The organism is Thermodesulfobacteriota bacterium, from assembly GCA_040754335.1.
Taxonomy (GTDB): Bacteria; Desulfobacterota_D; UBA1144; order Nemesobacterales; family UBA2774; genus 2-12-FULL-53-21.
The window spans coordinates 57,672-114,229 of sequence record JBFMCV010000005.1 but is presented as its reverse complement, the minus strand read 5'-3'; the positions used below and the strand labels follow the sequence as shown (position 1 = coordinate 114,229).

Here is a 56,558-nt window from a genome sequence, read left to right as displayed (position 1 = left end):
TCCTGAGAAGTCGAGGACGGTCCAGGCTCTTGTGCTCACGCCCACGCGCGAGCTCGCCATACAGGTCGCGGAGGAGATAAATTCCTTAAAGGGCTGGAAGGAGCTAAGCATCATCCCCGTTTACGGCGGGCAGTCGATGAGCTTCCAGCTGAGGAGCCTCAGAAAAGGCGTCGACGTCGTCGTCGGGACGCCGGGCAGGATACTCGACCATCTCCGGCAAGGGACGCTCAGGCTCGACAGTATCTCATACCTTATCCTCGACGAGGCGGACGAGATGCTCGATATGGGGTTTATAGACGACGTGCGCGAGATAATCGGCTACACCGGGCCCAACAAGCGCACGATGCTCTTTTCCGCTACCATGCCTCACGAGGTCATTCAGATCGCCAAAAGCTACATGCGCACCTACGAGACCCTCAAGGTCGAACAGGAGCAGCTCACCGTCAGCCAGACCGACCAGATATATTTCGAGGTCGCGAACGCGGACAAGTTCGAGGCCTTATGCAGGATTATCGACATAGAAGAAGAATTTTACGGCCTCGTCTTTTGCAGGACCAAGGTGGACGCGGACAAGGTTGCGGGAAAGCTGATGAAGCGGGGCTACGACGCTGACGCGCTCCACGGCGATATGTCGCAGAACCAGAGGGAGAGGACGCTCAACAAGTTCAAGAACCGGCAGCTCAATATCCTAGTTGCCACGGACGTTGCGGCGAGGGGCATAGACGTCCAGAACCTCACGCATGTGATAAATTACGCCCTCCCTCAGGACTCCAAATCATACGTGCACAGGGTTGGACGTACCGGGCGCGCCGGCAAGGAAGGTAACGCCATAACGTTCATCACCCCCGAAGAGTACAGGAAGCTCAAGTTCATAAGCAGGGAAACGAAGACGGATATCCGCAAGGCGAAGCTCCCCCGCGTTAAGGACGTGATAGAGACGAGGAAGAAGAGGGTGAAGTCGGAGCTCGAAAATATTTTCAGCACCCCTCCGGGCGTTGAGTATTACGAGCTCTCGAAGGAGCTCCTCGATGGCAAGAACCCTGTGGATATTATAGCGTCCCTCCTCCATCACACATTCAAGGACGAGCTCGACGAGAAGAACTACACCGAGATCGGGGACGCGGTCGTGGACATGAAGGGCAAAACCCGCCTATTCGTTACGAGGGGCAGGCAGCACAGGCTCACTCCCAAGAAGCTCGTGGATTTCATACGGAACAAGTGCAGCATCAACAGCGACAAGATAAACGACATAAGGATCCACGATAAATTCTCGTTCGTGACTCTGCCGTTCCATGAAGCCGAGGTATTACTTTCGTATTTCAAGGAAAGGAAGAAGGGCCCGGAGCCTTTCATAATGAAGGCCAAAGAGACGCGCGAGCATGTTTAAGCTCTTCTCGTCCGGGTGCTGACGGCCGTATCGTTTACCCGATGTCCTTGACCATAAGAAGCGCGTATCCCGTGTAGTGAATGAGCTCGTGAGGGACTACCTCTTCCCGCATTACTTCATAAAACCCGTGACGCTCGTAGAGCCTTTTCGCCCCTTCGTTCTGCTCGAACACTATGAGACTTATCTGAGGGAGGCCGTGCCCGAGTGCCTTTTCAGCGGCAAGCTCCAGAAACCTCGCCCCTATCCCCCTCCCTCTGTATTCATGGAGAACAGCGACCCCCATGATGTAGTAGCAGTTGTCTCTCTCGAGCTTTGCATAGGGTACTAAGACCGGGTCGGGCTCGTTCGACGCGTTAGGGCCGTCGGGCAGATACATCGGGAACGCGACGAGCATGCCAATGACCTCGCCTTCCAGCTCCGCCACGACGCAGTTCTTGTAGCTGAACGGTAATTCTTCGTTCGAATACCGCCTTTCGCCCACATCGAGAATGTCCTCTCCCGGCCGGGCGAGCGTCGTCCATATATAGTCCGATAGCCCGTCTGAGGAGATGCTGTAGAGACGCGCGATAGTCATGCACTCGCTCTTTGCCGCCGGGCGGAACGTAACTTTGTCCAAAAAATTTTCAGTCACTATTTATTCCGGGAGTTACGCTTGAGCTCCTTATGCCTGAAACATTCGGTCGTGTGGTCGTTTACCAAACCTGCCGCCTGCATATATGCGTAGCATATGGTGGAGCCTACGAAATTGAACCCTCTCTTTTTCATATCCTTGCTCATGGCGTCAGACTCGGACGTCCTCGCGGGGATCTCTTTCAGGGACTTCCAGGTGTTATGTATTGTTTTTCCATCCACGAACTGCCATATGAATTCATCGAAAGTCCCGAACTCTTCCCTCACGTCGAGGAGCGCCCTCGCATTCTGTACCGCGGAGTTTACTTTCAGCTTGTTCCTGATTATGCCGGGGTTCTGGAGAAGCTCAGCAATTTTTTTATCCTTGTAGCGCGCTACCTTCACGAAATCGAAGTTGTCGAACGCTTCGCGGTAGGCTTCTCTTTTTCTGAGCACCGTCTGCCAGCTGAGGCCCGCCTGGGCGCCGTCGAGCACTATAAATTCGAAGTGCTTGCGGTCATCATGCACCGGCACGCCCCACTCGTTATCGTGATATTCGATCATAAGCGGGTCTGTTATGCACCATCCGCACCTGTTCATCATTTTCTGTCTCCTCTTTCTTACTCCCTGTCGCGGTTGACCGTTCCGGGCGAGAAGGCGGGTATGCATACTGCTATGTACCTGGCACCGCCTGGCCGGGGTGTGCTGTACCTCACCCATTCGCCGGGGTCGGCGATGACCGCCTGTCCCGCATTTACTTCGAGAACGCCCCCTTCGTGCTCTACTATGAGTGTCCCTTCCAGAACGACGGTCACTTCCTGAAACTCGGGTCGCTGCCCTGGCTCCTTCCAGCCTTCGGGCGACGTCATTCGCGCGATGCTGACTTCCGTATGGCCGGAATTAACCCTTCCCGCGAATTCCTCGATCTTTTTCGGCTTATTCCCCGCGGCTTCGATGATAGTCGGCTTTTCGATCAGTATAGGCATCGGGTTTGCACTCCCGGCGTCGGCTCTTCTGACTGTTCATGAAAAATATATCCGTTCATTACACTGAATATAAATAAGATAACAATTGTTAGCAAGAACGGATGCCCGTGCTGAGGCTCGATAAATGCGGTTGTATAAACAGGGTATCAAAATTACACTTTATTTACGAGGACCGGATGATAAATCCGGGAAATTGAATCGGTTGTTCACGGAGGTTTCTCAATGACGAAAAGAATTTCTGGCTCATTGATCGTATTGCTGTTGCTCGCTTCGATGAATGTAGCGCCCGCGCATTCGAACGGCTCACCTCAGTGGGTGACGGGGGAAGTGGTGTCGGTTGTCGTAAACCAGGATACGGGGCTCCTCAGCCTGAGACTACCAGGGGGCGAGCTGATGAGTATTACATCGAAGCCAACTCTGCTGGCCGGGATTCGGATCGGGGATGTCGTAACCGTGCAGATCGTCGATGGATGGGCGCAAATAATAAACATCGCCGAGGACAAAGTCCCGGCGACACCAAGGCCCGAGAAAAAGGAAAGCGGCGTGCAGTGGGTCCCCGGCGAAATCGTATATATTCAGGAAGGCGCTTACGACAGCCTGATCAGCGTAAGGATGTCGGACAATACAATCTTCAACATCTCGACGCCGAACGACCTGTTAAAGGGAATAAAGGTAGGCGACAATGTGATAGTGAAGGTCTTCCGCGGCTGGGCGCAGTCGGTCACGAAGAAGTAGAAATTAGTTATCAGAAGGCACCGGCGGCAGGTTTGGCGATGGGAAACGGGAATATTGCCCGAATCCATTTCACTCCGTCCGGCATCAAAATAAACAGTTAACCCCGCACATCCTATACCATCCTCCTTCATGGAGAAGAGGCCCTTTGATTTCAGAAGGGCTTCTTTTTATTGGATTTCTTTAATCGTTTCTCTAGCGATCACGTTCCTCTGTATCTCCGAAGTCCCTTCGTATATCTCCGTTATCTTCGCGTCCCTGAAAAACCTCTCGACCGGATAATCCACTGTGTACCCGTACCCGCCGTGTATCTGTATTGCCTTAGTTGTCACCCACATTGCAGTCTCGGAGGAAAAAAGCTTCGCCATCGCCGATTTTTTTGAATAATTCTCCTTTCTGTCCTTCATGACCGCCGACTGCCAGGTAAGGAGCCTCGAAGCCTCGATCCTCGTAGCCATATCGGCTATCATGAACTGGAGCCCCTGGAAGTTCGATATCGCCTTGCCGAATGCCTTCCTCTCCTTCGCATACCTGACCGACTCTTCCAATGCCGCCCTGGCTATACCCACGGCCTGCGCCGCCACACCTATCCGCCCGCCGTCGAGTGTCGCCATCGCGATCCTGAAACCCTCGCCTTCTTCGCCGAGGAGGGCCGTATCGGGCACCTTGCAGTCTTCGAAAAATATCTGCGCGGTGCTTGACGCCTTTATACCGAGCTTGTGCTCGAGCTTCCCGATCTTCACCCCGGGCGTATCCATGTCGACGATGAAAGCGGATATGCCGTGGTGTTTCTCCGAAGGGTCCGTAGCGGCTAACAGAATCATTACGTCCGCTTCCGCCCCGTTCGTTATCCAGGATTTCGTTCCGTTTATGACATAGTACTTCCCCTTCTTCGCCGCGGACGTCCTCATGCTTGCGGGGTCCGAGCCCGCTTCGGGTTCGCTCAGCGCGAAGCAGCCGAGCTTCTTACCGCACGCGAGGTCGGGCAGGTAGGAGCGCTTCTGGTCCTCCGAGCCGAAAGCAAGTATAGGGTCGCAGACGAGGGAGTTGTTGACGGACATGATGATCGCGGTCGAGGCGCAGGATACGGCTATTTCCTCGAGCGCTATGACGTACGTGAGGCAGTCGAACCCGCTCCCGCCATATTCCTCGGGCACCATGATCCCCAGGAAGCCCAGCTCGCCGAGCTTGTCTATCAGCTCCTTAGGGAACCTGCCCTCCCTGTCTAGCATTGCCGCAACGGGCCTGATCTTGTTGGCCGAAAATTCCTTTGCCGTCTTTTGTATCAGGTCCTGTTCTTCCGTAAGCTTGACGATCGACATCCTATCGTACCTCCCCTTGTTTCATTCCCTACCGAGCGCTCGCTCGCTTTAAATTATAGAAACATTCAGTGTCCGTGTCAAGGGCTTTATGAGATCGACTTTAGAATGAGATCCGTCTGGATTCTGATGTAGTTTTTGAGTGTGTAGTCCTTCTGGATAGACCAGCGCCTGAACGCCCACATCTGCCCCTGCACCATTATATTTTCGGCGACTATCCTTGCGGTGTTCCTGTCTATTTTGAATACCTTTTCACTTATGCCGCTTGAGATAATGTCCTCGAAGATAGCGACCAGCTCTTTTTCAGCCGAGAGTATGTAGTTCCTGTCCGTGCGGTTGAGCGATTTCGTTTCCTGATACAGGAGGAGCGAATAGTCCTGTATCTCGTCTATGATCGTAAAGTAGTCCCTGATCGCGTTTTTCAGGTTCTCCCTTGCGTCCTTCTTGCCGACGAGCGAGCTCTGGAGCTTGTCGCTCACGCTCTTGTGTATGTGGTCGCAGACGAGGAACAGGATGTCCTCCTTCGTCCTGATATAATCGTAGAGCGCCCCCATGCTCATGCCGAACTCTTTCGCTATCTCCCGTACAGTGGTCTTGTGGAACCCTTTTTTAACGAACAGCTCGACGGCGGCGTTCACGAGCTCCTGCCTCCTGACGTTGATCAGGTCCTTGTCCTTTATGTTGGACGCTATCCGTGTCTTTGATTCGTTCATGGTGTCTCTGCCTTCTGAAAGAGCATGAATATTCCGGAGACGGCTGAACCCCGGGAAAAATGTAACGACGGGTAATTTTACTTTATTATGAACGATATATTTAGTTTTTCTGCTCGTTTCTCCGTCTTATAATGAATCCGTTGGAGCTCTGACACCGTATATTACCACAAGGCTCATTCTATATCAGGGGGTTACTCATTATGATTACCACGAAAATCGGGTTGTTCCTAATCATGGCACTCACGGTCTTCACGCTTGCCGGACCAGCCGGAGTCTCACTCGCGGCGACCGATTTGAAGTTGAACCCTTCGCTAGACTACACGAGCGACTCCAACGACGGCCCGTTGATTACGGGAGACGGCCTCTCCGACGGCTCTCTCAGGAAAGGGACCCCCGCCTATGTCATCTTTTATCACCGCGAGTGCTATAACTCCAAGCGCCAGGCCAAGCGCACGGTCGAGCTCTACGAGAAATACATGGGGAAAGTCGATTTCATAATAGTCGACCTCGATACGAAGTTATCGAAGGAGCAGGAAGCGCTGAGAGGGAGATTCTACAGAAATTACATCCCCCACGTAACCGTCATAGATTCCGACGGCGAGGCCGTATACGACAAGAGCGGGGAAGTCGACACGGACAGGATATCGCTCATTCTGGACGGGCTCCTCTAGTGGTTTTTGCCGCTTTCACCAGCGTAGAATGTGTGCGTGATCCGAAGCCGCTTCCTTCTTGGGTTAGGGGATTACGCAGCAGCTTTCGGCAGTGATTTGGTTTACACAGCGCTCCCCTTTTTCGAAATCGGAAATATTGGAAAGCGTCGTCTCGGCGATTGCCCGGAGAGCCTCCCGCGTAAAGAACGCCTGATGCCCGGTTATCAGCACGTTGGGGAAGGTGAGGAGGCGGGCGAACACGTCGTCCTGTATGACCTCGTTGGATAAGTCCTCAAAGAACAGGTCTCCTTCCTCCTCGTAGACATCGAGTCCCAGGTACCCGATCTTGCCGGATTTTAATGCATCTATTACCGCTTTAGTGTCGATTACCGCCCCCCGGCTCGTATTTATGAGCATGACCCCTTTCTTCATCTTCGCCAGCGCTTTTGAGTCAATCAGGTGATGCGTTTCAGGGTTTAGCGGGCAATGCAGGCTTATGATGTCCGACTCTTCATAGAGTCCCGAGGGATCTGTGTAACCGACCCCGATCGCTTCACATTCGGGGTTGGGATATGGATCGTATGCCAGAACTGTGCATCCGAACCCCTTCAGTATTTTCGCCAATGCAAACCCTATCTTGCCCGTGCCGATGATGCCGAATGTTTTATCATGCAGGTTGAAGCCGAGGAGCCCTTCGAGTGAAAAGTTCCCTTCCCTGACCCTGGCGTAGGCACGGTGCACCTTCCGGTTGAGCGACAGGATCAGCGCTACCGTGTGCTCTGCTACGGCCTCGGGCGAGTACGACGGGACCCTGACCACAGTTATACCTGATTCGGCAGCCGCGAACAGATCGACGTTATTGAAACCCGCACAGCGGAGAGCGACCAGTCTCGTTCCGTGTTCTCTCAGGGACTTAAGGACATCGGCATTCAAAGTATCGTTTACGAAAACGCAGACCCCGCCGAATCCGGAGGCCAATGAGCAGGTCTCATACATCAGGTGCGGCTCGAAGAAAACCAGTTCGTGACCGAACCGGGCGTTGGCGGCTTTCAGAAATTCGCGGTCGTATGATTTCGTGCTGAATACCGCTATCTTCATTCACACCATTTTATCAAATCATAGTAACGGATTCTATCAAGCGTTTGCCCGCTTACTTAAACGGGTTAAGCGTATTGAGGTCGGTGAGCGTATCGATCAGCTTCGGTTTCTCGACGAGGAGCCTGTACTGCATCAATCTCAAAATCGAGGATAGGTCTTTCCACTCGGACATGAGGGACTCGTGCCCGGTCACGACCTCTTTTGCTTCCCGTATGCTTTCATGCAGGTAGTCGGAAAAAGTCTTTTCGGATATCTCGTTCTCGAGCGACTCTATTATCTTGGGCAGCTCGTCCTTCTCAAGCCATATCCCCCTGCATTCGGGGCAATAGTTTATCTCGACTCCCGTGTGCCCGTACTCGATTCCTACGGTGTTGGCGGCGCATGAGGGGCACTTGAGGTCAGTCTCCCTCGATTTGAATTTCTCCGGATGCTTCCATATCTCGAAATCGAGCCAGTTGATGTTGGGGTCGGCCGCTTCCTCGGCCTTGCCCAGCTCCTCCGCGTCGAGCCAGACGCCCTTACAAGACTCGCATTCATCGACGTCTATAGGCCCCAAGGCCTTCGTTTGAAGCTCTTTACCGCATTTAGGACACTTTCTCATGTTATCTCCGGGATTTTAGAAATTTTCGACGTCGACCACGCGGTCGGCCATAAAGTACAGGAATACGCAGTCGTATGTGAGCCCCTTATCCGTCTCGCAGCTGTATATCCATTTTTCATCATACCTGCCCTTCTCGCCCGTCGTATCCTTCTGCCACGGGTCTCCGTAAGAAGCGATAATCTGCTCTTTCGTCATGCCCTTCAAGTCGCTCCCGCCGAGGACGGCTTTAAGGAGCACGTTCCCGCTGGATTTACTGCCGCCCTGGGCGATCACGGTCGGGATCTCGGCGGAGAATGAGGGCGCGCTTAATAATGAGAAACAGAACAGGAATAGAATGACTGTAAGTGATTTGCTTTTCCTGAGAAGTGAGCGCGGGAAGGACATGTATTTATTCTCCTAGTTTTATTTGGGATGATCTACTGCTTCAGATTCTTTTATAATTATAAGCCTGAAATTGAATAAAGTTAGTTACTTTCCTATCCGAACTCGAACCCCAGCTTGCCGTCCTTTACCACTATCCTCACGCTGCCTCCGCCGGAGGCCAGATTACCGAACAGTATCTCCTGCGTGAGCTTCTGCGTGATCTCGCTGTCTATGAACCGCTGTATGGGCCTCGCCCCGAGCTGCTTGTCGTAACCCTTTTCCGCGATAAAAGTCCTCGCCTCGGGCGTGAGCTCTACCGAGACCTTCTTGACCTTGAGCCTATCTGCTAACTGCCCGACCATCTTGTCGACGATCTTCTCGACCACTTCTTTAGAGAGCGAGTTGAAGTGGAGCACTGCGTTAAGCCTGTTCCTGAACTCAGGGCTAAAGTACCTCTCTATCGCCTGGACGCTCTTGTCCTCGAATTCGTCCTTCTCGAACCCGACGGTCCTCTGGCTGCTCTCCCTCGATCCCGTGTTCGTGGTTAATATGAGAACTATCTGCCTGAAGTCCACCTTCCTGCCGTTAGAGTCGGTGAGCGTCGCATGGTCCATCACCTGTAAGAGAACGTTGAATATGTCCTCGTGAGCTTTCTCTATCTCGTCCAGGAGCAGCACCGCGTGGGGCTTCTGATGGACTGCTTCGGTGAGCTGTCCGCCCTCTTCGTACCCGACGTATCCGGGCGGCGACCCTATGAGGCGGGAGACCGTGTGCTTCTCCATGTACTCGCTCATGTCGAAGCGGATGAACTCGATTCCGAGCGCCTCGGCTAGCTGCTTCGCGAGCTCCGTCTTGCCGACCCCTGTAGGCCCTGCGAACATGAAGCTCCCGACCGGCTTCATCGGCTCGCTCAAGCCGGAGCGGGACATCTGTATCGCCGTGACAAGCTTGTCGACGGCTTCGTCCTGGCCGTATATGACCTTCTTCAAGTCGTCCGCAAGGGTCATGAGCCTGTTCCTGTCGTCGACCTTCACGGTGCGGGTCGGTATCTTGGCTATCTTCGAGACGAGCGTCTCTATGTCCTTGACCGTGACCTGTCTTACCGCGGCTCCTGCGGACCTGAGCTTCACTTCGGCCCCCGCTTCGTCTATAAGGTCTATGGCTTTATCAGGGAGTCTCCTGTCGTTCATGTATTTAGCCGAGAGCTCGACTGCGGCTTTGAGCGCCGGCGTTGAATATTTGACCTTGTGAAAATCCTCGTAGTATTTCTTGAGACCGAGGAGGATCTTCACGCATTCCTCCTGGCTCGGCTCGTAAACGTCTATCCTCTGGAACCTGCGCGCTAGCGCGTGGTCTTTCTCGAACACGCTCCTGTATTCCTTGAGCGTGGTCGTGCCTATGCATCTTATCTCGCCGTTGGATAACGCGGGCTTGAGCATGTTTGACGCGTCGAGAGTGCCCCCCGAAACGGCTCCCGCGCCTATCACCGTGTGTATCTCGTCTATGAACAGTATCTTTTTCTCGTCCCCTCTCACGGAGTCTATAATGGCCTTGAGCCTCTCCTCGAAGTCCCCTCTATATCGCGTACCCGCCGTGAGCGACCCCATATCGAGCGCGTAGATAGAGGTCTTTTCGAGCGCACTCGGGACCTCGCCTCGTGCTATCCTGAGAGAGAGACCTTCGGCGATCGCCGTCTTCCCGACTCCCGCGTCCCCGACGAAAATAGGGTTGTTCTTCCTCCTCCTCGCCAGTATGTGTACGGTGCGGTCTATTTCCGACTCGCGTCCGATGAGCGGATCGAGCCTGCCTTCGCGGGCCTTTTGAACGAGGTCGGTGCAGAACTCTCCCAGGGGGTCTTTGGGTTTCTGCTGTGTCTCGGTATCTGTCTTCGCGATGCTGGTCGATTTTCCACGCTTCGAGTATTTAGAGCCTCCGTGCGATATATACTGGACTATGTCGTAGCGGCTTACGCCCTGCTCGGTCAGGAGATAAACGGCGTGGGACTCGTCCACCCTGAACATCGCCACGAGTATGTTCCCCCCGTCTATCTGCGATTTGTCAGCCGATTCCGCGTGCATCGCCGCGAGTCTCAGAACGAACTGGCTACCAGCCGAATACTGCGGCTCCGGCAGGTATTCGGAATCTATGGGGGGCATGTTCTCTTCGAAGAAGTCCTCGATCCTCGACCTCAGGCTGTCGAGGTCGACGCCGCAGCCGGCCAGCACGTCGCCCGCGTCGGGGTCGTATGTCAGCTCCAGCAGTATGTGCTCGAGCGTGATAAACTCGTGCCTTCTTTCTTTAGCCTGCTTGTATGCCCTTTTGAGCGTCTCTTCGAGATCTCTTGAAAGCGTCATTCTTCTTCACCGCCCGTTTCCACCTCAAGTATGCACTTCAAAGGGTGTTCGTACTGCTTGGCCAGCTTGTCCACCTGTATGATCTTCGTGGTCGCCACGTCGTAAGTGTATACGCCGACCATGCTCTGTCCCGAGGTATGCGCCTCTAGCATTATTCTCGTCGATTCGTCCTGGCTCTTGTAGAAGACTCTCATCAAAACCCAGACTACGAATTCCCTCGGAGTGTAGTCGTCGTTGAGGAGTACTATCCTGTACATGTCGGGCCTCTTGAGCTTGGCCCTCTCTTCCGTGAGGAGCTCTCCTTCCCAATCCCAGGATTTTATTTTTCCGTCTTCCATGACTTCCCGCCTCGGACGATGTATTGCTTATTGTAACTAATTTTTACGACCGGGGCCTTCTCAATTTTTACGACCGAAGCTCCCCGCATGTTTCTCGCCTAGGCCTCCGATTTTTAGCTCATGCGGTACTACCGAATAAATTATAGCCTTAATAATTTTCTGTCTACTCGCCGTGCAGGTACTTGAGGGGCGACTGCATGTTGTAGTGCGCGATGAGGTTCTCCGTGTACGCCCTTTCCCTCTTCAGATACTTGTCTATAGCGCCGCTCGCCCCCTCATGCATGATGAGATGCGAGCTGTAAGTCGGCACCGCGGCGAATCCCCTTAAAAATTTATGCTCTCCCTGCGCTCCGGCTTCAAAAATATCGATTCCGTTTCTTATAGAATAATCTATTAATCTGTAGAAACAACACTCGAAATGGAGATTCCTGTAGTTGTGAATAGTCCCCCAGTAACGCCCGAAGAGCCTGTTGTTTTTTACGATGTTAAAGGTCCCGCCTACCCACCTTTTACCGTCGTTCGCCATGACGAGCACGAGGCGTTCCCTGAAATTTTCGAACATGAGGTCGAAGAATTCCCTGTTCAGATATGCGCTCCCCCATTTCCTCGAATGCGTGTCCGTATAGAATTCCCAGATCGCATCCATATGCTCCCTGTTTATAGCGTCCTTCTCGATGACCTGGATATCGAGCCCTTCGTCCTCGAGCGATTTCCTCTCTTTCCTTATTTGTTTTTTCCTGCCGGAGCGTATGTCCGAAAGAAAATCCTCGAAGGAATTATAGCCTCTGTTCTTCCAGTGGTACTGGTGCGTGATCCTCGTGAGGAACCCCATATTTTCGAGGAAAGCGCACTCCTCGCCTGTGAGAAAGAGAAAATGTATTGAAGAACACCTCTCCTCGGCGGAGAGCTCCTTAAGGCGGTCGACCATGATCCCGGCGCATTCTTCGAACGGGTATTCGGGATGAACGGAGATGCGCGTTCCGGTCGCCGGAGTGAACGGGATCGCGACTACCATCTTCGGGTAGTATCGGAGTCTCGCATTCTCGAACGCCCTCGCCCATTCCCAGTCGAAAATGTACTCGCCGTACGAGTCGACTTTGATGTAGCCGGTGACCGCTCCTATTATCCTTTCGGCGTCGTATAGAACGATGTGTCTCGGGTTCCATGCGGTGCGCGGGCCGACGCATCCCGATTTCTCCATCGCTTCAAGGAACTCGTATTCGAGGAACGGGTTTTCACCGTCTATGACCTCGTTATAGAGGTCCCTGTCGATACACTCTATGGACTCGTGTACGGCCAATCGGTAGCCTTTGGTCATCTCGGTCATACCGCTTCGTTATATCGCGTATCCCGTTTCCGGGCCGTGCTTGAAATTAGTATAACACCTCGGCCAAATGAAGCCGCCCGGTTTCTCGAAGACCGTTATCCAGCGGGCTAATATGGGTCTCCATTTTGTCCGGAGCGGCTAGTGAAGAGGGGCGCGCAGGAACGGGGAAAGCGTTTAATACCGGCCGGGTCCGCCTTCTCGGCCGTAAATCGGGGCGCGCCCGCCTGACTTATTGACAACGGATCGGATAAAGTGAGATAATGGTAAATATCAACGCAGCTGTTCCTATTCCATAGCTGTTCCAGCCGAGGCGGAGGATGGGTATTATATTTTATTTGCATGCCGGGAGGGGATGCCGCGCTCTCATTTCCATTCTCGTGGTCTCGTCCCTCGCTGTCCTGATGATAGAGCCGAGTCGGCTTATCCCGGAGGCCTCCGCGCAGGATTCGGGGAGCACGGTGGATGTCTTCTTTAACCTGAACGAGCACGGGGTAGGGCCCGGGGACGAGGCGGGTCTCGACGACTATGTTAAAGCGCTCAAGAACGACCCCGGCCTGGTGATCGTCATCGACGGGTATTCGGACATCACGGGCGAGGAGCAATATAACCTCAACCTGTCGAGGCTGAGGGCGGAGGCTGTCAGGGAGTTTTACATCGGCCGCGGTATAGAGCCCTCAAGGATAAAGACGCGCGGCAACGGGAAGACCGACAAGTTCGACAGCGGCATAGACGAGGAGTCCCTCAAGAGGAACAGGAGGGTGCGGGTTACGGTCGAATCCGGTCCCGCACGAAAGACGCTGTCTTCCGAGACCCCGGCTGCGAGCGTAGCCGAGAAGCCGGCTGCACCCGCACCGGCGATCCCGCCCCCCGAAGAAGAGATTGAGGAGGAGGTTGCAATCGAAGATACACCTCAGCCCGAGCCTGCCGCGGAGCCTCCGGTACCTGCGATAACCGAGCTGTCTTCGCCCCCGCCTGATCTGGAAAAGGCTATAGGTGATTTCATGAGGAAGCTTGCGCCGGGGCGGGTGGTGTTCGATGCCCCCGCTGAAATGAATATAGGGGAGTCATACGACGTCGAGGTCGATCTTTCGTATTCGTTTTTGAAGGGGATCTCCGACAGTCTTAACGGCATGAGCGGAGAGGGGTTCGATAAGGTCAGGCTAGGGCAGAACGTCGGGCTCAGTCTTAACGGGCCCGGGTTCGACATACGCCCTGTGACCGAAACGGGAGGCGTCGAGGAGGTGTTTCCTGTGGAGGATACAGGAATAACGAAGCTCGTAACCGAGAATTCGACACCCAAATGGAGGTGGAAAGTAACTCCTATGACGAGCGGCTACAAGTCTCTCCTTCTGTCCGTCGAGGTTATGGCGGAGGACGCCGAATACAACGAAATGGTGAATGAATATCTCCTCTTCCAGAGGGTCATAGATGTGAAGCCTGATTTTATTTTTACACTTTCGAGAAGCTACTGGATTATGGTCTTCTTTATTGTAATAGTCGTTGCGGTCGTGGGCTGGGTATTAATAAAGAAGGTAAGGATCGGCTGAGATTATAAGCCGGAGGGTATGCGTGAGATGAACTGGCTGCGTAATATAACCCGCGGCAGGACGCTCGTAAGAGGACTCGACCATATCGCCATAGTCGTGAGCGATATGGACCGGTCGGTGGAATTTTATACCGCCGTCCTGGGCATGAAGCTCATCAAGGACGGACGTGCTCAAGGCGGACAAAAAAAATCATTCATCGGTACGGACAAGAAAGCCGTCCTCGCTTTAACGGAGAATAAGGACAGGGCCGGGGATTCAGGCAGCCGCATCGAGGCTGTCAATCACATCGCGTTTTACGTAGATGACGCGGAAAAAGCTGGCTCGCTCCTCAGGGAAAGAGGGGTGCGTATCATTGAAGAAAAGGTCGGTCAGGACGGCAAGACCAGAGCTTACCACTTCCTCGATCCGGACGGGCTTGAGCTCGAGATCTGCGTTGAGACGGGGAAGGAAGCTCCTCAGTATTGACGCCGGTCAAAGCAAATATCCGCCTCGATAAATAACCCGTTATTTTAATGGCTCGACTTTACTTCCATCTGGTATACTAAGATTCCGTAAAGGGTTTTGCTATTTCTTGATTGTTGATATATTTTTTCATGTTGTCGCGGATAATATCTGGTGCTGAAAATGAAGAAAGCTGGCACGGGAAAATATAATCTGCCTGTACGTTACGGGCCCGAGATGCGCATACTCATCATAGGGGGCGGTATATCCGGATTGACCCTTGCGGGACTCCTCCAGCAAAGGGGGTTCAGGCCAGTCATCGTGGAGCGGGCCCCGGAATACGGAAGCGTCGGATATATCATCGTGCTGTGGCCGTCGGGCAGCCGCGTACTGAAAGGGCTCGGTCTTTACCGGAAGCTCCTTGACGCGGGGCTGCCGTTTTCCACATATAACGTTTGGAACGAAAAAGGAGAGATGCTCCGTTCCTATTCCGTCGAGACCGTAACCGAAAAGTACGGTCCCATGATAAGCATATACAGACCCGAGCTCATCAACGTCCTGAGAGAGGCAGTCGATCCCGGCTCGATTCGCATGAATACGACTGTCGAGAAGATCCGCCAGACCCCTGATGAGGTTTTCGTCACGTTCAGCGACGGACGGGAGGAACTGTTCGATCTCGTAGTCGGGTGTGACGGCGTACGCTCGAAGACCCGCAGCATGGTGTTCGGACACGTGCCTCTCACTTACAGCGGCATGAAGGGCTGGAGCTTCTGGGTCAAGTCGAGCCTTCTTAAAAAGGCTCACATCGCCGAGTACTGGGGGACCGGCAAATTTCTGGGCGTCTGGCCTACGAAAGGCCGTCTCTCCGTTTTTACCAGCATTAGAAGTCCCGAAGGCGTCCCCGAACCCGCCGAGGGCAGGGTTAGCAGGATTGAAGAGCACTTCAGGGATTTCGGCGGGATAGTACCCGAGATACTTGCCGAGCTCGACGATGAGTCCCAGATATACTGCGACGATTACAACGACCTCAGGATGAACAAATGGTATAAGGGAAGGGTCGTCCTCTCCGGGGATTCCGCGCATGCCGTGCTTCCGACAGCCGGGGGCGGCGTATCCATGGCGATCGAATCCGCAGCAGTTCTGGCTGACGAGCTTTCGAGAGCGGACTCCAGATATATCGAACACGCGCTCGAGAGTTACGAGGCGAGAAGGCGCCCGCGCGTCGTCAAGATACAGGACCAGTCGAGAATGATGGGTAAGGTTGCGTTTGCAGACAGCCGGATTCTCTCGTATCTCAGAAACTTCGTCATGCGCTTTTACTCGAACAAGCTCCATGTGAAGTATTGGGACACTATGCTGAAAGAACCAATATAAATTCTCTTAACTGTCCTCCCCCGTTCGATTTATCTGGTATTGACCCCCGTAATTTTCACTGCATTAAACGGAATCTTCGGTTATAATTTAGTTTGATTTAATACAACGCGCACAATAACAACTTATAATTTATATATCCGGGGGGTACGGGCTTGAAAGTCTCTTTGACACAAATCAGGAATCAATCGCTAGATTCGGAGGTAGCAGGGTACATGGCAAGGTTGGCAAGATTATCGATATTTTCCATTATCTTATCGGTCGTCTTTACGGCGTTTTTTCAGGCTGCGCAGGCCCAGCAAAATGGTTATAACTCACTCGCCCCTCTCGTTAAGCAGCTTAGCCCGTCGGTCGTAAACATAAGCACGACGAGCGTATCCAAGGGAAGGAACTTCTCTTACGAATCCCCGTTCGAGGGCAGGGAAGGAGATCCTTTCAACGACTTCTTCGATAAATACTTCGGCGAAATGCCCGAAAGGGAATTCAAGGGAAGGGGGCTCGGCTCGGGCTTCATATTCAGCGAAGACGGTTACATTATCACGAACAACCACGTAGTCGAAAGGGCTACCGATATAAAAGTCATTCTCGAGAACGGGGAGATCTATCACGCCGACGTCATCGGCACCGATCCGAAAACCGATCTCGCGCTGCTTAAGATAGAGCCCAAGAGGAGACTGCCCGCAGTCAGGTTCGGGAACTCGGACGGGCTTGAGATTGGCGACTGGGTCCTTGCCATAGGCAACCCCTTCGGGCTCGGGCACACGGTAACGGCCGGGATAATAAGCGCCAAGGGCAGGTCCCTCGGTCTCGGCTCGTACGACGACTTCATTCAAACGGACGCGGCGATCAACCCGGGCAACAGCGGCGGCCCGCTTTTCAACTTCAAGGGTGAAATAATAGGCGTAAATACCGCCATTATAGCCGGGGGGCAGGGCATCGGCTTCGCGATACCCATCAACATGGCCAAGAACGTAGTAGCTCAGCTCCGCGACAGCGGGAAGGTCGTCCGCGGATGGATAGGCGTATACGTCCAGCAGATAACGCCCGAAATAGCGGAGAGCATTAACCTCGAGGACCAGCACGGCGCGCTCGTAGCCGACGTCACTCCCGGGGGTCCGGCCGAGGAAGCAGGGGTTCAGAGGGGCGATATAATCGTTGAATTCAACGGAAAGCCTATAGATGACATGCCCTCGCTGCCCAAGTCAGTCGCGTCTTACGCCCCCGGGACCAGGACTCAGCTCAAGGTGCTCAGGAACGGCGAGCCCAAGACCCTTAACATAAAACTCGGGGAGCTTCCGGATGAGGTCGCTCAGAGCTCGAGAAAGTTGACGGGTAAAGCGGTCGAAGAGGGCCTCGGACTAATAGTGCAGGAGATTAACCCGCAGGTACAGAATATGTTCGAGACCAGTATATCCGAGGGCGTGATTATTACGAACGTCGCGCCCGGAAGCACCGCCGCCAACTCCGGACTCGAACCTGGCGACGTCATACTCGAAATAAACAAGAATAAAATCTCGAACCTCGACAACTATAAAAAATCCATGGACTCGATAACCGAAGGACAGAACGTGCTCTTCCTGGTTCAGCGGGGCGCGAACACGATCTACGTCGCTCTTAAGTTCGAAGGGGAAGATGGGAAAGGTTGAAGAGAGGCTGGGCGAGCTCGGCATTAAATTACCCGATACCGCTCCGCCCCTCGGGTCTTACAAGCCCGCTTCGATAACCGGAAACCTGATTTTCGTTTCGGGTCAGCTTCCATTATCGGAAGGAAGGCTTTTGTTTCAGGGGAAAGTCGGCTCGGACGTCTCTCTCGAAGAAGGTATGCAGGCGGCTAGGGCCTCCGCGGTCAATGCGCTCGCCGTAATGAGCAAAGAGCTGGGCGCTCTAGGCAGGGTTAAAAAGATTGTGAAGGTGACGGGCTACGTCGCGAGCGCTCCCGGCTTTCACAGCCAGGCGAACGTGGTAAACGGAGCATCCGACCTCTTCTTTCAGGTATTCGGAGAGGACGGGCGTCACGCGCGCGCCGCTGTTGGGGTGGCCGAGCTCCCCATGAACGCCCCTGTGGAGGTCGAGCTCATAGCCGAGATCGCACTCCGGGACACTTGATGAAAATGACCGTTCCCTTTTAAGTTATATTCCTTATGGGCCGACGTCTGACCGTATTTATATATACCGACCATCCTTCCCAATCGCTTGATACTGATGTTATAACCGGGCGCCTCGAGGGGTTCGGAATTTCGTCCGAGAACAGGGGCGATCTGTTCGAATATCTCGGGAATAAAGGTCCTGCATACAAGACCGCCTGCCTCCTGGCCCGTTCCAGGATCACGGACGTCGAAGAGCCTCTGGATGTGCTTCACGCGGATGACGCCGTCGCAGCTGACTCAGAGCTAAGAAAGATGTCCGGGATCGAGAGCGTGAGGGGAATGTTCTATGACGGGCTCTGGATGCAGAGGATACTGCGCGGAGCCTTTGGGCATAAAACCCCGGGGGAGACCTGGTATGGCCATATGCACATGATCTTCACCGGACGCCTCTTCGGGACGTACGACGGCAGGCGGTACCATGCGAGGGTGCTGCTTGCCGGAAGCCCCGCTCTCATATCGACTTCGGGTTTGGTCGAGGCGCCGGCAAGGCCGAGGGAGTACTATTTTATAAAGGGCGGCCTGATCCGGAGCGGCAGGGATACGTCGGAGCTCGATAGAATGTATAGGGGAAGATACGTCGAGTACGACGACCCCAAGACCTCGCGCATAATCGGCTCTTACGCGCTTCAGGCCGTGTATTACGAGCTGACCGGGAATGAATTCTGCGGGGACGCCGGGTGCTGTCTATACAACTCGCACTGGCAGGAAGAGGTTCTCAAGGCTCAGTATGAAGGGGATGTCTGCGAAAAATGCTTACGCGCGTTTACGGAAAAAATCCGGGAGGAATAACGAAAGGGGAAGACGCCGTCTTCCCCCGTAATTATTATTTAGGTTAAGCTCTTGCCTGTTCCTGCCTCTCGAGTATGTCGATCGCGACCTGAGCCGCTTTCTTTCCCGAAAGGAGCATACCGCCGAACGTGGGCCCCATTCTCGGAAGGCCGAATACCGAGTTCACCGACATGCCGCACGCGATGAGCCCCGGATGCACTTCCCCTGTATACTCGACAAGGGCGTCCTCCGACTTTTCCACCCACATTGAACCGTGGCCCGGCAGCTTCTTGAAGAGCCCCTGCTGGGCGAGCCTCGATACGCAGTAAGCGTCGTGTCCGGTCGCGTCAATCACGAGCTTCGATTCGATCGCTATAGGGTCGAGGCATGTGATTTCCTTGGGCATGTTGGCGATCGGTGTCCAGTTGATGACGATTCCGGCCACCCTGCCGTTCTCCCTGTAAACCAGGTCGTCGAACATGGTCATGTTCCGTATTTTTGCTCCCGCTTCGCACGTCATTGCGATGAGCTTCGAGCACGCATAAGGGCCGTCCGCGACATAGAGCCCCTTCTCGACCTCTTCGTAGGGTACTTCTATCTCGTCGAGCACCTTGTTCCCCGGCTCCCTGACTGTCACTTTGTTCATCAGGTAGCCGCCTATCCAGAACCCGCCGCCCAGGTAGTTCATCCTCTCGACGAGAAGTACTTTATATTTCTGTTTCGCTATGTCCTTGGCCGCAACCAGACCGCTCGGACCCGCACCCACGACTATCACGTCGCTCGATATGTATTCGTTGAACTCGTTCGCGAACCCTTCGACGATTGCCCTCGTGACCTCTTTTTCGCCGACGGGCGCGAATTTGGTTTTAAATTCAGCCATAAAATTGATACCTCCCTAATATTTCAGCGGCTCTTCAGACCCGTTTACTCTATCACAGAATCGGTGAGCGTCAATAAGATTTATTATACACAATCCGCCCGGGGAAACGCACCCGGCGGAGGGGTTCTGTGGCTATTGACAGAATCTTCGGTTATCTTATCATTTTGCAGGTAGGGGCTCGATATATTTAGAATTTCACCGGAGGTAATCTGAATGCAAGCGCGTTTTAATGTGTTTTTTGTGCTGGCGGTCCTATTCGCTTTTGCGGGTTTCGAGAAGGCCGCTTACCCGGGTCTCATAATGGAGCAGGTCGGCTATCAGCAGGGTACGAGCAACAAACAGAAGGTTACGATTTACATACAAGACGATAAATTCAAGCAGGTCGAGAACGGAGGTCCCTTTTCACCCGCGGTGATATTCGACCTGAATTCAGGGGACATAATGTTTGTGAACGACGAGAAGAAACTCTATATAATTCTCAACAGGGACGAGTATCTGAAGTATATAGAGTCCGTAATTGCGGAGAATAAAGACGTAGCGACGAGCAGCAGGAACATTACGCTCAAAAAGACGGACGAAACGGCAACCATAGCCGGATATAACTCAAAGAAGTACGAGATCTATGACAACGGCAAGCTGCAGTCGGAGTTCTGGATCACAAGCGATTCCGGGTTCAGCGAAGAGCTCGATATGCAGAAGATGTCGAAGCTGATGAACGAGGTAAAAAGGATCAGTCAGAATGTTGGCGGCTCCGCCTCGATATCAGACAACGAGTATAAGATATTTCAGGAGATCTACGAGGACGGTTACCCGATGAAGACCCTTTACCACTCACCCGAGGGGGACAAGGTCTTTGTTGAAGAGATCATTACCGTGAAGAAACAGGATATACCGCCGAGCGAATTTCAGCCGCCCGCCGGATATGAGAAGATAACCTACCAGGACTTATTGAAACAACAGTAATATCGGATGTCTCGCAGCCGGCCGGACGCCGCATGACCACGGGCTTCCTGCGCTGTCGCCGTACGCCTTCAGGCACGGGACCTATTGGGCCTCTTCAACTACTTCCACCTTGATGACGGCGCTTACGTCGTGATGGAGCTTTACGGTCACTTCGTGGGTCCCGAGCGTCTTTATCGGGCTTTCGAGATCAATCTGCTTTTTTGAGACTTCGTATCCGAGCTCGCCGAGCGCGTCCGAGATGCCCTGGGAAGTCACAGAGCCGAATATTTTTTCTTCCTCGCCGACCTTGACGGGAATCTTGATTGCAATACCGTTCAGCCTGGACGCGAATTTCTCCGCTTCCCCTTTAACCTTGTCTTCCTTTTTCCTTATGGCAACGCTCTTCTGCTCCCAGATCTTGATATTGCCCGGGGTAGCCGTTATGGCGAGCTTTCTGGGAAGAAGGAAATTCCTCGCAAGGCCGTCCTTGACGTCCTTTATCTCGCCCTGCCTGCCTAATGACTCAACATCGGAAATAAAAATCACTTTCATGGTCGTGTGAACCTCCGAAACGTCCCGCCCGGTCTGGGGCGGCATCTATCTATATATAACAAGTGTCACTTTAAAACTGTTAATGGAGGACCGTATACGGCAATAAGGCCATGAAGCGGGCCCTTTTAATTGCCGTTGCGAGCTCTCTCTGACACCCGGCGCAGAGACCCGAATTCCTTCTTGGAACGATCTTCTTCCTGTCCGATATGTATCTCGAAAGGAGGTCGACGTTTTTATAATCCATCTCGATCGACTCGGCGCAGAACCTGCAGACCTTCTTTTTGGCAAAATATTTTTTATCGCGCGGTGATTCCATCAGTTCTCTCCTTCTGCCTGGGCAGGGGCTTCGGCAGGCTCGTTTTGGCTTTTGCTTTCGGCGGCGGCTTTCTCCCTCTTGGCGGCGTTTTCGCTTATCGCCACGGTGATGAACCTGAGCACGTCCGTGTTATAGAACCGGAGATGTCTTTCAAGCTCCGCAACTGCTCCCGGAAGCGCACTGAAAACAATAATGTAATACACGCCCCTTCCGTAATCCTTTATCTCGTATGCGAGCTCCCTCTGCGCCCACTTGTCAGACTTGATGACTTCCGCTTCGTGAGCCGAGAGGGCCTCGTTGAGCTTCTGCTGGATCTTCGCCAGCTCTTCTTCCTTTATGTCGGGTCTCACGACATAAAGGGTCTCGTAATACTTTGGCTTTACTGCCATGTATGATACCTCCTGTCTCGGTCTATGCGGCCCCGGGACCGCAGCGCCGTCCCCGGGCGACAGCTATTTTTGAAACGTTATATTTTACCTGCAATATTCGATTTGTGAATTGTTTTGCCAACCGCCTGATATCGTTTGCAAATTATGCATAAGTCCCTGTTCCCCGCATTAAATAAGAAGCGGAGCTATAACGACCGACACTATCGACATGAGCTTTATGAGTATGTTCATTGCGGGACCCGAAGTATCCTTGAACGGGTCGCCGACCGTGTCCCCGACGACCGCCGCCTTGTGGGCTTCGGAGCCCTTTCCTCCCAGGTTGCCTTCCTCGATGTATTTCTTCGCGTTGTCCCAGGCGCCTCCGGAATTGGCCATCATGAGCGCGAGCACCACTCCCGTGACTATGGACCCGGCCAGGAACCCGCCAAGCCCCTCGGCCCCTAGGATGAGCCCTATGAATATCGGTGCGATAACGGCGATTACACCGGGAACGATCATTTCCCTGAGCGCGGCGTCGGTGCTGATCCCCACGCATGAGGCGTAGTCGGCTCTGGCATCCCCTGACAGCAGCCCCGTTATATCCCGGAACTGTCTCCTCACCTCTTCGACCATCTTCTGAGCCGTCCTCCCGACCGCGCCCATTGTGAGAGCTGCGAGGAGGAAGGGGACCGTACCGCCCAGTATCATTCCGGTGACCACGTGGCTGTTCGTGAGGTCTATCGACTGGAGTCCGACCGCTTTCGTAAACGCCGCGAAGAGCGCCAGCGCGGCCAGGGCCGCCGAGCCGATAGCGAACCCCTTTCCTATAGCGGCCGTCGTGTTTCCGAGCGAGTCGAGCTTGTCAGTAATTTTTCTTACCTCATGGCCGAGCCCCGACATTTCCGTTATACCGCCCGCGTTGTCGGCCACAGGTCCGTACGCGTCCACGGACATCGTGATACCGATCGTCGCCAGCATGCTGACGGACGCTATACCGATGCCGTATAGTCCCGCGAACGAGTATGAAAGGGCGATCGCTATGGCGATAGCGATCACCGGCAGCGTCGTGCTTATCATGCCGACCGATAATCCCTGAATGATATTGGTCGCGACCCCTGTCTGCGAGGCCTCGGCGATTTTTCTGACGGGGGATCCCGACGTGTAGTATTCCGTAAGCAGCCCGATCGCGATACCGGCCAGGAGACCGAGGACCGCCGAGAGCCAGATCCATATTATATAGCCGCCTATGCCGTCGATCAGGCCTACCATAAGCAGTACTATTAACGAAGCCGCGAGGTAAATACCCCCTGTGTAGAATGTCGCCCGTCTCAGGACAAGCTGTGGCTCGAGGTCCTTCATCCACTCAACGCTCTTGGCCCCGATTATAGACGAGAAGCTCCCTATGGCGATAAGGATGATCGGTATGGCCATAAGGGCTATTTCGTTCTTTCCGTTGCTGGCCGCGATAACTATCGTCGCGACTACCGCGCCGACGTAGGACTCGAAGAGGTCCGCGCCCATGCCGGCCACGTCACCTACGTTGTCTCCTACGTTGTCTGCGATAGTAGCGGGGTTCCTCGGGTCGTCTTCCGGGATTCCGGCTTCGACTTTACCCACCAGGTCCGCGCCGACGTCGGCTCCCTTCGTGTATATGCCTCCGCCTATCCTGGCGAAGAGAGCGACCGAGCTCGCTCCCATGGCGAAGCCGCCGATTATCGATCCGAACCTCTCCGCAAAAAGAGCCAGGCCCAGTGCGTCTCCGGGGTTCGACGGGAGCCCTATCCCGAGGGTGAACGCTATGGAAAGACCGAGGAGTCCTATGCCTGCGACGGAAAGCCCCATTACGTTCCCGCCCTTGAAAGCTACCGTGAGCGCTTTCCCTTGTCCTTCGGTCGAAGCGGCATGTGCCGTCCTTACGTTTGCTTTCGTCGCCGCCTTCATTCCGAAAAACCCGGCTGTCAGCGAGCAGACCGCGCCTCCTACGTATGCTACGGCAGTGCTCCAGTCGATGAATATGCCGAGGAGTATGAACACTATGATTACGAAAATCCCGATTATCCGGTACTCCCGGCTCAGGAATACCATCGCCCCTTCGGAAATAGCGGCAGCGATCTCCTTCATCTTGTCGCTCCCGTCGGGAAGAGACTTTATCTCGCGGTACACTAAAAAGGCGTATATCAATACCAAGAGCCCTAGTATGATGCCGAACACGGCTGCTATGAATTCTCCCATTGATCGTGTCTCCTTTAATTTAGTCTTGGTTTCGTTGTCAGGCGCTCTCTTCGCTTTCCTGCCTGACGTTGAATTTATTCATCGCTTTTTGGAGCCCTTCCTGAATGATTTCAAAGACCGCATCGGCAGCCCTTAAGACGGATTCACGTGCGACTTCGCTTTCTGCCTTGTTAAATTTTGACAACACGTGTGAAACAGTGCCGGATTTCCGTTTTGGTTTACCTATTCCTATCCTGACTCTGACGAAATCCCCGCTGCCCAGCTCGTTCATGACCGACGTAATGCCTTTGTGTCCGGCGCTGCCCCCTCCGGCCTTGATCCTTACCGTGCCGGCCGGGAGGTCTAGCTCGTCGTGTACGATGATGATGTTTTCTGCCGGGATGTTGTAGAAACTTGCCGCGCTTGAGACCGATTCTCCGCTCCGGTTCATATATGTCTCCGGTTTTAGCAGAATCAGCTTATCGTTGTTTAGAGCCCCTTCCCCGTATACGCCCTTGAACTTCTTCTTTTTTAGATCGACCCCAGCCCTTTTGCCTATTTCATCTACGGTCAGATAGCCGAGGTTGTGCTTGGTGGAAGCGTATTCACTTCCGGGATTTCCGAGGCCGACCACCAATATCATGTCCCTTAATTACTCTTCGCCGCCTTCGGGTTTCTCCGCTCCTTCAGCCGCTTTTTCCTCAGCTCCCTCTGCGACCGGAGCCGGTGCCTCTACTTCCATCTTCGGCGCCAGTATCGTCACTATGGTCTCTTCGTCGTCCTTCAATATCTGGAAGTCCTCGGAAACTTTGAGCGCGCTCACGTGAATCGAATGGCCTATGTCGAGGTCGGTCACATCGATTTCGAACGAATTCGGGATATCTTTCGGAAGGCATTCGACCGGTATCTCGCGCAGTATCTCTTCCAGTATTCCCCCTTCCTTGATCCCTTTCGCTTTGCCCACTATTTTTACAGGGACGTTAACTGTGATCTTTTTATTGATGTCCAGGGCCTGAAAATCGAAATGAATGGGCTTGCTCGTCAGGAAATCGTATTGGATATCGCGCAGCAGCGAGAGCTTCTTCACTTCCTTCGAATCGTCTTTATATGTGATTTCGAGAAGAGTGTTCTCGCCGGCTTCCGTCGAAAGGGCCTGCTTCAGCACCCCGGGGTTAACCGATAGCAGTACCGGCTCCGTGCCCTTTCCGTAAAGCACCGCGGGTATGTTCCCCTGTTTCCTGACTTCCTTCGCCCCGCTTTTTCCGGGCCTTGTCCTGATAGATACTTCCAAAGTATTCTGCGCCATTGCTCGAGCTCCTTCTATTTTTTAATTAAACAGGCTGCTGATCGACTCGCCTGTTGCAATTCTTTTTATCGCCTCTCCGAGAAGGTTGGAAATGCTTATTACCTTGATTTTGTCACAGGCAGCTGCTTCCTCGGACGGGGCGATCGTATCGGTAATTATAACTTCCTCCAGGTCGGCGTCCTTTATTCTTTCTATCGCCTTGCCGGAGAGCACTCCGTGTGTGCTGCAGAGGGCCACACTTTTCGCCCCTTCCCTCAAGAGGGCCTTCCCCGCCTGTATCGCGGTGCCGGCCGTGTCCACCAGGTCGTCGACAAGGAGCACGGCTTTCCCCTCGACGTCCCCTATTACATTCATGATCTCGGCTTCGTTCGGATTCGGCCGCCTCTTGTCCGTCATAGCGAGTCCGGAGTCGAGGATTTTCGCGTAAGACCTCGCCCTCTCCATTCCTCCCGCGTCCGGCGAAACGATAACCATTTCCTCGCCTCTGAATTTCTCCTTTATATAACCTATGAAAACGGGCGCTGCATAAATATGATCGACCGGTATGTTGAAAAACCCCTGTATCTGCCCGGCGTGCAGGTCCACCGTGACAACCCTGCTTATGCCGGCGGTTGTAATGAGGTCCGCGACGAGCTTTGCGGAAATCGGGGCTCTGGGCTGGACCTTCCGGTCCTGTCTCGCATAGCCGTAATAAGGTATGACCGCAGTGATCGCTCTCGCGGAGGCTCTTTTAAGCGCGTCCGTGATTATCAGCAGCTCCATGATATGCTCGTTCGTAGGGGGGCATGTGGACTGTATGACGAATACGTGGGAGCCGCGCACGCTTTCAGATATTTCGACGAACACCTCACCGTCGCTGAAACGCCTGACCTCGGCCTTGCCGAGGGGGACGTCGAGGTACTTGCAAACAGCCTTTGCCAGAGGGACGTTAGAAGTCCCGCAAAAAATCTTTGCGTTGTCCATTTGATCTCACATGAAATAGATAAAGCTCGATGTCCGAACCAAAAAACAAGGTATTATAAAATAGATATTCGATAATTCAAGTTTAGATTTCGGGCCCGGACGCGCAGGTTTGATCGCGATACCGAACGATAAAGAAAGGGATATATTGCTCACAGGGAGGGTCGCTAGGATGGCGACAGCGGACGTCTCCGGGAGGCCGCAGGTGGTGCCCATCTGTTTCGCATACGACGGACGATATATATTCACCCCTGTCGACAAGAAAAAGAAGAATGTTTTGCCTGGGGCGCTGAAACGAGTCATGAACATACTGTCAAACCCCGGTGTTTCCCTCGTTATAGACGGTTATTACGAGGACTGGAGCAGGCTTTATTACGTTTTGATATACGGGTTCGCCCAAATTCTGGAGGACGGCGAAGAGTACCGGAAATCCCTCAAAATTCTCGCTCGCAAATACCCTCAATACAAAAAAATGGGTATAGAGGAGGCGGGACTCCCGGTCATAAAAATCATACCGGAAAGGATAGTTTCCTGGGGAGACCTCTGAGCCTTGATCTCGCTTTCCTCTACGGGTCGCGCAAATTCCGGTTAGCCTCCGGTATGCCGAAAAAAGCAATGATAAAGGGAGGGTGCGGGTATTTTTTATCTAAGAACCCCTAGCGTCGCAAGATTATATGTGATAAGATTAATGTTCAAGGGTTCAGGGTCATTCAATTTTCAAATCGCCGAAGTGGCGGAACTTGGTAGACGCGCTGGATTCAGGATCCAGTGGGTGCAAGCTCGTGGGGGTTCAAATCCCCCCTTCGGCATGGACTGAATATAATTAGTCATGAGAGAGCTTAAGCCTAAACTTATGATTGCCAACTCGGGCCGGAGGAGACGAGGCCCGGGAGGGGGTTTCTGGTCCTTCCTTACTTTCCTAGTGGTATTCCTTGTGGGCGTGTATGTAGGCACGAAGGTAGACGATTTTTATACAGGCGACACTGAGCCCTCACAGGTAAAAAAGGAAAGCCAGTCCGCAAAGACAACGGCAAAATATGAAACCGCTACCGAGCCGATGATCGACAGGGACGAGATTCCTCCCGGGGTTATAAGCTCACCGAGCGACGAAACTTCTTTCCCTCCCGATGAAAACAAGATCTCGGAAGAGATGATAGCGGCTCAGCCTGTCTTGTCAATTAATGTTAATAATAAAGAAGGGTTAACCGGCGCGGGCCTCACCTCGATCGACCCTGTGCAGATTTCCGGGGAGGCGGGGACCACGAAAGAAACGGCACTCGCCCAGCCGGAAGCGACAGTTCAGGACCCGGCAAAAATCGATCAGAAGCAGTCCGAGAGAACGCCCAAAAGGGGATACACGCTCCAGGTAGGGGCGTTCGCCGACAAGGCTCAAGCCGAGAAAGCTGCAAGCGATTACCGGAGCAAGGGGTTCAGCGCATACACGGTTCAGGTGGAGAATTCCAGGGGCGAGACGTGGAACCTGGTCAAAATAGGTAAATACGGCAGCATCGAGCAGGCCTGGAGTCAATCGGCGGCTTTCAAGAGGAGTGTTGGAAAGGATGCTTATGTCGAACAGCTTGGCACAAAGACGGTATTTAATGAATCCTGGGGAAAAGATGAATAGCTGGGTTATGGACTGCGGATTCACGCCTGACTTGATATTCTGTTAGCTTCTGCGTATACTCACGCTATCTCCCTATTGTTAGAGCTTGGAATTATTGAATAATATATGCAGATACCGGAATTTTGCATTTGCGAAGAATTTGCTTGACAAGAATTCGTCAAAACCGTATATTAATATAGTTAGGGCACTGTCAGCTTTAAAAAGCATTACAATTAAAAATACATAGAAGGGTCTGGCAAAGGTGTGAGAATGAAATCTGCGAAATTCAGAGACGTGGAACGTGTGGCTCCGGAAATGGAAAATATGGAAAACTATAACGAGCAGGACGAGGAATCTTATTCTTCCCTGGGCTTCAGGGACGACGTTATGATCGAGGGCGAGGAGTCCGACTTCGGGTTCGAGCTCGAGGACAACGCCGCTTCCGAAGACCAGGAGGAGGAATGGACCCCTGACGAGCAGTTCAGGCTCCTCTACGTATATTTCAAGGACATGGCGGTCGAATCGCTTCTTACCGCGAAAGAGGAAATTGAGGTCTCAGCGCAAATCAAGAAGTGCGAATCCAAGTCGAGGGAGCTGACCTCCCATATTCAGAAACTCTCAAAGAAAATAGAAAGCGCTTCGGGAAAGAAAAAGAACGCGGGCACTGCAATTTCCAATAAAGAGCTTACGAAGAGAATCGATAGCCTCATGGCGTTCGTGAAAGTATATTCGGAGCGAGCGAGCGAGCTAAAAGAGAGGTTTGTCAAGGCGAACCTCAGGCTCGTCGTAAGCATATCGAAGAGATACATGGGACGCGGTCTCCCGCTTACCGACCTCATACAGGAAGGCAACGTCGGTTTGATGAGGGCTGTCGAAAGATTCGACCATACTAAAGGCTATAAATTCTCCACCTATGCGTCCTGGTGGATTCACCAGGCGATCTCGAGGGCTCTTCTCGATCAGACGAGAACCATAAGGGTCCCCGTATACGTTCTCGAGCAGGCGAGCAAGGTCTACAGGATAAGCTCCATGCTCCATAAGGAGCTCGGAAGGAAGCCGCTCCCTGACGAAGTGGCCGAGGTCGCGGGCATATCCGTCGAGGGAGTGAAGAGGATACTCGAGTCGACGAACGACGCCGCGCGCCTCGATACGCCTATACTCGACGGCGAGAAGACTACGCTGCTCGATTTCATATCGGACGATAACTCCCCCGCTCCTGATTCCGTCATGGCCAACACGGCCCTGACCCACGAGATCAGGGACGCGCTCAACATACTCACTTCGAGGGAGGAAGAGATAATCAGGCTCAGGTTCGGGATCGACCAGGACTCCACTTACACGCTCGACGAGATCGGAAGAAGGTTCGATCTCACTCGCGAGAGGATCAGGCAAATTGAGAAGAGGGCTCTCGAAAAGCTCGCCACCTCGGAGATGGGCGAGATTCTGAGAAGCTTCCTGGCCCGTTAAGCTGCGCATTCAGTCCCGTATGCACAACCCTTGCAGATTAATGGACAGCGCCGGGCTCCGTCTTCAAATCCTTTACCGGCGATGTTCCCTGCAGCGGGCATTGTTATTCCCCCACATGTAGTATAATTTCAGATTGAAATGAGCGCCCGTCCTCCCGTAATCATAATCGGAATGAGCCGTTCCGGCACGAGCATGCTTACGCGGATGCTGGATGACCTCGGTCTCTTCGTCGGCAGAAGTCTTACCGACAACCACGAGGCGGTGTTCTTCCGCGATTTGAACGACTGGCTGCTTACTCAGTGCAGCGGGGGACTCGAAAACCCGGGCACGATCAAATACCTCCTCGGGGATAGCGAAGCCAGGGTTCTCTACGGCGAATTCATTAGATTCTCGATGAAGACGCCGCGCGCCGCGTCGTTTCTCGGGCTCGGCAAATATCTCCGGTACAAGACACCCGCCAATCTCGATATCCCCTGGGGATGGAAGGACCCCCGAAATACGTTCACCCTCTCATTCTGGCTTGATATATTTCCGGAAGCGAAGGTAATACATATTTTCCGCCACCCGCTCGATATCATAAACAGCCTGAGGACGAGGAGGGAGAGAGGACTTTCGAGGCTGAGGGACGGGAACAAGCGGGGTTTGCTGAAACCCGTATACCTGCTCTACCTCGTGCGGAAATTCATAGGAGGGAGGCGCGTGTTCGTGGATTTGAGGGGAGCTTCGCTCGACGAAGGCTTCGTGCTGTGGGAGGAATACATGAAGGAAGCGCGGGAGCGCGTGGCAGAGCTTGGAGGTCGGGCGATAGAAATAAAATACGAATACTTCCTCGACAATCCTTCGGAGGTATTGGCATCTCTGACCGAATTCTGCGGACTGGAGACGGTCCCTGGAGATATCGAGAAAGCGGCGGCCGAGGTCAACAGATCGCGCGGCTTTGCTTTTCTTAAGGACCCCGAGCTCAAGGCCTATTCACTTGAAATAGCCGCGCGGCTTGAAGATTACGGATATTGAGCCGGCTGCCGTCCGGTGATCCGCGCGTAATATCAGGAGGCGCTTTTTCAAGCCTGCAACGCGGCCTCATTCATTTCGCCAGGGTCGGGCGGCGGCTCTGTTCACCTCTTCAGCAATTCTGCAAACCTGATAGCCAGCAGCACGTTTCCCGCGAGCTTGATCTTGCCCGAGAGAAGCGCGCTTTCGGGCGGCAGCTTTCCGGTGAAGAGATCGACGAAATGCTCGTCCAGTATCTGCACGGTGCATTCCGCATCTTCATCCGCCGCCCTCACCCCGAGGGTTTCTTTTCTCAGGTCGATTATCCACGTACCCCCTTCGGGGCCTTCGATAACGAATTTGTAAACCGCGCCGATTTCCGTATAATCGCCCGGCTTTTCCCTGAGCTTTCTTTCCACTCTTTCGAATATCTCTATTGTCCTCGACAACCGGGCATGACTCCTTCTGGGGATGGGAGACCATTTTACCATCTATGCCTTTATATTCCAGTGAGCGGGACCGAAATTGACGGCCGGTGTTTGCCTATTTACACTTCTTTGTGAATTTGAACAGGGAGCCGGATATTGAGCATAAATTATCCTGTTAATTACGATGTGATCGTAATAGGCGCGGGGCACGCGGGATGCGAAGCCGCGCTCGCCTCGTCGAGAATGGGGTGCCGCACGCTCGTGCTCACTGCGAATATCGATACCATAGGCCTCATGTCGTGCAACCCGTCGATCGGGGGCGTCGGCAAGGGCCACCTCGTGAAGGAGATAGACGCTCTCGGGGGCGAAATGGGGAAAGCCGCCGACCATGCCGCGATTCAGTGGAGGAGGCTCAATACCAGGAAAGGGGCCGCCGTTCAGGCGACGAGGATACAGGCCGACAGGCAGGCGTACAGGGCGTATATGAAACGCACGCTCGAAGCCGAAAAAAACATCGACATAAAGCAGAGGATGGCCGAAGGCTTTCTCGTTGCGAACGGCAGGGTGGCCGGCGTAAAGACCACGCTCGGCGAGCATTTCTTCTCCGATGCCGTAGTCGTAACGCCCGGTACGTTCCCGAACGGTCTCATACACATAGGGGGGACGAAGATACCCTCGGGACGCGCCGGAGAGGCCGCTGCGATAGGCATATCGGATTCATTCGGGAGCCTCGGGTTCAGGGTGGGCAGGCTCAAGACGGGGACTCCGCCCAGACTCGACGGAAGGACCATAGATTGGGAAATCCTCGAGCCCCAGCCCGGGGACGAGAACCCCAGGCCGTTTTCCTTCTCGAGCGGTCCCGTCGAGAGGGAGCAGCTTCCCTGCTACATCACATACACGAACGAGAACACCCACAGGGTGATAATGAGCAACCTCCACAAGTCGCCCTTGTATTCGGGCGATATAAAGGGCATCGGTCCCAGGTACTGTCCCTCCATAGAAGACAAGGTCGTCAAGTTCCGCGACAAGGAGAGGCACCAGATTTTTCTCGAACCCGAGGGGACTCACACTTACGAAATATATCCGAACGGCATCTCGACGAGCCTCCCCCTCGAAGTTCAGTACGAGCTTGTAAGGACTATAGACGGCCTTTCCGGCGTGGAGATCATGAGGCCGGGCTATGCCGTCGAGTACGACTTCGTCGATCCCGTGCAGCTGAAACCGACGCTGGAGACGAAGCTCGTCGACAACCTCTACTTTGCGGGGCAGATAAACGGGACCACGGGATACGAGGAGGCGGCGAGCCAGGGGCTCATGGCCGGCATAAACGCCGCGCTCCGGGTAAAGGGGCGGGACCCTCTCATACTCGACCGCTCCCAGGCGTATATAGGAATACTCATAGACGATCTCGTGACCAAGGGTGTGGATGAGCCTTACAGGATGTTCACCTCGAGGGCCGAGTACCGTCTCGTATTGAGAGAGGACAATGCCGACATCAGGCTCGGTGAAATCGGTTACAGGATCGGACTCCTCGGCGAAGAAGCGTTCGAAAAGCTCTATCATAAAAAGAAGACAATCACTGATGAACTTCAAAGGCTCGAGTACAGCAAGATAATGCCGAGCGCGGGAGTCAACGAGATATTGTCGGGTTTGGGCTCCTCGCCTCTCAAGAAACCGCAGTCTCTGAAGGAGATACTGAGGAGACCCGAGATATCTTACAGGACTCTCGAATTGTTGGGGGGCGCCCTGAACGGGGCTCAACCGGGCGAGGATTACATCGCGCAGATAGAGATGGAAGTCAAGTACGAAGGGTATATCAAGATGCAGGTCGAGCAGATCGATAAATTCAGGAAGCTCGAAAACATGTCAATCCCCTTGGACTTTTCTTACGAGGGAATCCCTGGGTTGTCAAAGGAGATAGTTCAAAAACTCTCGAATGTTCGTCCCGGGTCCTTAGGACAGGCAAGCAGGATATCCGGCATCACGCCCGCCGCTATTTCCGTGCTTATGGTTTATTTGAAAAAGGGTGAATTTGAAAGGGACAGAGGCTATCATTCCTTTTCTTCCTGATCTTCGTCTTCTTCCGATTCGGCTAATTCCTGTTCCAGAAGATCCATCATATCCTCGTAGTCTCCTCCTATATAGCCCGAATTTTCCGGGTCTTCAAGCATGTCGACGAGGTCTTTAATTTTTCTCTTGCCTCTTTTCCCTGTTTTCTTTTGCTCCATCACTTTTACCTCACTATATTGAACTAAGCTAATACTATAACACAGACTCTTTTCAATGGTGTAAGCGTGAATTAGAAAATACTACCCGCGCCTGCGATCGTTTATTCACCAGGAACGCAAAATGTATTCGGTACGTCCGATCGAAAAAACCGACTGGTCCTTCGAATAATATTTATACCCGTAAATCCGGAAAATCAACAACTCTGCAAATTACTTCGAGAGTAGCTCGAGCGCCTTGTTCAAATCCGTGGTAGGCAGGTTGCATACTTGATCGATACAGACGTAGGCTGTCGCCTTTCCGTCTATCGCGGACTGTCCTTTCGTGAATTCGGCGATAGCAGCGATGCCGTCAGAATCTTCGTTCCCTTTAAACAGCATCACCTTGTTGGGCACGTATTTTTTTCTGAGCGCGGACAGCATATCTTTAGTATCGGGCGAAGCGGGATCGCCTGCGACCACCACTTCATATGACGGTCCTATCGCGAAATCGAGGCTCGAAAGGAGCTGCGTATAGGCCATAGGCGCCTGCTCCACGCTCTGCGAGAACGCTTTAGCAAGCTTTGCCGCCATCTCGTCGTAAGAGGAATCGCCCGTTATCCTCCCTATCCTGAGGAGGTTGAGCATCGCCACCGAATTGCCCGACGGTATAGCCCCGTCGTAGACCTCTTTCTGCCTCGATATAAGCTCTTCTGCGTCGTGAGACGTGAAATAGAACCCGCCGTTCTTATTGTCCCAGAAGAGCTCGTTCATTTCGTTCTGAAGCGCAAGCGCCGCTTTTAAATACTCGATGTCGAAGGTGCTCTCGTATAATTCGAGGAGGCCCCATATAAAAAACGAATAGTCGTCAATGCTCCCGCTTATACCCGCTTCCCCGTCTCTCCAGCGGTGGAGGAGCCGTCCTTTACTATCCCTCAATTTATCGAGGACGAAGTCTGCAGCGCGCTTGGCTGAATCGCTGTAGAGCGTATCATCGAAAACACCCGCGCCCCTCGAAAGAGCGGCTATCATGAGCCCGTTCCAGTCGGTGAGAACCTTGTCGTCCTTATGCGGGTGCACTCTCCTCTCCCTGACGTCGAAAAGCTTTTCCCTCGATTTCTCGATCCTGTCCCCGAACTCTTCTGCGCTCATGCCGTAAGACCGCGCGAGTTCCGGGAGCGACATTTTGAGATACAGTATGTTCGAGCCCGTTTTCTCGCCCGACGCCTCTTCCCTGAAGTTGCCGGTCTTCTCGATGTTATAAGTTTTGATAAAGAGCTCCGCGTCATCCTTTCCTAGTACTTCTATAATTTCATCCTGGGTCCAGACATAGAACTTTCCCTCTTCGCCTTCGCTGTCCGCGTCCTCGGCCGAGTAGAACCCCCCTTCGGGCGAAGTCATGTCCCTCAAGACGTACGTGAAAATCTTGCGTGCGGTGTCTTCATACTCCTTTTTCCCTGTTGCCTGATAGGCTTCCGTAAAAACTAGGGCCAGCGCCGCCTGGTCGTAAAGCATTTTTTCGAAGTGCGGCAGGAACCACCTGGGGTCTGTCGAGTACCGGTGGAATCCGAACCCCACGTGGTCGTATACGCCGCCCTTCCGCATGCCGCCGAGGGTTGCCTCCACCATGCGTAGCGCCTGCTCGTCTCCCGTCCTCTTCCAGTATCTCAGGAGAAAAAGGAGGTTATGCGGGGTCGGGAATTTCGGCGCCGTCCCGAACCCGCCGTTCGTCTCGTCGAACCTGCCCAAGAGCTGGTTGTACCCTAGAGTCATCGTGGCCTGCGAGAGGTCTCTTCCGCCCGGCTCCCGCGTTATGTCCGTGGCCTTCTTAACGGCCGCGGTGATGCTGTCGGCGGACTTAAGCACCTCGTCCCTCTGGTTTTTCCATACCTCTTTGATCCTCGGTACGAGCTCGACCATTCCTATGCGGCCGAAACGCGTTTCTTTCGGAATGTATGTACCTGCAAAGAAGGGCTTCTTGTCAGGCGTCATGATTATATTGAGAGGCCACCCGCACCCGCCTTTCGACAGGAGCTGGCAAACGGTCATATATATGTTGTCTATATCGGGCCTTTCTTCGCGGTCGACCTTGATCGAAACGAAAGTCTCGTTCATGAGCCGGGCTACTTCCGGGTCCTCGAAAGATTCGTGCTCCATCACGTGGCACCAGTGACAGGTCGAGTACCCGATCGACAGGAGAATCGGTTTGTCCTCCCTGGCCGCTCTTTCAAATGCTTCTTCCCCCCACGGGTACCAGTCCACCGGGTTGTCCGCGTGCTGGAGCAAATAAGGGCTCTTTTCGTTCTTGAGTCTGTTCCGGTCAGGCATATTTTTGTCGCCGGTCGGCTCTGCTCCCGGGCTCCCGCATGTACTTAACATAAATAACACTGCCGATACATATACAATACCAGTTATAAACAGTAAGGTCCGGCTTCTTTGGTTTTTTGTGTCCAATTTCTCAATTTTCCTGCGGGCTGCCCTATGTCGTCAGTTTACGGCCCGCACGGCCTATTACAAGATAATAAGATTGTACGTGTCAAACGGGCGGGGAGATGCATATCAGGTCCCCAAAATATTCATAATCGACTTTCTTGGTTATAATTCATGTACTCCTCAAAGTATGCGGATACTGGACGAAAAGTACACGAAAATTATACTCGAAGAGAAGCTCCTCCTGCAGTCGCTCCTGGCCGAGATAAAAGAGCTTTCTGACGCCGAACTTGAAGCTAGGCTCAGATCTGCGGCTGAAAGCCTCGACAACCTGTTCTCCCTGGTCTTTATAGGCGAATTCAGCACGGGCAAATCATCGGTGATAAACGCACTGCTTGGGGAGGACATACTCCCCAAAGGCATTACTCCCACGACCGACGAGATAACGGTCATGAAATATGGCGACCGTATGGAGGAAAGCGTAGAAAACGGGTGCCGGGTCATTTCGGTTCCCCAGGAAAGGCTGAAGGGGCTTTTTATAGTGGACACGCCGGGCACGAACGTCACCATTTCGCAGCACGAGCGGCTCACTCAGGAATACATACCCAAGGCCGACATAGTGTTTTTTACCATAGGGGCGGAGCGCGCTGTCACCGGAAGCGAGGCGAAGCTCATCAAGTTCATTAAAGAGAGCTGGCTCAAGAATATCGTTTTCCTCCTTAATAAAATCGATATCGCTGCTGACGCAGAAGAGCTCGGGACCTTGATAAAGCACACCCGGGACGAGCTCGAGCGCTCGTTCGGCATAAAGCCGCACCTTATACCCGTTTCCGCCAAGCTCGCACGGGAGGGGAAGGCCGCGTCGGACGAAGCGTTATATGCACGAAGCGGTTTCAATGAGCTCGAGCAATATATATTCGATACACTTAGTGAGGAAGAACGTATCAGGATGAAGATAAGGGCGGCGTCGGAATTCGCCGTCAGTCTGTGCGCGGAAACGGAAAAGGCGCTCGACGGACATATAGACAGGATATCCGAAGATATGCTGAGGCTCGGGGAGTTCGAGAGGAAGCTCGACGCAATGAAGGACGAGATAATGGAGAACTCGGCTCAATTCACGGAGAGGATAAGGAGCAGGCTCCTCGAATTCAAGACCAGGGGAATAGAGTATATAGACGAGCTGATAAGGTTCGCCAACATCTTCAAGCTGATGAGCAAACAGAAGATTGCGAAGGAGTTCGAGTACCGGGTCTCACGCCAGACCGTGTCCGAGCTCGAAAAGGACCTGGACGCGATGGTGATGTGGACGGAAAAGTCGGCCCGGACGCTCCTCGACAGCACGATCGAGTTCTATAACAAGTCGATGAAGGCCGATAGCTCGAATGTCACGACGGGTTTTATTTACGACAGGACGAGGCTCGTTGATACCGTGAGGAGCGAGCTCGAAACGAAGCGGAGGGCGATAGACCCGGCCGCACTCGGAGGCAATCTCGTCGACTCGGCGAGAGGCGCCGTGGCTTCCGTGCTGGGCGTTCAGGTAGGATCGCTCGCGGTCGGAGCCGCAGTCGTCTCGGCTTTTTCGTCTCTCCTCGTCGATATCACCGGCATTCTGGCGACTGTCGCGGTGATGGCTACGGCTTTCGCTATACTTCCGAAGAAGAGGAGGGACGCCATGAAGGAGTTCAGCTGTAAGGTGGACGCGCTCATCGAAGAGATGGTCTCGGGTGTGAGCTCGCAGCTCGAGAGAGATTTGAGCGGGATTAAAATCCAGGTGAACGACTCACTCTCGCCTCTCAGGAATTTCTACAAGATGGAGAAGCAAAAATTATCCGAATCCAGGGTCAGGGTGAGTGAGCTCAAGTCCAGATTCGGTGAATTGAGGGAGAGAGCGGTGTAAAAAGCTGGAACGCCTGCGGTCGGACTATAGAAGCTACAATCCGAAGCTTGTCTCGGACAGTATGGAATAGATCTCGTGTAAATCATCCCTTCGGCTCGAAATCTCGATCCCCATGTACCACTTCTCGGAATTCGAGTGATAGAGCCATTTGATCGTGCCTTCGAACCTGATCGTTTTTTCCCCTGTGAACAGGCTCGCCTCTATTTTGAAATTGGGAGGGAACCCTTTAGTGCCTTCCATCCCGATCCCGTGCTCGGAGATGTTAAACGTAGACCCGCTGAACATGAGGTTCTCGTCCCTGTCGCTTCTTTTGCCGTTAAGCAGTCCGTACTTTATCTTCTTATAATAAGGTATCCTAGTCGAGCGTCTCAACACATTGACCGAGGTCTCCGGGCTTTCCGTCAGCTGGCCCAGTTTTATTACTTTCCCGTTGGAATGTCCGTTGTCCACTTAATAAAACTATCAGGGACTTAACGATATTGCAATTGGACTTTAGTTATATAATTCCTTACGACTTTTGTCCGGTTGCTATGGTATCGAGAGCGGGTTCTTATCTGCACAAAACCGATGACCGGCGATCTCAGAGGCGTGGAGGTCCCGGCTGATTTTTCGGCTGATGCCGTGGTTCAAGGCTCGATCATCTCTCGTGTTACGTGCAATCTTCGGGCGTTACCGGATTTGTCAGGAGCTCGATTTGTCAAGCTCGCGGAGCGCGTATCTGACTTCGCTTACGGCGTCCTTGTCGAAATTCGGATTCGTTTCTAGCACGAGGTCGAAATACCTTTTGGCCTCTTCTCTGTTACCAATCTTGTAGTGAATCATGCCTGCATGATAATAGAGTAGGGCATCCCTTGTGCCGAGCCTTAGCGCCTTGTTCATTGCCTCCATCGCCTTATCGAGGTCCCCGGCTTTATAATAAGCCCAGGCAAGGGTGTCGCAGGCGTATATGTCCGCAGTCCCCTCTGAGTCCCGTCGGGCCAGTTCAAGGGCTTTATCCAAATTGATATTCCTGTCGGTATAAAAAAGTACGAGCTCCCTGGAGTGTCCCCTTATCCCGCTCTCGGCATAATCTTTATATCTCTCTTCCGCTTCCCTGTATAGTTTCTCGGACTTTTCGGGTCTTCCGAGTTTCTCGTATATCTTGCCGAGCTCGATATAAAAATGGGGTTTCGGGTTTATTTGCAGAGCCCTTTCGTATAGACGGGCCGCTTCCCGATAGCTCCCTCTGGCTGCTTGTACCTCGGCCAGATGCTCTAGTGCGAGGTAGTGATCTTTGAATGATCGGAGTGCTTCCTGGTATGATTTTTCAGCTTTTTCGAGGTCTCCAGTCTTATGATAAAAAGAACCGAGCATCACGTTTGCCCAGGCTCTGTTTTCTCCGGGAAGGTTATCTCTCAAGGCGAGATCGATCGCGTCCTTCATTATCTCTATAGCGACCTCAGTATCCCCCGTGAGGTCTTTCATCTGGGCGATGCGGCTCCATGAATAAAAGCCGGGCGATATTATAGACGCTGTTTCATAGGCCTTCGCCGCTTCTTCATACATGCCGAGCTCCATATAAGCGTCGCCGAGGACGCCGTACGAGACGCTTTTTTCCGGTTTCAGCTCTATTGCTTTCTTGGCGTATTCGATCGTTTTCCGAAAATCATGTGTATAAGAGCTCACCTGACCTAAATATATGTATGCCGCGTATCCGTCAGGATAAAGCTCGAGAGACTTCATAAGCGCTTCACGGGCCTGAAGGTAAGGCTTTATTCCGCCTGCTTCTCGCCCCTTTTGTATGTAGCTCGCTCCGAGCTTCGTATAGTTGTAATAGTCGCCCGGATCTTCCTTTATCTTGGATCGATATAGCTCGATGAGAATGTCTGCGGGGCTCTCCCCGGTTTCCTTGCCGGTTTCATTCTGATGGTCTCCATCGTCATGATGATGTCCGTCTTCGTGCGCCAGCGTAGTTAAGGCCGCGAACAGGATTGCAAGAAATAGTGCGGGAACTAGCATGCCGAGTGTTCTCATCGTTTCTCCCCCTTCTGATATTTTTCGGAGACGAGGATTTTTACCGGAATAAAGGCTATGGGGAATATACAAGCATTCCCCATAGCCGGATTATCGTATCGCTGTTTAATCCACCGGACAGCGGCCTGTATCCGTACCCTTGCATCCCCTCTCGCCGGGATCGATGTGACGGCTGTTGCGTCCGTTGTGCGCGAGGTTTAGATACGGGAACGAGGAGTTGTACGGCTGCTTATCGTTCACGTTAACGCCGTCCCCTATCCTGTTGTGCGGGAATGTATTGAACTCGGGAACCAGCACACCGGCCACGACGCGGGCCGCGATATCGCTTACATCGTCAACGACGCGGCGTCCGTTCGGAAAACCCGCAGGGTCGTCGTTTGCCGGGTCGTCGTCGAGGAGCGTCAGGAATCCGAGCCTGCTCTGCTTATCGGGCGGCGTGGGAGGGATGCCCGTGTTCAGTCTCAGCACATCCGCTATAGGCCCCGTCGGAGTACCCTCCGGTGCTATAGGAGCCGTGTATTGTACCAGAGGCAGCAGGTCCAATCTCGGGACATCCGGTATTGGGAGAACGTCAGGGCCGTAGAGGGCTTCATATACGGTGTTGAGCACTCTCGCGAGCACCGGGTCTAGGAAGAAATCGGAGTACTCGGCGTCGTTCTCGGGCTGAGCCATGCTGAATTTATCCTTGAAGCCGGTACCTATAACGAGCTCGTTTATCAGCGGGTTGCCCATTCTCTGTATCTGTGTGAATTTTTTAGACAGCTTCGGGTCTTCTCCGGGGCCCCTGTATTTTTTCTCCTTCGGCCTGGAGCTCGTCCCCCACATCCCGATCGTCGCTTCCGGGTCAGAGGCCGGGTGTTTTTCGCCGTCGCTCGTGAGCATCTCTATCGGCACCTCGATCGCTATTGCATTTACGTTATAACCCGAGAAATCATCCGGGGCATAGTTTTTTGAATCGTCCGCGTCCTGCTCATCGGTGAGCACTCCCTGTACGACGAAGCCCTGGGTCCTGAAGTTTATCGAGTCGAACGTGGCGCCGAGATCGAGCCAGAACGGGTCGTCGACGGTGCCTGCGAAAACCTTGATTCCGCTGCCGAGGTCGTATATCCCCTGCGCGAAAAGCGAAGGATAGTCGGGCATGGTCCTCGGACCGACGTTCGTGGGTACGGCGAAGAGCGGGCTCCCTGTCGCGTTCGTAAGCTGCGTCCGGCTATTGCCCTTTACCATCGTTACGGTGTAGAACTGTCTCAGGCTCAATCCTTCCGAACCGGGTCCGTCGAGAGCGGTGATCGCAGGCGGTATAACTGGCTGCCCGGCTGTCGGGTTGCCGTCCAGGTCAGGCGGCGAATTGTCTGGAGCATTGATCCCGTCGAGGGCGCCCACGAAACCCGTGAACACGTTCGGAAGCCTTATTTCGGTCGTGAAACGGAACTCGAAAACTATGTCCTCGAGAGCGTCCTGATCGTTATCGACCCTGATCGCGTAGAGAATCTCGGAGTCGAACGGAAAATAATTAGGGCCGTTTCCCGGCTCCAGAAAAGGGTCGTAGTTAACGATCATTGTAACCTTGTCTGAGGCGTCAGATTCGTCGGGATCGTAGCTGACGAAAGCGAAAACGTCTGTGATGTCCGCTTCGTCGTCGATCGCCGTGATGGGTGCCTCCCTGTGGTTGGCCGCCTCTGCAACCGGATAATAATAGATACAAGAAAAAATCAATGCTGCTACAAAAGCAGCACGAACGATAAATATTCTTGGAATCTTCATAACGCATACCTCCTTCAATTTTCTACTGTATCGTTATACGGGAGGGAAAAATTTTTGGATCTCTAAGAAAAATAATAGGATGTTTTGTGTTCCCGACGTGATAATTCTATTCGGTCACAAAGCTATTTCTGTTCAGGTTCCCAAAGTGAGAATAGTATGTTTGTAGATGCAATCTCTGATGAGTGTCGAATACGGCTTGCTTACCGTATTGTGCGGAGGGTCATTCCTCGACGAACTCGAGCGCTGCGGAGTTGATGCAGTACCTGAGCCCCGTGGGCTTAGGACCGTCGTTGAAAACGTGTCCCAGGTGCTCGCCGCACTTGCTTAAAACTTCCATACGCTCGAACCCGAGGTCGTTGTCGGGTCTCAGTATCACGGCGTCTTCCGTGACCGGCTTCCAGAAGCTCGGCCATCCGGTCCCGGAATCGTATTTATTCTCGGAGCTGAAAACTGGCAGCTTGCAGCCTGCAGTAACATAGATCCCTTTTTTCTTGTTGTTCAGCAGCGCGCCGGAAAAAGCCTTCTCCGTGCCCCTCTCCCACAATATGTAATATTGCTGCGGCGTCAGTTTTTTCTTCCATTCGTCTTTGGTGAGACCAAGAGCTCCTTCGGGGAGTGCTTCGCCGGTTGTTATATTTGAAGCGGCCTTCGGGAGGTTGACAGTCCCGGTGGAATCGTATCTCCGCCAGCCTGAGTGAATTAGACCTGCTGAAATAACTACTAATAGAATTAAAGCGATTAAGGTTTTATTGGTCATATAATTTTTCCCCGCTCAAAATGCGGAGGGGCGCTCATCCTGTTTGTCGGAGCGCCCCGCTTATCGTTGATGGAATCAGCTTAGTTCGGCAGTAGAACGGTATCTATTACCTGGATAACTCCGTTTGACTGAATTACATCATAAGTCGATATATCCGCGATGTCGCCCTTCTCGTCCTTTATAAGGATGTTGTGTGGGCCGTTCATCCATACGGTCAGCGTACCACCGCTTACTGTCTTGAGCTGGGCCTTCCCGTTGCCTTTATTGATCTCTTCTACGAGAGCATCGAAAGTCCAGCGGCCGGGAACCACGTGATACGTGAGCACTTTCGTCAGCGCGTCCTTGTTCTCGGGCTTAAGAAGCATCTCGACCGTTCCGTCGGGAAGGTTCTCGAACGCGTCGTTCGTCGGAGCGAAGACAGTGAACGGGCCCGGCCCCTTGAGCGTCTCGACCAGTCCCGCCGCCTTAACCGCAGCCACGAGCGTCGTGTGATCGGTCGAATTGACCGCGTTATCTACTATGTCCTTTGTCGGATACATAGCCTCTCCGCCGACCATTACCGTCGTATCGGCGAACGCCGAAAGTCCTGCTACCGAGAAAACAACCGCTGCTGCGGGCAGCATTAAATACTTTTTTATAACCTTGTGCATTTCAGCACCTCCTTGAGATTTTTAAATTCGAATATTTATACGGGAGGGGATTTTTTTTGGATCTCTCGGATCTGGAAATTATTCCGGCCGCGGCCTATGGATATGTATTATATATAGATAATATGTAATATAGATACGGTACGGAGCGTGATTCGGCGCCGCTAACTGCCTAAAGCATTACTGCCGGCGGATTTGGTGTTTGCGGATTGCAAGGGAGGTTGTCCCTCCAATTTGTTATACGGTGCGGTCAGGTACACGGATCATTTAAATCTGACTTCGCGGAATAGATTTTATCAGGGAAGTTATATTTCTCGCTGCATGCGTGTAATCAATCGAGGCCGTCCGGGATAAAAAGTGATTCCCTACGCGAGCAGCTCGTTTTCTTCGGAAGCCGCTATCAGCAGGAAGCACCCCTTCTCTGTAGATATGCGTTCATGAGTACTGTGAGCTTCAGCGCGTATATAATCGCCTTTCCCGAAAACCTGACCTCCCATCCTGAGGTCGCCTTCGATTATATAGCACTCTTCGGTATCGGTATGGACATGGTTGGGGAAGGTAGCCCCCGGCTCCATCCTGACGAGAAGGGTCGCGTAATTCTTCTCCGGGTTCCGGTAGAGGTTCTTGATCATAACGCCTTTCATGATCTCGACCCACTCTCCTTCATTTTGGCGTACGTATAAGAACCCTTCATCCGTACTATTTTTCCGTTTCTCCTTCCTGATTTGAGAAAAGAGACGCTCTTCGAGTCCTTTGGGTCCTTCCATCGATCCTGCATCGTAGAGGAGGTGCTCGACCACTTCCTCGAAGGTCTTGAGCTCTTTCTCTATAGAGCCGTCCCTGTTGCGCAGCAGCTCCTCGAATTCCTTCTTTTCCGCATCGCTCAGGTTCCCCAAGGCGTAAGAAGCAGCGAGCTCCCTTATCTCGTCCTTAGTGTATTTTCGAGCCATGGTCGTACTTCCTTTCGATCTTTTTTATTATATTCCTCAGCTTTACCATTGCAACCCTTATGGTGCTCTTGACCGATCCGAGCGGCATATCCATGTGCTCCGCGATCTCCCCGTGGCTCATCTGGTAATAAAACGACAGCTCGATGACGCGCCGCTGCTTATGCGGGAGCTGGTCAAGAGCGTTCCGGACAATTTCTCTTTTCTGTCCGGCAATATATATAAGCTCGGCGCTGTCCTCCGTGCTCGCCAGGTTCTCATCTAATGTTTCATCCGCAAGCATTTTTTTTGAAATATTTCTCTTCCTGTCTATCGCGCGCCTCTTCGTTATCATGAGGAGCCACGTTAGAGGCTCGCTGAGCTCCGAGTTGTAATTAGAAGCGTTCCTCCAGACCTGCATAAACACCTCGAGCGCCACTTCCTCGGCTTCATGGGTGTTCGATATCACCCTGTAAGCCATGCCGTACACCAGTTTAACGGTCAGTTTATAAAACGCCCTCATCGCATCCTCATCCCCCCCGGAAATCCGGGAAATCAAATCCCTGAGCTCATGCTGTTCCTTTGCGGCATGAGAAGCGATAGTCGGAGCTGGAGGCCTCATAGGTTGTGTTGACTATACTGAGAAAGCGACATTTGTTTAGTATTTTGAACGAATTATAACACAATTATATACTAAACTTGAGACGAACGTAACATGCAGTCAACACAACGACAAAAGCCCGCTCATCTACTTATTCGCCGGCACGGGTGGATTAGAGCACATTAATTTTTAAAAATGGGCACAAAATCGTGCGGACAGGACTGACAGAGGCGCGGTATTGAATAAAACACCCGGCATGATTAAATTTATTTGAAGGCTGGCGGCTGTTCGTATCGAATTCCCGATAAATTAAGATTCGGCAGTTTTTTCCAAAAACGGCGGATTTTCGGGGGCTTCCCTGCATGCCTTGGATGGTAGTGTATATTTAATAGCTCAACTTTCTTATAACTAGCTTCTGAATACCGGGGAGAAAGGGTAAATCAACATGAGAAACGAAAAAATCAGAAATATCGCGATAATAGCGCACGTCGACCACGGGAAAACCACGCTCGTCGACGCCATGCTCAGGCAGAGCGGCGTATTCCGCGAAAACCAGGTCGTGGAGGAGAGGGTCATGGACTCTATGGACCTCGAGCGGGAGCGCGGGATAACGATCATGGCCAAGAATACCGCCATCTTCTACAAAGGCATAAAGATAAATATAGTGGACACCCCGGGTCACGCCGACTTCGGTGGCGAGGTGGAGAGAAGCCTCAACATGGTGGACGGCGCGCTCCTGCTCGTCGACGCGAGCGAGGGTCCGCTCCCCCAGACCCGTTTCGTCGTAAAGAAGGCGCTCCAGAAGAAGCTCCCGATAATACTGGTCATAAACAAGATTGACAGGAGCGACGCACGCCCCGCCGAGGTAATCAACGAAGTGTACGACCTCTTCATAGAGCTCGACGCTAACGAGGAGCAGATCGAATTCCCTATAATCTACACGAACGCCAAGGTCGGCTCCGCAAAATTGAGTCTTTCGGACGATTCCGCCAACCTTATCCCGCTCTTCGATACGATAATCTCGGCGATCCCCGGCCCTGAGATCGGGGACGGCTCTGTCACGCAGTTTCTCGTTACGAACCTCGACTACGACAATTACGTAGGCAGGATAGCGATAGGGAGGCTCATGAACGGCTCTCTCGAATCGAACAAGAGTTACACGCTCTGCGGAGAAGGAGGCGCGAACACCCCTATAAAGATATCAGTCCTCTATACATTCACCGGGCTTCAGAAGACCCAGATGGAGAGGGTCGAAGCGGGCGACATAGCGTCAATCGCCGGGGAGGAGGACGTCAAGATCGGCGATACGGTATCGAGCCTTGACAACCCCGTGCCGCTCGAGCGAATAAAGGTGGACGAGCCCACGATCTCGATGATCTTCTACGTCAACAACGGCCCCTTCGCGGGAAAGGAGGGGAAATTCCTCACCTCCCGCCATCTCAGGGACAGGCTCCTCCGGGAGAAGCTCGGAAACGTCGCAATCGAAGTAAAGGAGACTGAAAGGGCGGACGCCTTCGAAGTATCCGGGCGCGGCGAGCTCCAGATGGTGGTTCTCATCGAAATGATGAGGCGCGAAGGGTACGAATTCATGGTCTCGAAGCCCAGGGTTTTGACGAAGATGGAGAACGGCAAGGTCACGGAGCCCGTCGAGCGCATTTTCGTCGACGTGCCCGAGGCGTTCGTCGGAGCCGTAACCGAGGCCATATCGTCGAGGAAGGGGCGAATGGAAAACCTCCGCAACAACGGGAACGGGAGGGTAGATATCGAGTTCCTCATCCCGTCGAGAGGACTCATCGGATTCAGGAGCCAGTTCCAGATACTCACCAAGGGCTCGGGCGTCATAAATACCTTATTCGAAGGTTATGAGCCGTGGTACGGCCCCATACCGCAGAGGTCTACGGGCGCGCTCGTCTCGGATAGAGGCGGGAAGGTGACGACTTATGCGTGCCTCTCGATGGCAGACAGGGGCGAGCTTTTCGTCGATGTCGGGACTGACGTTTTCGAAGGGATGATCGTCGGCGAGAGGAACAGGAACGGGGACCTCAACGTCAATATAACGAAGGAGAAGAAGCTCACGAACATGAGGAGCTCCACCGCCGAGACGACCGTCGTTCTGAGACCCCCGAGGCCTCTATCCCTCGATCAGGCTATAGAGTTCATCGCCGAGGACGAGCTCGTCGAGATAACCCCGCAGAGCCAGAGGCTCCGCAAGTTCGAGCTCGCCGCCTCGAAGAGGGAGATCGAGCTCAAGCGCGAGAAGAAATACAGTCAGTAACAGCGCTGCCGGAAACGGAATCCTTCTCTCTGCGCGTGAATCTATAATTCCAGATGGAAAAGCCGTTCAGCCAATCGTGCGAAAACAATAAAGAGCCCATACTCCGCGTTTTAAAGGAAGCGTTCAGGGATGTTTCGTTCGTTCTCGAGATCGGGAGCGGCACGGGGCAGCACGCCGTCCACTTCGCGCGCAACCTCCCGCACCTCGTCTGGCAGCCCACTGATTTAGCTGAGAACATACCGGGCATGAAGCTCTGGTTCGACGAAGCGAAGCTCCCCAACATAAAAGAACCGGTCGTTCTGAACGTCTCGGACGCCATGTGGCCCGTCGGCGAAGCGGAAGCCATATACACGGCTAATACTCTTCACATAATGGCGCGCTCCAAGATCGAGTGCATGTTCGACGGTATGGAGCCCGTTCTCAAGAAGGGAGGGACCTTATGTATCTACGGGCCCTTTAATTACGGGGGGAAATATACGAGCGAGAGCAACCGGAAATTTGACGCCTGGCTCCGTGAGCAGAACCCCCAGAGCGCCATACGCGACTTCGAGTGGGTGAACTCGCTTGCGGAGAGGATAGGGCTTAAGCTCGTCAAAGACCACGAAATGCCCGCCAACAACCATCTCTTAGAGTTCCTGAGATCTTGATCGGGAATCTAACCTTAATCTGTCATGCTGAACTACGGTTCTGAACGAGTGCAAGAACCGGACGCCATTGGCTGAATCCAATGATGCAAGTGTTTTCTGCTTATTCGTTTATCAAACCGAAATATTCAGCATCTCATCTTTTTCTGTCATTTCGAGCGCACGCGAGAAATCTATTTTTTAGTCCGTCACCCTGAACTCGTTTCAGGGTCTCATCCTTTTCCTTTTAATTCCCTCTTCCCTCCGGATACGAGAACCCACCTTTCTTTTATTCCAAACCCGGACTATATTTTATCAACGCGTACACGCCAGTCCGTTTAGATTGATATGGCCAAAGACATCATCACCCTCGTCGTCGGAAATTATTTTTTGACCTTCCTGATCATCGGCCTTATCGCAGGATGGATCTCGCTCGCAGGCAAGCCGAAGCCCCGCTCCATGAACGTCGTAGCCGAGGCGTTTCTCTCTTATTACATGCTTTTCGCGATAGGTATAAACAACCTCGTCAATTTCGTCTTTCACGTATTCTTCGGAGACATGTCGGCGGAGTTTATCGGATGGGCTAACAGTCCGTTTCAGCTGGAAGTCGGTTTCGCAAGCCTCGGCATAGGGATAGTCGGCGTGATGGCGTTCCGGGCGGGGCTGCCCTTCCGTGTCGCCACTTACATCCCGCCGGCAGTTTTCTCTCTCGGCGCTGCAGGGGGCCATATCTATCAGATGATCGCCGCGCATAACTTCTCACCCGGAAACGTCGGCCTCGTCCTGCCCACAGACATCATACTCCCCGCCGTCGGCTTCGTTCTGCTACACCTCTCATATAAACATCCGAAGACCAGCAGTAGTCGATGAGTTCAAATGGATCTGGACTTCATCCCCGGCAGCAACAACTTGTCCTCCACATGCTATGACTTTCAACGCACTTTCGCATCACTTACACTCTAAGCACCATGGATAGATGCACGAGCTTCGCAATTTATAAATTTGCTCTTTCATGATATATTGCAATGACGTTTTATATATCCGACTTGTGGGGGAGTAATACAAATGGGAAGGGTTAAGAAATTAACTAAATCGGCGCCTGAGACGTTTACACCGGCAAAGGTTTTCTCCGCCGAGGCAAGCAGTAATAAAATCATTCCCAATGTGCTCAATTCCCCGCAGAAGTACATACAGGGAGACGGGGTTCTGAACGATCTCGGCCTGTACCTCGGGCTAATCCACAGCAGGCACGCCGCGGTGCTGATCTCCGAGGGAGGAAACAGAAGGTTCGGCGGACCGATAGCCGAAAGTCTCAAACGCTCGGGCATTACCCTCACCCTTGTCCCCTTTAAGGGGGAGAGCTCGTACGAGGAAATCGGGCGCGTGACCGAGCTCCTAACGAAAGAGAAAACTCCTGTCGATTCGGTCGTAGCTGTCGGCGGCGGAAAGTGTCTCGATACGGGGAGGGGGGTTGCCTACCGCCTGTCCGTGCCTGCTGTCATCTGTCCCACGACGGCTTCGACGGACGCACCATGCGCGGGATTGTCGGCTATATATTTTCCCGACGGTAAATTCCGGGGCGTCGAGCTCTACCCGCTCAACCCTGCTCTCGTTATAGTCGACACGAGAGTCGCGGCGGAAGCCCCGGTGCGTTTCATCGTGTCCGGCATGGGCGACGCCATGGCTACGTGGTATGAAGCGCGGACGTGTTTTCAGAATCCCGGAGGGAAAGCGATCCTCGGGACGCGCCCGACTATCGCCTCTGTCGCCATAGCCGAGCTGTGCGCCGATACGCTCTACGGCCACGGTGCTAAAGCTGCCGAAGCTGTGAAAGATTCACAGGTAAATGAATCCGTCGAGCGCGTCGTCGAAGCGAACACGCTCATGAGCGGAATAGGGTTCGAAAGCTGCGGCATCGCCGCGGCTCACTGCGTCGCTCAGGGCCTCACCGTTATCCCTTCCATACATAAAAATTACCTCCACGGCGAGATGGTCGCGATCGGTCTCATGACTCACCTCGTCCTTGAGGGAAAAGAGGACGAAGCCCGCAAGGTCGGGACATTCTTCGCCGAGGTGGGTCTGCCTCTTCACCTGGATCAAATATCGCTCGACCCGGCGCGCGATGTGGAAACGCTTCGCAAGATATGCAAAGCCGCCGTCGAATTGCCTTTCATACACAACGAGCCCTTCAACGTCACGGAGGAGACTCTGTTGAATGCGATACTCGAAGCCGACAAACTCGGTCTCGGGATTGCGGACTCTGTAGGGGATGTTGCATACCTCGCCTTACACGGCAAGTGAAACAGAGCGTCCGGATTGTTCGAGCACGCGATAATTTATAAACCATATGCCCGGGAAATGATTCTCAGGTATTGAAGCTGCGCAGAACTGAGCTCCTTTACAACTAATTCAAAACCATGTTAATTTATGCCGTGAGCATGGCGGGCAACACTCGAAACACACTCCTGAGGTACCCCATTATCCCGGTCATTGCTCTATTTTTTATACTCTTTTCCGTCTCCCGCGATGAATCCGGAAGCATTGAATTCATGAACGTTCCCTGCTCCAGCACGGTCGTGATAGCAAAGGACTTCGGAGCGGCCTCGCTTTCGACCGGGACCAAAGCCCCGGAAAATCAGTCGGTGGTGAGCTTCGGCCAGACCGTCAATTCCAGTTACAGCAGTCAACTCCCCGGTCTCAACGGCCATAATCTATTTTCATACAACGCCGACATAGATTTACTACGTCTTTATGAAGATGAAGTGAAGTACGATTTAATCATCTCAAGCAATACCAACCGCGCCCCTCCTTTATTTATTTCTTAACCTCACATTTTCATATCACATATCCAGAATCCAGCAGCGGGCAGACTCCGTCTTTCCGCAATCGCTGATTTATAAATAAAGGAGGATTCCCATGTCTTACACGAAATACGGACGTATATTCCGGAATTTTATTTTAGTTATGTTTCTCGCACAGGCAGTTACATCACAGGCATTCGCGCACGAAGATCACGGCAACCCGAACGGGCTCCATTTCTCACACCCCCTTATCACGGAGTCGCCTTCGCCCGACACGAAAATAAGGCTCGATTACTTCTTCCTCAACGTCGACGGCGAGGTCGAGGAAGAAGAATTGGGCGAGGAGAGCGAAGGGCCGTCTAAATATAAGGAAAGCACCGTAAGACTCGAGCTCGAGTATGCGTTCACTCGCAACATAAGCATCGAGGCCGATATACCCTACACCTTCATCAACCCCGACGAAGGAAAGGACGTAAGCCACTTCAACACGATAGACATTGGAGTCAAGCTAGCGACGTTCATTTTAGAGGAATACGGCGTCCTCCTCGGCGGAGGGCTCGAGTTCGGGCTTCCGACCGGGGACGATGACAAGGGCATAGGCAGCGACAACATATTCGAGATCGAGCCCTTTCTGTCATTCGGCTGGAAGTACAAGATACTCGAAGTAGTCTCGTTCCTTCATCTCGGCATCCCGGTAAATCAGAAGGGCGGCCAGGACGAGGGCAACGAGCTCGGCTACAACCTCTCGACGCTCGTTCATGCGACCGACTGGCTCGAGGTGCTGCTCGAGTTCGACGGCGAAACGGTGCTAAGCGGCGAGGAGGAAGGCGAGTCCGTCCTCAACATCGACCCCGGCGTCAAGTTCAAGCCGTTCAAGAGCCAGGAGCTCCACGTAGGCTTCGGCGCGGGCTTCCCCGTCACACACGACGAGGAATTCGAGGTCAGGCTGATAGCTTCGGTCTTTTATCACTTCCCGTATAAGTGAGGTTATGATGTTAGACTTGATAAGTTTGCCAGGCCGGGATGTCGCGGCCCGGCTTCCTCAAGGATTGATTGAAAATAAATCATATTGCAAAGGAGATTGAAATGAGAAAGTACGTGTTTTCTGTTGCTGTGTTATTTCTTTTGACTGGATTGTCATTCGCCGAGAGCAAGGTCGTGGTGGAAGGAGCCTGGGTGGGCGAAGTCCCGCCTTCTTCCCCCGTGGCCGCGGCTTACATGACGATAAAGAATGAAGGGACGTCGGACGACAAGCTCTTGAGCGTTACGAGCAGCATTTCGGGGAGCACTATGATCCACGAGACGGTCGTCGACGATCAGGGCGTCGCGAGGATGAATATGGTCGATGCGCTCGTCATCCCGGCGGGGAAGAGCGTCGTGCTCAAGCCGGGCGGCACTCACATCATGCTCATGGACTTGAAAGAACCCGTCACCGGGAAAGCGAAGATCGGGCTCGACCTCAAGTTCGAGAACGCCGGCGATGTGAAGGTCGAGGCCCCGGTCAAGAAGCTCGGCGAGTAAGGTTTGCTTCGTGACCGGATGGGGATGACTGTATAAGAAGCGCGGAGTAACCGCGCCTGACGTTCCATCATTGTGCTATACTGCATATAAATACGCATATGCAAGTGACGGAGGTGCGTTATGCCGTCAGAACGTAGAACGCAGCGCAGAGAGGCGTGGCCGAGCTTGCCGCTCGACGAATGGAAAGACACGTATGCCACACTCCACATGTGGACTCAGATCGTAGGCAAGGTCAGGTTCGCACTGACCCCGTGGGTCAACCATTCATGGCACGTGACGCTCTATGTGACAAGCCGCGGTCTGACTACATCGCCAATTCCGTACGGCGAGAGGACTTTTCAGATCGATTTCGACTTCATAGACCAGAAGCTCGTGATAATGACGAGCGGCGGCGACGTCCGCTTTATCGAACTCCGCCCGCGCACTGTATCAGATTTTTACGGCGAGGTTATGTCCACACTCCACGGCCTGGGTCTCGATGTTCGCATTCACACTCTGCCGAACGAGGTACAGGACCCTATCCCGTTTGAGAAGGATGTCACGCATAAATCGTACGACCCCGAATACGCAAACCGCTTCTGGCGCATCCTCGTCCAGACGGACCGCATGTTCAAGGAGTTCCGCTCGCACTTCATCGGCAAGTGCAGCCCGGTGCATTTCTTCTGGGGGAGCTTCGACATGGCCGTGACCAGGTTTTCCGGCCGCACCGCCCCGCCGCACCCAGGAGGGGTTCCTCACCTCCCCGACGTCGTCGCGCGCGAGGCGTACTCGCACGAGGTGAGCAGCTGCGGCTTCTGGCCAGGCGGGGGCCCCGTGCCCTATCCGGTCTACTACTCATACGCCTACCCGGCCCCCGAAGGGTTCAAGGACGCCCCTGTTAAGCCGAAAGGCGCTTTCTACAGCGCTGACCTCGGGGAGTTCCTCCTTCCTTATGACGAGGTGAAAAGTGCCGGGAAGCCCGATGCTGTGCTTCTCGACTTCCTCCAATGCACATACGAAGCGGCTGCGGATCTCGCGAAGTGGGACCGCCCCGCGCTCGAGCGCGACAAGCTTCCGTGACTGCGCAGAGCATTCGAATTAAGTTGTCAATATTTCGGTAGCCATTTCACGCTGACTCCTTAATACTTAATCGTATGAAAAACGAACTGACTTTCCGGGATAAATACGACGCCATAGGCAAGCAAAGCAAATTGTATGAAGGCGTATTCGTTACGGCCGTTAAGTCGACCGGAATTTTCTGCCGCCCTTCATGCCGCGCGAGGAAGCCGAAGCCCGAAAATGTCCTCTTTTTCGATACCGCCGGTGAGGCCGTACAGCACGGCTACAGGCCATGCAAGATATGCAAGCCTATGGAAAAAATGGACGAAACCCCGGGCTATATCGAATCTCTTCTGGCCGAGCTCCATGAGAACCCATACCTTAGAATCAAGGATAACGATTTGTACGAGAGGGGCGTCGAGCCCAATCAGATCAGACGGTGGTTTAAAAAACATCACAACATGACTTTCCAGGCGTATCAGCGGATGCTGCGGATCAACAGCGCGTTCAATGACATTAAAAGGGGCGAGACTATCACGAGCTCGGCATTCAGCAGCGGGTACGGCTCACTTAGCGGATTTAACGACAGCTGCCGGTCGATATTCGGCGGCCCCGCATCCGAGAGCAAACACAAGACTACGATCAACATAGCCCGCTTTACGACACCCATAGGCCCCATGTTCGCCTGCGCTACCGGGGAGGGCATATGTCTCCTTGAGTTTACAGACAGGAAAATGCTGGAGACGGAGTTCAAAGACCTGTGCAGGGGGCTCGACGCCGTCATTTTGCCGGGGAAAAATGACCATCTGGGTCAGGTTCAATCGGAGCTGTCGGAATATTTCGCGGGGACGAGACGGCAGTTTACCGTCCCGTTGCACACGCCCGGCACTGACTTTCAGCGATCGGTCTGGAAAGTCCTGCAGGAAATACCCTACGGGGAGACCAGGACGTACAAGCAGCAGGCCATAGCCGTGGGCAATCCGAAGGGCGTGAGAGCGGTCGCTTCCGCCAACGGGGAGAACCGCGTGGCCATTATTATTCCCTGCCATAGGGTAATCGGCTCCAACGCTCAATTGGTCGGCTACGGCGGGGGCATTTACAGAAAAAAATGGCTACTCGATCTGGAGTCTCGCCGCGGCAACGGCCGGCATTAAATCCGGCGAGGCATTGCATCAGACGAGCGCTTGAATGCAGCGTCAGGCCGCGGGAAGCGAGTCATGGCTCATGCTCTTTTCTCCGCCGGAGGTCCCCACAGCATCGGCAGGAATACGGCTGCGAGAATTGAGAACGAAAGGATCCACAATATCTGCGAGACGGCGACCCAGAGGAGATAATTGCCGCTGTCCGCAATCGGGAAGAACACCCTTACGACTGCCCCCGCAAGCAGCACAGTAAATATCCAGAACGCGGCCTTAGGCGGGGCGAATACGTTCCTCCCCGTATGTCCCAGGGTCACGCGGGTCATGAACCCGACCGTCATCATCCCTATCGCCCCGTACGTGAAGCTATGGAGCGCAGGCATCTCCGGGATATTCAAAAACATGGAGAGGAAGTTGAGGCCGAACCCGACTGCTATCCACGCATAGGCGACGTAGAGCACCCAGAGCATCGGTTTGCCCCATATCCTGCCGGAATACCACCCGTACAGCCTGACCGAATAAATGAGCGCGAGCGCTCCCGAGATTATCAAGACGGGCCGTCCGCTCTTGAAAAAGAGCTCCAGAATGAAAAACGAGACGAAGAAGAGAAGGCTCAGCCTATCGACCGCTCTCCAGTTCCTGGGCTGGAATTCGAAATCGAGCCCGTTCCTGATGAATAATGGAATCATCATCCGCCCCATCAGGAGGATTATGGATACGACAAGGAATAAGGCTGAATATGCGCCCAGGCGCTCGCCGTCCGGCAGAACTCCAAGCACGCCGAGATAAAATACGACGTCGCTTACGGCCAGGAGCGCCACGTGAGCGGCGAGCCCCGTTTTCTCCCGGTCCATTCCCCTTAATACCGGATACAATAACCTTGCGGCGAGGATAATCATGAACAGGCAGTCGAGCGCAGCCCCTGTCTTCCACGATATGTCGGTTATTAAAGTAAGCGATATGAACACCCTCGCGAGTATCCAGAGGACTACCAATATAATGAGCGCTGATTTTTTGCTTATCGCGGCGCCGAACCTGTACTTTTCTATGGTCAGCGAAAAGCCCGCTATCACCGCTACCGCGTAGCCGTAGAGCATCTCGTGCGCGTGCCACATGGTCGGGGAGACGCTTTCAAAGTTGAGCCTGAGCTTGAATGTGTAGAATGCCGTCCATAGCGTCATGTAATAGAGCGATGACACAGCAGCCAAGATAAAAAACGGCCTGTAAGCGGATTCGAATATCGAGAAGTCCTGGTCGGCGGTCGTGATTATCCGTTTCAATTCAAACCCCGTAATCGAGTGAGCGCTCACTCAATATCTTACGCGCCCCGCTCCGCTTGTAAATATTTCACTTTCGGTATACGCCCTCTGCTCCGCCGGTATCACGCATACGCACCCCCCGGAGGACGGCCGGGTGGGATTCCCGGCCGTCAACTGGTAAGCTAGAAATATAACTCTTGCGGAGCCCGTTTATAAATCACTCTGAGAGTAGGAGGAGCTATGAAACGTAATGCATCTGCTGTGTGGAAAGGGGATTTAAAAAGCGGTAAAGGCGCTATTTCGACCGATAGCGGCGTGCTTTCGGACACGCAATATTCGTTCAAGACGCGGTTCGAAGACGGGAAGGGCACTAACCCCGAAGAGCTCATCGCGGCCGCCCACGCGGGCTGCTTCTCTATGGCGCTCTCGTCCGAGCTCGGGAAGCTCGGCCTGACTGCGGATACAATAAGGACCACTGCCTCGGTCTCTCTCGAAAAAACGGACGCGGGGTTCACGATCACTGCCGTTCACCTGGACCTCAAGGCGAAGGTTCCGGGTGCGGATAAGGCTGCGTTCGAAACGGCCGCGAATAACGCGAAGAAGGGCTGCCCCGTGTCCCGCGTGCTCAACGCCGAGATCACGCTCGACGCGGCGCTCGAGAGCTGAGCCTCGGCTTAACGGAACTCGCAGGGCGGGATACGCTCCTCCAGTTTGGACAATTTAGATTTGGTCAGGCACGTCTCGAGCTTCCAGTGGCGGACCGCAAACTCGTCCTTCTGCTTGATAAGCAGCCACTGGTTTTCAACGCCCCTGCTTTTATAGCGAATCATATCGAATTTCCCGCGGAGCTTCTGTCCGTAAAGGATAAACTCTATCTTGTCTCTTTCTTCCGTTATCAATTCGTACGTCCCCTCGTCCCAGATCACGACCGCCCCCGCGCCGTACATCCCTCTCGGTATGATGCCCTCGAAATCGATGTATTCGAGCGGGTGGTCTTCCACTTCGATAGCCAGCCTCCTTTCGTCCGGTATCATGGACGGCCCTTTCGGCACCGCCCACGAGCGGAGCACTCCTTCCATCTCCAGACGGAAGTCGAAATGCAGCCTCGACGAATGATGCTCGTGCACCACGAACCTGTTACCCATAGCCGTCTAATAATAATATCAAATTAGGGATTCGGATTGAATAGTGTGTGATGAAGGGGGAACTCAAGCCCTAACTGACTGAATATATTAAATAATACGCTGGCGTGCATGGGGGCTCGAACGCTTAGTGCTTGGTATGAAGGGCGTGGTCAGTGCTGACTTTTTTCCATGTCCTGTGCCCGGCGTATTTCAGGTAATTTCTTCCCGCTGGTGCTTTTGAACTTCTGACTTTTCTCCATTTTCTATTACCCATGTATGTGAGAAAAGGTTTTTTTGCACCCATTTTTCTCACCCCCATATAAAGTATAAACCATTCTCTCCGTATCCGCATTCCCATTTTAGCAGTTCTAGTGTGTAAATACCTGCCCTGTTTCCGGGTTAGACAGGCTTTCGTAAAACTTCATAGAAAATCAGATGAAAAATATAGGGTACATCGGTCATAAATATCAACCGAAGGGATATGAAGGATTCAACGATTCATAAAGTGAATGTGTGGCGGGCGATGGGGGACTCGAACCCCCGGCCTCAGGCTTCGGAGGCGCAACCTCAACCGCGGCGCGCCGCCTCGATTGCAGCAATGTCGATCTTTTTCATCTGCATCATCGCATCGAATGCGCGCTTGGCGGCAGCGCGATCGGGATCGGTTATCGCTTTGATGAGAGCAATCGGCGTGATCTGCCAGGACAATCCCCATTTGTCCTTGCACCAGCCGCACGCACTCTCCTCGCCACCGTTGCCTACTAT

58 protein-coding genes and 1 tRNA gene (2 of these 59 cut by a window edge) are annotated in these 56,558 nt (G+C 53.3%); 27 read left to right on the top strand and 32 right to left on the bottom strand.

The genetic code is table 11. The features are described 5' to 3' along the window. Nucleotides 1–1,387, top strand: partial view of a DEAD/DEAH box helicase gene (locus tag AB1598_11450; GenBank protein MEW6145622.1) — the 3' portion only. The gene continues 194 nt to the left of window position 1, outside the view; only the last 1,387 of its 1,581 coding nucleotides appear in the window; the start codon falls outside the window, past its left edge; the stop codon is at nucleotides 1,385–1,387. A gap of 34 nt (nucleotides 1,388–1,421) precedes the next feature. On the opposite strand, the gene AB1598_11445 is transcribed toward AB1598_11450, so the two are convergent. The 3 genes from AB1598_11445 to AB1598_11435 are packed head-to-tail and all read right to left on the bottom strand — an operon-like array spanning nucleotide 1,422 to nucleotide 2,982. After that, complete coding sequence (locus AB1598_11445) at nucleotides 1,422–2,003, bottom strand: GNAT family N-acetyltransferase (GenBank protein ID MEW6145621.1); 582 nt, start codon at nucleotides 2,001–2,003, stop codon at nucleotides 1,422–1,424. 14 nt (nucleotides 2,004–2,017) lie between these two features. Further along, the gene (locus AB1598_11440) at nucleotides 2,018–2,599 is read right to left on the bottom strand and encodes a DNA-3-methyladenine glycosylase I (protein MEW6145620.1); all 582 of its coding nucleotides are present in this window, start codon (nucleotides 2,597–2,599) and stop codon (nucleotides 2,018–2,020) included. A 17-nt stretch (nucleotides 2,600–2,616) separates the two neighbouring features. Next, entirely contained in the window at nucleotides 2,617–2,982 is a 366-nt protein-coding gene (locus AB1598_11435; protein MEW6145619.1) for a cupin domain-containing protein, read from the bottom strand. A gap of 222 nt (nucleotides 2,983–3,204) precedes the next feature. On the opposite strand from AB1598_11435, the gene AB1598_11430 reads away from it, so the two are divergent. Then, nucleotides 3,205–3,717, top strand: a complete 513-nt coding sequence (locus tag AB1598_11430; GenBank protein ID MEW6145618.1) for a hypothetical protein — start codon at nucleotides 3,205–3,207, stop codon at nucleotides 3,715–3,717. A 167-nt stretch (nucleotides 3,718–3,884) separates the two neighbouring features. Here the strand turns inward: AB1598_11430 and AB1598_11425 are convergent, their stop codons facing one another. Further along, entirely contained in the window at nucleotides 3,885–5,036 is a 1,152-nt protein-coding gene (locus AB1598_11425; protein MEW6145617.1) for an acyl-CoA dehydrogenase, read from the bottom strand. 86 nt (nucleotides 5,037–5,122) lie between these two features. Next, the gene (locus AB1598_11420) at nucleotides 5,123–5,746 is read right to left on the bottom strand and encodes a TetR/AcrR family transcriptional regulator (protein MEW6145616.1); all 624 of its coding nucleotides are present in this window, start codon (nucleotides 5,744–5,746) and stop codon (nucleotides 5,123–5,125) included. A gap of 200 nt (nucleotides 5,747–5,946) precedes the next feature. Here AB1598_11420 and AB1598_11415 point away from each other — a divergent pair, with 200 nt between their 5' ends. Then, nucleotides 5,947–6,417, top strand: a complete 471-nt coding sequence (locus tag AB1598_11415; GenBank protein ID MEW6145615.1) for a hypothetical protein — start codon at nucleotides 5,947–5,949, stop codon at nucleotides 6,415–6,417. Nucleotides 6,418–6,480: 63 nt separating this feature from the next. On the opposite strand, the gene AB1598_11410 is transcribed toward AB1598_11415, so the two are convergent. From AB1598_11410 to AB1598_11385, 6 genes are all read right to left on the bottom strand, one after another. Then, nucleotides 6,481–7,494 carry a 2-hydroxyacid dehydrogenase gene (locus tag AB1598_11410; GenBank protein ID MEW6145614.1) on the bottom strand — a complete coding sequence of 338 codons (1,014 nt, stop codon included), beginning with the start codon at nucleotides 7,492–7,494 and terminating at the stop codon, nucleotides 6,481–6,483. A gap of 52 nt (nucleotides 7,495–7,546) precedes the next feature. Continuing rightward, nucleotides 7,547–8,095 carry a zf-TFIIB domain-containing protein gene (locus AB1598_11405; GenBank protein MEW6145613.1) on the bottom strand — a complete coding sequence of 183 codons (549 nt, stop codon included), beginning with the start codon at nucleotides 8,093–8,095 and terminating at the stop codon, nucleotides 7,547–7,549. A 15-nt stretch (nucleotides 8,096–8,110) separates the two neighbouring features. Further along, entirely contained in the window at nucleotides 8,111–8,479 is a 369-nt protein-coding gene (locus AB1598_11400; GenBank protein ID MEW6145612.1) for a hypothetical protein, read from the bottom strand. 92 nt (nucleotides 8,480–8,571) lie between these two features. Further along, nucleotides 8,572–10,812, bottom strand: coding sequence for an ATP-dependent Clp protease ATP-binding subunit ClpA (clpA, locus tag AB1598_11395; protein MEW6145611.1), 2,241 nt, complete (start codon nucleotides 10,810–10,812; stop codon nucleotides 8,572–8,574). Further along, nucleotides 10,809–11,150, bottom strand: coding sequence for an ATP-dependent Clp protease adapter ClpS (gene clpS, locus AB1598_11390; GenBank protein MEW6145610.1), 342 nt, complete (start codon nucleotides 11,148–11,150; stop codon nucleotides 10,809–10,811). Before clpS ends, clpA begins: the two co-directional genes overlap by 4 nt. Nucleotides 11,151–11,313: 163 nt before the next feature. Further along, nucleotides 11,314–12,468: a GNAT family N-acetyltransferase gene (locus AB1598_11385; GenBank protein MEW6145609.1), complete on the bottom strand. Its 1,155-nt coding sequence runs from the start codon at nucleotides 12,466–12,468 to the stop codon at nucleotides 11,314–11,316. Between the two features lie 326 nt (nucleotides 12,469–12,794). Between AB1598_11385 and AB1598_11380 the strand changes: the two genes are divergently transcribed. The 6 genes from AB1598_11380 to AB1598_11355 all read left to right on the top strand — a co-directional run bounded on the left by AB1598_11380 (nucleotide 12,795) and on the right by AB1598_11355 (nucleotide 18,772). Further along, nucleotides 12,795–14,024, top strand: coding sequence for an OmpA family protein (locus AB1598_11380; GenBank protein ID MEW6145608.1), 1,230 nt, complete (start codon nucleotides 12,795–12,797; stop codon nucleotides 14,022–14,024). Between the two features lie 27 nt (nucleotides 14,025–14,051). Further along, nucleotides 14,052–14,489, top strand: coding sequence for a VOC family protein (locus tag AB1598_11375; protein ID MEW6145607.1), 438 nt, complete (start codon nucleotides 14,052–14,054; stop codon nucleotides 14,487–14,489). Between the two features lie 159 nt (nucleotides 14,490–14,648). Continuing rightward, on the top strand, nucleotides 14,649–15,839 hold the full coding sequence (locus AB1598_11370; GenBank protein MEW6145606.1) for an NAD(P)/FAD-dependent oxidoreductase: 1,191 nt from the start codon (nucleotides 14,649–14,651) through the stop codon (nucleotides 15,837–15,839). A 212-nt stretch (nucleotides 15,840–16,051) separates the two neighbouring features. Continuing rightward, entirely contained in the window at nucleotides 16,052–17,482 is a 1,431-nt protein-coding gene (locus AB1598_11365; GenBank protein MEW6145605.1) for a DegQ family serine endoprotease, read from the top strand. Then, entirely contained in the window at nucleotides 17,469–17,942 is a 474-nt protein-coding gene (locus AB1598_11360; protein ID MEW6145604.1) for a RidA family protein, read from the top strand. The genes AB1598_11365 and AB1598_11360 overlap by 14 nt, the downstream gene beginning before the upstream one ends. Before the next feature lie 35 nt (nucleotides 17,943–17,977). Further along, nucleotides 17,978–18,772: a DUF6775 family putative metallopeptidase gene (locus AB1598_11355; GenBank protein MEW6145603.1), complete on the top strand. Its 795-nt coding sequence runs from the start codon at nucleotides 17,978–17,980 to the stop codon at nucleotides 18,770–18,772. 43 nt (nucleotides 18,773–18,815) lie between these two features. On the opposite strand, the gene AB1598_11350 is transcribed toward AB1598_11355, so the two are convergent. Then, a complete protein-coding gene (locus AB1598_11350; GenBank protein MEW6145602.1) occupies nucleotides 18,816–19,631 on the bottom strand; it encodes a sulfide-dependent adenosine diphosphate thiazole synthase in 816 nt (271 codons plus the stop codon). Between the two features lie 213 nt (nucleotides 19,632–19,844). Between AB1598_11350 and AB1598_11345 the strand changes: the two genes are divergently transcribed. After that, nucleotides 19,845–20,594, top strand: coding sequence for a DUF4412 domain-containing protein (locus AB1598_11345; GenBank protein ID MEW6145601.1), 750 nt, complete (start codon nucleotides 19,845–19,847; stop codon nucleotides 20,592–20,594). A gap of 81 nt (nucleotides 20,595–20,675) precedes the next feature. Here AB1598_11345 and rplI read toward each other — a convergent pair whose 3' ends face one another. The 7 genes from rplI to AB1598_11310 all read right to left on the bottom strand — a co-directional run bounded on the left by rplI (nucleotide 20,676) and on the right by AB1598_11310 (nucleotide 26,289). Further along, complete coding sequence (rplI, locus tag AB1598_11340) at nucleotides 20,676–21,125, bottom strand: 50S ribosomal protein L9 (GenBank protein ID MEW6145600.1); 450 nt, start codon at nucleotides 21,123–21,125, stop codon at nucleotides 20,676–20,678. A 79-nt stretch (nucleotides 21,126–21,204) separates the two neighbouring features. Further along, nucleotides 21,205–21,441, bottom strand: coding sequence for a 30S ribosomal protein S18 (gene rpsR, locus AB1598_11335; GenBank protein MEW6145599.1), 237 nt, complete (start codon nucleotides 21,439–21,441; stop codon nucleotides 21,205–21,207). Next, a complete protein-coding gene (gene rpsF / locus AB1598_11330; GenBank protein ID MEW6145598.1) occupies nucleotides 21,441–21,830 on the bottom strand; it encodes a 30S ribosomal protein S6 in 390 nt (129 codons plus the stop codon). The genes rpsR and rpsF overlap by 1 nt, the downstream gene beginning before the upstream one ends. Nucleotides 21,831–21,998: 168 nt before the next feature. Then, entirely contained in the window at nucleotides 21,999–24,041 is a 2,043-nt protein-coding gene (locus AB1598_11325) for a sodium-translocating pyrophosphatase (GenBank protein MEW6145597.1), read from the bottom strand. A gap of 37 nt (nucleotides 24,042–24,078) precedes the next feature. Continuing rightward, entirely contained in the window at nucleotides 24,079–24,663 is a 585-nt protein-coding gene (gene pth, locus AB1598_11320) for an aminoacyl-tRNA hydrolase (protein ID MEW6145596.1), read from the bottom strand. A gap of 9 nt (nucleotides 24,664–24,672) precedes the next feature. Beyond that, a complete protein-coding gene (locus AB1598_11315; protein MEW6145595.1) occupies nucleotides 24,673–25,326 on the bottom strand; it encodes a 50S ribosomal protein L25 in 654 nt (217 codons plus the stop codon). A gap of 21 nt (nucleotides 25,327–25,347) precedes the next feature. Further along, nucleotides 25,348–26,289, bottom strand: a complete 942-nt coding sequence (locus AB1598_11310; GenBank protein ID MEW6145594.1) for a ribose-phosphate pyrophosphokinase — start codon at nucleotides 26,287–26,289, stop codon at nucleotides 25,348–25,350. 109 nt (nucleotides 26,290–26,398) lie between these two features. Between AB1598_11310 and AB1598_11305 the strand changes: the two genes are divergently transcribed. The 5 genes from AB1598_11305 to AB1598_11285 all read left to right on the top strand — a co-directional run bounded on the left by AB1598_11305 (nucleotide 26,399) and on the right by AB1598_11285 (nucleotide 30,370). After that, nucleotides 26,399–26,833: a TIGR03668 family PPOX class F420-dependent oxidoreductase gene (locus AB1598_11305; GenBank protein ID MEW6145593.1), complete on the top strand. Its 435-nt coding sequence runs from the start codon at nucleotides 26,399–26,401 to the stop codon at nucleotides 26,831–26,833. A 177-nt stretch (nucleotides 26,834–27,010) separates the two neighbouring features. Further along, a tRNA-Leu gene (locus tag AB1598_11300) sits at nucleotides 27,011–27,095 on the top strand. Between the two features lie 125 nt (nucleotides 27,096–27,220). Continuing rightward, complete coding sequence (locus AB1598_11295) at nucleotides 27,221–27,910, top strand: SPOR domain-containing protein (protein MEW6145592.1); 690 nt, start codon at nucleotides 27,221–27,223, stop codon at nucleotides 27,908–27,910. Nucleotides 27,911–28,213: 303 nt separating this feature from the next. After that, entirely contained in the window at nucleotides 28,214–29,356 is a 1,143-nt protein-coding gene (locus AB1598_11290) for a sigma-70 family RNA polymerase sigma factor (GenBank protein MEW6145591.1), read from the top strand. Nucleotides 29,357–29,494: 138 nt separating this feature from the next. Further along, nucleotides 29,495–30,370, top strand: coding sequence for a sulfotransferase (locus AB1598_11285; GenBank protein ID MEW6145590.1), 876 nt, complete (start codon nucleotides 29,495–29,497; stop codon nucleotides 30,368–30,370). Nucleotides 30,371–30,471: 101 nt separating this feature from the next. On the opposite strand, the gene AB1598_11280 is transcribed toward AB1598_11285, so the two are convergent. Beyond that, nucleotides 30,472–30,795, bottom strand: coding sequence for an SCP2 sterol-binding domain-containing protein (locus AB1598_11280; protein ID MEW6145589.1), 324 nt, complete (start codon nucleotides 30,793–30,795; stop codon nucleotides 30,472–30,474). Between the two features lie 132 nt (nucleotides 30,796–30,927). On the opposite strand from AB1598_11280, the gene mnmG reads away from it, so the two are divergent. Further along, complete coding sequence (gene mnmG / locus AB1598_11275; GenBank protein MEW6145588.1) at nucleotides 30,928–32,844, top strand: tRNA uridine-5-carboxymethylaminomethyl(34) synthesis enzyme MnmG; 1,917 nt, start codon at nucleotides 30,928–30,930, stop codon at nucleotides 32,842–32,844. On the opposite strand, the gene AB1598_11270 is transcribed toward mnmG, so the two are convergent. Both AB1598_11270 and AB1598_11265 read right to left on the bottom strand, forming a co-directional pair. Further along, nucleotides 32,826–33,002 carry a hypothetical protein gene (locus tag AB1598_11270; protein MEW6145587.1) on the bottom strand — a complete coding sequence of 59 codons (177 nt, stop codon included), beginning with the start codon at nucleotides 33,000–33,002 and terminating at the stop codon, nucleotides 32,826–32,828. The genes mnmG and AB1598_11270 overlap by 19 nt on opposite strands. Before the next feature lie 210 nt (nucleotides 33,003–33,212). Next, nucleotides 33,213–35,306 (bottom strand): thioredoxin domain-containing protein, encoded by a 2,094-nt coding sequence (locus AB1598_11265; GenBank protein MEW6145586.1) that lies wholly within the window; start codon nucleotides 35,304–35,306, stop codon nucleotides 33,213–33,215. A 292-nt stretch (nucleotides 35,307–35,598) separates the two neighbouring features. Between AB1598_11265 and AB1598_11260 the strand changes: the two genes are divergently transcribed. Next, nucleotides 35,599–37,305 (top strand): dynamin family protein, encoded by a 1,707-nt coding sequence (locus AB1598_11260; protein MEW6145585.1) that lies wholly within the window; start codon nucleotides 35,599–35,601, stop codon nucleotides 37,303–37,305. 33 nt (nucleotides 37,306–37,338) lie between these two features. Here AB1598_11260 and AB1598_11255 read toward each other — a convergent pair whose 3' ends face one another. From AB1598_11255 to AB1598_11225, 7 genes are all read right to left on the bottom strand, one after another. Further along, nucleotides 37,339–37,755, bottom strand: coding sequence for a hypothetical protein (locus AB1598_11255; protein ID MEW6145584.1), 417 nt, complete (start codon nucleotides 37,753–37,755; stop codon nucleotides 37,339–37,341). 231 nt (nucleotides 37,756–37,986) lie between these two features. Then, on the bottom strand, nucleotides 37,987–39,318 hold the full coding sequence (locus AB1598_11250) for a tetratricopeptide repeat protein (GenBank protein MEW6145583.1): 1,332 nt from the start codon (nucleotides 39,316–39,318) through the stop codon (nucleotides 37,987–37,989). A 105-nt stretch (nucleotides 39,319–39,423) separates the two neighbouring features. Next, nucleotides 39,424–41,082 (bottom strand): DUF4331 domain-containing protein, encoded by a 1,659-nt coding sequence (locus AB1598_11245; GenBank protein ID MEW6145582.1) that lies wholly within the window; start codon nucleotides 41,080–41,082, stop codon nucleotides 39,424–39,426. 220 nt (nucleotides 41,083–41,302) lie between these two features. Further along, nucleotides 41,303–41,716: a peptide-methionine (R)-S-oxide reductase MsrB gene (msrB, locus tag AB1598_11240; protein MEW6145581.1), complete on the bottom strand. Its 414-nt coding sequence runs from the start codon at nucleotides 41,714–41,716 to the stop codon at nucleotides 41,303–41,305. 203 nt (nucleotides 41,717–41,919) lie between these two features. Beyond that, nucleotides 41,920–42,489, bottom strand: a complete 570-nt coding sequence (locus AB1598_11235) for a fasciclin domain-containing protein (GenBank protein MEW6145580.1) — start codon at nucleotides 42,487–42,489, stop codon at nucleotides 41,920–41,922. 362 nt (nucleotides 42,490–42,851) lie between these two features. Further along, the gene (locus AB1598_11230) at nucleotides 42,852–43,436 is read right to left on the bottom strand and encodes a cupin domain-containing protein (GenBank protein ID MEW6145579.1); all 585 of its coding nucleotides are present in this window, start codon (nucleotides 43,434–43,436) and stop codon (nucleotides 42,852–42,854) included. Continuing rightward, nucleotides 43,417–43,935 (bottom strand): sigma-70 family RNA polymerase sigma factor, encoded by a 519-nt coding sequence (locus AB1598_11225; protein MEW6145578.1) that lies wholly within the window; start codon nucleotides 43,933–43,935, stop codon nucleotides 43,417–43,419. Before AB1598_11225 ends, AB1598_11230 begins: the two co-directional genes overlap by 20 nt. Before the next feature lie 523 nt (nucleotides 43,936–44,458). On the opposite strand from AB1598_11225, the gene typA reads away from it, so the two are divergent. The 9 genes from typA (at nucleotide 44,459) to AB1598_11180 (ending at nucleotide 53,425) form a co-directional block, all read left to right on the top strand. After that, nucleotides 44,459–46,288: a translational GTPase TypA gene (typA, locus tag AB1598_11220; GenBank protein ID MEW6145577.1), complete on the top strand. Its 1,830-nt coding sequence runs from the start codon at nucleotides 44,459–44,461 to the stop codon at nucleotides 46,286–46,288. Nucleotides 46,289–46,341: 53 nt separating this feature from the next. Further along, entirely contained in the window at nucleotides 46,342–46,935 is a 594-nt protein-coding gene (locus AB1598_11215; protein MEW6145576.1) for a DUF938 domain-containing protein, read from the top strand. A 324-nt stretch (nucleotides 46,936–47,259) separates the two neighbouring features. Further along, complete coding sequence (locus AB1598_11210) at nucleotides 47,260–47,781, top strand: DUF6790 family protein (protein ID MEW6145575.1); 522 nt, start codon at nucleotides 47,260–47,262, stop codon at nucleotides 47,779–47,781. Between the two features lie 195 nt (nucleotides 47,782–47,976). After that, nucleotides 47,977–49,212 (top strand): glycerol dehydrogenase, encoded by a 1,236-nt coding sequence (locus AB1598_11205; GenBank protein MEW6145574.1) that lies wholly within the window; start codon nucleotides 47,977–47,979, stop codon nucleotides 49,210–49,212. 248 nt (nucleotides 49,213–49,460) lie between these two features. Next, the gene (locus tag AB1598_11200; GenBank protein ID MEW6145573.1) at nucleotides 49,461–49,736 is read left to right on the top strand and encodes a hypothetical protein; all 276 of its coding nucleotides are present in this window, start codon (nucleotides 49,461–49,463) and stop codon (nucleotides 49,734–49,736) included. Nucleotides 49,737–49,827: 91 nt separating this feature from the next. Then, nucleotides 49,828–50,697 carry a hypothetical protein gene (locus AB1598_11195; GenBank protein ID MEW6145572.1) on the top strand — a complete coding sequence of 290 codons (870 nt, stop codon included), beginning with the start codon at nucleotides 49,828–49,830 and terminating at the stop codon, nucleotides 50,695–50,697. Nucleotides 50,698–50,798: 101 nt separating this feature from the next. After that, nucleotides 50,799–51,233: a copper chaperone PCu(A)C gene (locus tag AB1598_11190; GenBank protein MEW6145571.1), complete on the top strand. Its 435-nt coding sequence runs from the start codon at nucleotides 50,799–50,801 to the stop codon at nucleotides 51,231–51,233. A gap of 120 nt (nucleotides 51,234–51,353) precedes the next feature. Further along, nucleotides 51,354–52,292, top strand: a complete 939-nt coding sequence (locus tag AB1598_11185; protein MEW6145570.1) for a DUF5996 family protein — start codon at nucleotides 51,354–51,356, stop codon at nucleotides 52,290–52,292. A gap of 74 nt (nucleotides 52,293–52,366) precedes the next feature. Beyond that, complete coding sequence (locus AB1598_11180) at nucleotides 52,367–53,425, top strand: methylated-DNA--[protein]-cysteine S-methyltransferase (protein MEW6145569.1); 1,059 nt, start codon at nucleotides 52,367–52,369, stop codon at nucleotides 53,423–53,425. Nucleotides 53,426–53,493: 68 nt separating this feature from the next. Here AB1598_11180 and AB1598_11175 read toward each other — a convergent pair whose 3' ends face one another. Beyond that, on the bottom strand, nucleotides 53,494–54,690 hold the full coding sequence (locus AB1598_11175) for an NnrS family protein (protein MEW6145568.1): 1,197 nt from the start codon (nucleotides 54,688–54,690) through the stop codon (nucleotides 53,494–53,496). A 219-nt stretch (nucleotides 54,691–54,909) separates the two neighbouring features. Here AB1598_11175 and AB1598_11170 point away from each other — a divergent pair, with 219 nt between their 5' ends. Then, nucleotides 54,910–55,335 (top strand): OsmC family protein, encoded by a 426-nt coding sequence (locus AB1598_11170; protein MEW6145567.1) that lies wholly within the window; start codon nucleotides 54,910–54,912, stop codon nucleotides 55,333–55,335. A gap of 8 nt (nucleotides 55,336–55,343) precedes the next feature. On the opposite strand, the gene AB1598_11165 is transcribed toward AB1598_11170, so the two are convergent. After that, nucleotides 55,344–55,814 (bottom strand): DNA polymerase ligase N-terminal domain-containing protein, encoded by a 471-nt coding sequence (locus AB1598_11165; protein MEW6145566.1) that lies wholly within the window; start codon nucleotides 55,812–55,814, stop codon nucleotides 55,344–55,346. Between the two features lie 546 nt (nucleotides 55,815–56,360). After that, nucleotides 56,361–56,558, bottom strand: the end of a protein-coding gene (locus AB1598_11160) for a VOC family protein (protein MEW6145565.1). It continues 288 nt past the right edge of the window; the window shows 198 of its 486 coding nt (coding positions 289–486); the start codon falls outside the window, past its right edge — the gene reads right to left on this strand; its stop codon occupies nucleotides 56,361–56,363.

Bases quoted from the DNA above. Each gene is read 5' to 3' on its own strand.
- AB1598_11440 (MEW6145620.1), bottom strand. From the start codon at position 2,599: ATGATGAACAGGTGCGGATGGTGCATAACAGACCCGCTTATGATCGAA.
- AB1598_11435 (MEW6145619.1), bottom strand. From the start codon at position 2,982: ATGCCTATACTGATCGAAAAGCCGACTATCATCGAAGCCGCGGGGAAT.
- AB1598_11430 (MEW6145618.1), top strand. From the start codon at position 3,205: ATGACGAAAAGAATTTCTGGCTCATTGATCGTATTGCTGTTGCTCGCT.
- AB1598_11425 (MEW6145617.1), bottom strand. From the start codon at position 5,036: ATGTCGATCGTCAAGCTTACGGAAGAACAGGACCTGATACAAAAGACG.
- AB1598_11420 (MEW6145616.1), bottom strand. From the start codon at position 5,746: ATGAACGAATCAAAGACACGGATAGCGTCCAACATAAAGGACAAGGAC.
- AB1598_11415 (MEW6145615.1), top strand. From the start codon at position 5,947: ATGATTACCACGAAAATCGGGTTGTTCCTAATCATGGCACTCACGGTC.
- AB1598_11410 (MEW6145614.1), bottom strand. From the start codon at position 7,494: ATGAAGATAGCGGTATTCAGCACGAAATCATACGACCGCGAATTTCTG.
- AB1598_11405 (MEW6145613.1), bottom strand. From the start codon at position 8,095: ATGAGAAAGTGTCCTAAATGCGGTAAAGAGCTTCAAACGAAGGCCTTG.
- AB1598_11400 (MEW6145612.1), bottom strand. From the start codon at position 8,479: ATGTCCTTCCCGCGCTCACTTCTCAGGAAAAGCAAATCACTTACAGTC.
- clpA (MEW6145611.1), bottom strand. From the start codon at position 10,812: ATGACGCTTTCAAGAGATCTCGAAGAGACGCTCAAAAGGGCATACAAG.
- clpS (MEW6145610.1), bottom strand. From the start codon at position 11,150: ATGGAAGACGGAAAAATAAAATCCTGGGATTGGGAAGGAGAGCTCCTC.
- AB1598_11385 (MEW6145609.1), bottom strand. From the start codon at position 12,468: ATGACCAAAGGCTACCGATTGGCCGTACACGAGTCCATAGAGTGTATC.
- AB1598_11380 (MEW6145608.1), top strand. From the start codon at position 12,795: ATGGGTATTATATTTTATTTGCATGCCGGGAGGGGATGCCGCGCTCTC.
- AB1598_11375 (MEW6145607.1), top strand. From the start codon at position 14,052: ATGAACTGGCTGCGTAATATAACCCGCGGCAGGACGCTCGTAAGAGGA.
- AB1598_11370 (MEW6145606.1), top strand. From the start codon at position 14,649: ATGAAGAAAGCTGGCACGGGAAAATATAATCTGCCTGTACGTTACGGG.
- AB1598_11365 (MEW6145605.1), top strand. From the start codon at position 16,052: ATGGCAAGGTTGGCAAGATTATCGATATTTTCCATTATCTTATCGGTC.
- AB1598_11360 (MEW6145604.1), top strand. From the start codon at position 17,469: ATGGGAAAGGTTGAAGAGAGGCTGGGCGAGCTCGGCATTAAATTACCC.
- AB1598_11355 (MEW6145603.1), top strand. From the start codon at position 17,978: ATGGGCCGACGTCTGACCGTATTTATATATACCGACCATCCTTCCCAA.
- AB1598_11350 (MEW6145602.1), bottom strand. From the start codon at position 19,631: ATGGCTGAATTTAAAACCAAATTCGCGCCCGTCGGCGAAAAAGAGGTC.
- AB1598_11345 (MEW6145601.1), top strand. From the start codon at position 19,845: ATGCAAGCGCGTTTTAATGTGTTTTTTGTGCTGGCGGTCCTATTCGCT.
- rplI (MEW6145600.1), bottom strand. From the start codon at position 21,125: ATGAAAGTGATTTTTATTTCCGATGTTGAGTCATTAGGCAGGCAGGGC.
- rpsR (MEW6145599.1), bottom strand. From the start codon at position 21,441: ATGGAATCACCGCGCGATAAAAAATATTTTGCCAAAAAGAAGGTCTGC.
- rpsF (MEW6145598.1), bottom strand. From the start codon at position 21,830: ATGGCAGTAAAGCCAAAGTATTACGAGACCCTTTATGTCGTGAGACCC.
- AB1598_11325 (MEW6145597.1), bottom strand. From the start codon at position 24,041: ATGGGAGAATTCATAGCAGCCGTGTTCGGCATCATACTAGGGCTCTTG.
- pth (MEW6145596.1), bottom strand. From the start codon at position 24,663: ATGATATTGGTGGTCGGCCTCGGAAATCCCGGAAGTGAATACGCTTCC.
- AB1598_11315 (MEW6145595.1), bottom strand. From the start codon at position 25,326: ATGGCGCAGAATACTTTGGAAGTATCTATCAGGACAAGGCCCGGAAAA.
- AB1598_11310 (MEW6145594.1), bottom strand. From the start codon at position 26,289: ATGGACAACGCAAAGATTTTTTGCGGGACTTCTAACGTCCCTCTGGCA.
- AB1598_11290 (MEW6145591.1), top strand. From the start codon at position 28,214: ATGGAAAACTATAACGAGCAGGACGAGGAATCTTATTCTTCCCTGGGC.
- AB1598_11285 (MEW6145590.1), top strand. From the start codon at position 29,495: ATGAGCGCCCGTCCTCCCGTAATCATAATCGGAATGAGCCGTTCCGGC.
- AB1598_11270 (MEW6145587.1), bottom strand. From the start codon at position 33,002: ATGGAGCAAAAGAAAACAGGGAAAAGAGGCAAGAGAAAAATTAAAGAC.
- AB1598_11265 (MEW6145586.1), bottom strand. From the start codon at position 35,306: ATGCCTGACCGGAACAGACTCAAGAACGAAAAGAGCCCTTATTTGCTC.
- AB1598_11260 (MEW6145585.1), top strand. From the start codon at position 35,599: ATGCGGATACTGGACGAAAAGTACACGAAAATTATACTCGAAGAGAAG.
- AB1598_11250 (MEW6145583.1), bottom strand. From the start codon at position 39,318: ATGAGAACACTCGGCATGCTAGTTCCCGCACTATTTCTTGCAATCCTG.
- AB1598_11245 (MEW6145582.1), bottom strand. From the start codon at position 41,082: ATGAAGATTCCAAGAATATTTATCGTTCGTGCTGCTTTTGTAGCAGCA.
- AB1598_11235 (MEW6145580.1), bottom strand. From the start codon at position 42,489: ATGCACAAGGTTATAAAAAAGTATTTAATGCTGCCCGCAGCAGCGGTT.
- AB1598_11230 (MEW6145579.1), bottom strand. From the start codon at position 43,436: ATGGCTCGAAAATACACTAAGGACGAGATAAGGGAGCTCGCTGCTTCT.
- AB1598_11225 (MEW6145578.1), bottom strand. From the start codon at position 43,935: ATGAGGGCGTTTTATAAACTGACCGTTAAACTGGTGTACGGCATGGCT.
- typA (MEW6145577.1), top strand. From the start codon at position 44,459: ATGAGAAACGAAAAAATCAGAAATATCGCGATAATAGCGCACGTCGAC.
- AB1598_11215 (MEW6145576.1), top strand. From the start codon at position 46,342: ATGGAAAAGCCGTTCAGCCAATCGTGCGAAAACAATAAAGAGCCCATA.
- AB1598_11210 (MEW6145575.1), top strand. From the start codon at position 47,260: ATGGCCAAAGACATCATCACCCTCGTCGTCGGAAATTATTTTTTGACC.
- AB1598_11205 (MEW6145574.1), top strand. From the start codon at position 47,977: ATGGGAAGGGTTAAGAAATTAACTAAATCGGCGCCTGAGACGTTTACA.
- AB1598_11200 (MEW6145573.1), top strand. From the start codon at position 49,461: ATGAACGTTCCCTGCTCCAGCACGGTCGTGATAGCAAAGGACTTCGGA.
- AB1598_11195 (MEW6145572.1), top strand. From the start codon at position 49,828: ATGTCTTACACGAAATACGGACGTATATTCCGGAATTTTATTTTAGTT.
- AB1598_11190 (MEW6145571.1), top strand. From the start codon at position 50,799: ATGAGAAAGTACGTGTTTTCTGTTGCTGTGTTATTTCTTTTGACTGGA.
- AB1598_11185 (MEW6145570.1), top strand. From the start codon at position 51,354: ATGCCGTCAGAACGTAGAACGCAGCGCAGAGAGGCGTGGCCGAGCTTG.
- AB1598_11180 (MEW6145569.1), top strand. From the start codon at position 52,367: ATGAAAAACGAACTGACTTTCCGGGATAAATACGACGCCATAGGCAAG.
- AB1598_11170 (MEW6145567.1), top strand. From the start codon at position 54,910: ATGAAACGTAATGCATCTGCTGTGTGGAAAGGGGATTTAAAAAGCGGT.
- AB1598_11165 (MEW6145566.1), bottom strand. From the start codon at position 55,814: ATGGGTAACAGGTTCGTGGTGCACGAGCATCATTCGTCGAGGCTGCAT.